The organism is Promicromonospora alba (assembly GCF_042654905.1).
Taxonomy (GTDB): Bacteria; Actinomycetota; Actinomycetes; order Actinomycetales; family Cellulomonadaceae; genus Promicromonospora; species Promicromonospora alba.
Window position 1 is genome coordinate 111,332 of sequence record NZ_JBHSFI010000001.1, and the last position, 56,208, is coordinate 167,539.

Below are 56,208 nucleotides of genomic sequence, written 5' to 3' on the forward strand. Positions count from 1 at the left end.
TGGCGAACGACAGCTCGCCCGAGCCGACGGTGCCGTCGACCACCGCCCGGCAGAACGCGTCCATGAGGCCGTCGTCGCCGCCGGCATGACCGCCACTCAAGCCAGACTCCGGGGCCGGGTGGGCAAGAAGCGTGTGGGTGGCGTGGCCGAGCGGCCCGTCCGTGCCGGACTCGACGAGCTCGACGCCGGGCAGGGCGCCGAGGACGGCGTCCGGCAGCCTGCCCGACGGCGAGAACAGGTCCACCCGGATCTCGCCCGACTCCATGTGCCCGTGCAGCTGCCCGCGTGTGCCGGTGATCGCCAGGTGCCGCGTGTTCTCGGCGGTGAACGCGCTGGCCGTGAGCGTGACGGTGAGGCCGGAGGGGAACCGCAGGAGGGTCTGCTGGTGGTCGGCGACGTCGTTGTCGCAGTGGTAGACGCAGCGCCCGTACGGCCCGCGCCGCAGGGCGGCGAGGCGGCCGGCGGGGGACAGGTCGTCGCCGAGCATCGTGACCGGGTGACCGGTGACGTCGCGCAGCGCGTCCAGGTAGTAGCGGGGCGCGTAGAACGGGCAGTCGGCAGCGGCGGGACAGCCGTCGGTGCAGCGGGCGGGGGCGCCCTCCGGCGCGTTCTCCGGGCGGAAGTGCAGCAGCGAACCCTCGCTCGCCACGGTCCGGGGCGCCGACCCGGCGAGCCAGCGGATCAGGTCGAGGTCGTGGCAGGTCTTGGCGAGCACCATCGGGCTGGACTCGGCGGCGTTGCGCCAGTTGCCCCGGACGAACGAGTGCGCGAAGTGCCAGAACCCGATGTTCTCGCGCACCTCGATGGTCGCGAGGTCGCCGAGCGTGCCCGCCGCGACGACGGCCCGCACCGCCCGCCAGAACGGCGCGAACCGCAGCACGTGCCCGACGGCGATCCGGGCGCCCGTCCGGCGCACCACGCCCGCCAGGTCGGTCAGGGCGGCGAGCGTCGGCGCGGCGGGCTTCTCCAGCAGCATCGGCAGCCCGGCGTCGGCGACCGCGGTGGCCGCGGCGACGTGGAGGGCGTCCGGCAGCGCGACGATCACGGCGTCGGGCCGCAGGCGGCCGAGGTCCGCGACCAGGCCGGTCCAGTCGGCGTAGCGGGCGGCGGTGGTGCCGGCCAGGGCCTCCAGTCGGGCAGCGTCCGGGTCGGCCACCGCCACGATCCGGGCGCGGTCGGGGTGCGCGCGGGCCCAGCGGCCGTAGGCGTCGGCGCCGCGGCCGCCGGCTCCGAGGACGGCCAGCCGGACCGGGGGCCGGGCGGGAGCGCCGGCCGGAGTCGCCGTCATCTCTCCGCCCCTTGGACCAGGCCCGACACGATGTACCGCTGCGCGAGGAAGAAGACGATCACCACGGGCACCGTCACCGCGATGGACCCGGCCAGGAGCACGGTGACCGGCACCTGGAAGTCGCCGAGCTGCGCGATACCGAGCGGCGCCGTCCAGAGGTCGCGGTGCTGCACCAGGAACAGCAGGGCGTAGAAGTACTCGTTCCAGGCGATCATGAACACGTAGATCGCGGTGGCGACGACGCCGGGGATCGCGATCGGCAGCACCACCCGGACGAGCAGCTGGGGCAGCGTGCAGCCGTCCATGATCGCCGCCTCCTCGACGCTCTGCGGCAGCGCGAGGAAGAAGTTCCGCATCATGTAAAGCGCGACGGGCACCGTGGCCGCCACGTAGACGACGAGCAGCCCCACCAGGGTGCTGGTCAGGCCGAGGCGGGACAGGATGACGAACTTCGGCACCGCCAGCACGATCCCCGGGAACAGGTAGACCGCCAGGATGATGCCGTTCGTCAGCGCCCGGCCGCGGTACCGGAGGCGGGCGGCGGCGTAGGCGCCGAGCACGCAGACCAGGATGCTCAGCGCGACGGTCCCCACGGCGACGCCGAGCGAGTTGAGCACGAACCGGCCCAGCCCGAATCCGCCGTCGGCCTCGTCGCGCATCGCCGTCGTGAAGGCGGACAGTTCGAGCCCGGACGGCAGTCCGAGCGGGTCGCGGACCACCTCGCCGTACGGCCGCACCGAGAGCAGCACGCCGTACAGCACGGGCCCCAGCGACCACAGGAGCGCGACGACGACCACGACGGCACGCCCGACCCGGGCGGCACGGGTGGGCCGTATGCCGCTCATGACTGTCCTCTCATGGTTGGCCTCATGATTCGTCGGTCCGTCGGGAGAGCAGCACGTAGCCCGCGAGCAGCACGCAGAGGATGAGGCTCATGAGCAGGCCGAACGCGGCGGCGCTGCCGATGTCGGCCTTGGTGACCAGCTCCGTGTACACCTGGATGGCCATGACCTGCGTGCTCCCGGCGCCCTCGGTGAGCAGGTAGACGTCGTCGAAGGTCTGGAACGACCAGATGAACCGCAGCAGCAGGAGCAACAGAGCCACCGCTCGCAGCTGCGGGAGCAGGATGAACCGCAGGGCCTGCCGGCGGTTCGCGCCGTCGAGCGCGGCGGCCTCCTCGATCTCGCCGGGCACCGACTGGAGCCGGGCCGTGAGGAACAGGAATGCGAGCGGTGCGGACTTCCAGACGTCGAACAGCACGACCACGAGCAGCGCCACCGGCACCGGGATGCCCCAGACCTCCGCGGAGGTGGTGCTGAGGAAGCCCACCGGTGTGTCCCACCCGAGGTACGCGCGGCCGAACGCGTTGACCACGCCGTACTGGGGGTTGAGCGCCGTCTTCCAGATGGTGGCCGCGGCGACCACCGGGAGCACGTACGGCACGAGCAGCAGGGCGCGTACCAGGCCGCGCCCGGCGAACGGCCGCCGCAGCGCCAGCGCGAGCGCGAGGCCCACGGCGAGCGACCCCACCGCCGTCAGACCCGCGTACAGGACGGTGGTCCACAGGGCGCCCCAGAACGCCTGCGACCTAGCGGCCTGCCGGAAGTTGTCCAGCGTCCACTCGACCGGCTCCGTCCCGAGGTACGGGATGTCGACGAGGCGGATCTCGGAGAACCCGAACACCACCACCAGCGCGAACGGCAGCAGCACCACCAGGGCGACGACCGCGAGCGACGGCGAGACGAGCAGCCACCCGGAGCGGTTCGCGCGCTGGGCAGCGGTGGACTGGCGCGCCGTCACTGGTCCTGCTGCAGGGCCGTCACCTCGGCGGCCATCTGCCCAGTCACCTCTGCCGGATCGGTGCCCCGGTACAGCGGGTCGAGCTGCTGCGCGAGCGTGCCCTGGGTGGCGACCAGCCCGGCGAGCGTGGCGTCGGGAGTGCCCTGGCCCCAGCGGGAGACGGCGGCCATGCCCTCGCCCATCGCGGTGACCAGGTCGTCGCCGTACACCTCGGCGACCGAGGACTCGACCTTGGGCCCGAACCCCAGGCCGCCCCACGCGTCGAGGAACTCCGTGGGGTTCTCGGGCGTGCCGGTACGCAGCGGGAGGCGGCCCTCGGTGGCGACGGCGAGCGTGTCGGCGTAACCCTCGCCCAGCACGTACTCGATGTACTGGCGCGCCTCGTCGGCGTTCGCCCGGGCCGGGACCGCGTAGGCGAGCGTGGCGCCGAACTGGGCCGGATGGTTCTCGTCCAGCACCGTGATGAAGCCGGACTGGTCCGCGAGGAACGCGGGGTCGTCGGCGCACTGCTCGCACGACGGCGGCACCGCCTCGTCGAGGTTCGCCAGCTCGTCGAGGATGTGCGTGGAGAAGAGCAGCATCGCGGCGTCTCCCGCCATGTAGGCGGCGCGAGCGGACTCGACGTCGTAGTCGCCGGCGACCGACGAGTCGCGCAGCTCCTTGAAGTACCCGGCGGCCTCGGCGCACTCCGGCGAGTCGATGGCGACCTCGCCGTCGGACACGAGCTCGCAGCCCGCCGACTGGAAGATCGACTCGATGCCTTCCGTGCCCGAGGCGGTGCCGGATTGGGTGCCGAGCGCGATGCCGGTGATACCGAGCTCGTCCTTGACGGTGGTCGCGGACTCGGCGAGCTCGGCCACGCTGGTCGGCACCTCGACCCCCGCCTCCTCGAGCAGGTCGGTGCGGTAGGCGATGAGGTGCACCCAGCCGTCGCTCGGGACGGCGGCGACCGTGCTGGCGCCGTCCTGCCCTGCTTCGTTCTGCACCGTGACAGCGCCCAGAGCGTTCTCGTTGAAGGTCGCCGGGTCCAGCGTGTCCATGGCCTCCTGCACGACGTCCGTGTCGAGCAGCCCCTGGGCCTGCCAGGACGTGATCTGCGAGGCGCCGGCGAGGATCACGTCCGGCACCTCGCCGGAGGCGGCACCGGTGACCAGCGCCTGGTCCTGGTCGGCGGCCGCGAGCGGCACGACCTCGACCTCGATACCGGTCTCCTCGGTGAACCTGGCCGCCACGGCCTCCTGGGCGGCGACCCGCTCCGGCGTCGACTGCGGCGTCCAGAAGGTGATGGCGTCGGCCGGCCCCTCCTGCTCGGCGCTCGGGCCGCAAGCGGCGAGCAGGGCTGCGGCGGCGGTCAGTGCGACGACGACGGCGGACGAGCGGATGCGACGATGCATGGTCCCTCCTCGGTGTTTGTGCCGGTGCGGGTGCCCCAGAGACTTCACCCGCGGAGGAGGTCAGTCAAGGCCGACGCGCGGGTACGTCCACCACCCGTGCCTCGCCGACGGTAGGGGAGAGGGCACCGGCGGAAGCGGATGCGACGTCGGCGGCCAGGGTGTCCAGCTGCTCCCTCGGCACCAGCAGCCGCAGGTGCGCGACGGCGTCGTAGGCGGGCGGCTCCATCACCGAACCGTGCGACGACGCCCAGTCGCGCAGCACGTTGTCGATCCGGCCGGCGTCGCCGTGGGGGACGGGCACCTCGACCTCGTACAGGAGCTCCCGCCGGAGCAGCGCCCCGGAGGCGGCGGCGACGTCGAGGGCGCCGGCTACCGCGCCCGAGTACGCCCGGACCAGACCGCCCGCACCCAGCTTGACGCCGCCGAAGTAGCGGGTGACCACGGCGACCAGATCCGTCATGTCGCGATGACGCAGCACCTCCAGCATGGGGACGCCCGCGGTGCCGCCGGGCTCGCCGTCGTCGGAGGAGCGGGCCGTCTGGCTCGCGCCGTCGGCGCCGGTACCGAGGACCATCGCGACGCAGTGGTGGCCCGCGTCCCACAGCTCCTTGCGGCGGCGCGCGATGACGGCGTCGGCCTCCGCGACGGTCGCGGCGGGTGCGAGGTGGGCCAGGAACCGGGACTTCTTGATGACCACCTCATGGTCGATCGGCCGGGCGATGGTGCTGGGGAGGTCCACCGCACGAGGGTACGGGGACTTCCTTCACGGAGCGCCGACACACCACGTCTTCTCCATTGATTAATAGTGTGCCAAGCGTATATTCCAACCCATGACCAGTGCCGATGCCACGTCACCACAGACAGGGAGCGGGGAGCTCGCCCGCTATCCGCGGCCGCCGGTAAGCCTCGAGGAGGCCGAGTGGGTCTGGCGGGAGCTCTCCACCGAGGCGATGCGCACGGGCGCGAAGCCCGAGGCGGTGCGGCTCGCGGTGATCACCGGCCTGGTGCGCGCGACGGGTGCCCGGTACGGGGACCTGCTGCGCGTGCGGGTCGAGGACATCGACCTGGGGCCGGCTCGGGCGAAGACCTCGGACGGCAGCGTGCTGGTGCGGCACGGCAAGCACCGCACGCCGCGGCGGCACCTGCTGCCGGCCGATCTGGTGGTGCTGCTGAAGCACTGGATGGTCGTGCGCGAGGAGCTCGCGGCGGAGCTCGAGGGTTCCGTGCCGAGGGCGCTGCTGCTCACGGTCCACCACACGCACGACAACGGGACGACCGTCGCGTCGGGCCTGCCGATCAGCAGGCAGGGGCTGGTGCTGTCGTGGCGGCGGTTCGTGCACCGGACCAACGCGCGCTACGGCGCCCTGCGCCCGCCGCTGCCCACCCGCTTCGAGCAGATCCGCCGAGCGTGGATAGAGGCATCGCGAGAGTCCTGACCCGGTCCCGTTGAGTGCGGGGTATTTGTGCGTTGACGGCTCCTGACGGCGCAAATACCCCGCACTCAACGGTCAGGTGGTGGGGATGCCTACCAGCGGGGCCTGCGGGGTCGATGAGGGGAGCGCCGTGAAGCCGTAGCGGTCGTAGAACAGGCGGGCAGCGGTGTTCTCCGCCGCGTAGCCCAGGTGCACGCCCGGCACGCCGCGCTCGGCGAGGGCGCCACGGAGCGTGTCGATGAGGCGGGAGCCCAGGCCGCGGCGCTGGAGCACCGGCAGCAGGTCGATGTGCAGGTGGGCGGGATGCGTCGTCAGCTCGCCGTGGCGCAGGCCCCGGACCATGCGCTCCGGGTCCGCGCCGTCGTGCAGCAGCTGGGCCTCGGTGTAGGAGGGGTTCCGGCCGGTGGCCGGGCCGGGTGCGGGGTGCCGGGCGACGAAGCCCGGCGTCCACTCACGGGCCCACCAGTCCACGAAGGCCTGGGTGTCGGCGACACCGATGATGTATCCGGCCGCACGGCCCTCGTGCTCGACGACCCACGCGAGGTCGGGGGAGTGCTCCACGTACGGGAGCGCGTAGACGTCGGGCATGAGCAGGTCGGACGAGTAGACGCCGCGCGCGTCGCCGCCGGCAGCGGCGGTGCGGACGCAGATGTCGGCGACGTCGGCACGGTCGGCGGCGCTGTACGGGCGGATGAATGGCTCGGTCACCCCGGCACCCTAACGTGCGGTCCCCGCGTGGTGCGGGGCCGTTCCCGGTTACGACTCCGGGATCGCCCCGGACGCCGACTCGAGGTGCGCGCGCACGAACCAGTGGAACTGCTCGAGCTCGTGCAGGTGGCCGATGAGCAGGTCGTTCGTCACGTCGTCCAGCTTGGCGGTGTCGTCGGCGGCCTTGCGGTGGTCCGTGATCACGGACTCGTAGACCTCGTCGAGCGCGGCCAGGTGCTTGGTGGTCGTCGCGCGGCCGAGCGGGTAGTCCTCCCAGTTCCGGGCCGCGACGAGCGCGCCCGGCGTCCCGACCGGGACGCTGCCCAGGGTGGCGATACGCTCGGCGATCTGGTCGACCATCGCGCGCACGGCGTCGACCTGCGGGTCGAGCATCTCGTGGACGCCGATGAAGTGCGGTCCCACGACGTTCCAGTGCACGTGCTTAAGCGTGAGGTGCAGGTCGTTCAGCGCGTGCAGCCGCTGCTGGAGGATTACCGCGACCTCGGCCCCCTGCTCAGGGGTGAGGGACGGGACGGTGTAGCGGGGCAGCTTCGGGGACATGTCGATCCTTTCTTCCGGCGATGCTTCAGGCAGTGCCGACCGCTGGCGAGACCCGCTGAGGGGGACCGCTGGTCAGCTCGGTCCATCGTCACGCGAGGGGCGGCCGGTCGCCAGCGCGAGGAGCGCGATCCCGACCAGGCCGAGCGCCGCGAGCAGGACGGCGGTGGTCGTCGTCGTCCCGGAGGCGAGCAGGGCGAGGGCGCCGAGGAGGCCGGTGGCGCCGAGGACCGTGGCGTCGCGTCGCCAGCCGGTGCGGAGGGCCGCGAGCTCGGTGTGTCCGTCGGGCGGGACGTGGGCGGCCCACCAGGTGGTGCGGGCGAGGAGGTGGGCGAGCAGCGCGACGACGAGCGCCCAGGGGTCGAAGGGCTCGGTGGTGAAGCCCCAGAAGAGCACTGCCGCGACGACGATGACGCCGCCGGCCGTGGCGGGGGTGGGGCGGACGACGAGCAGGCCGGTGGCGAGGAGGGCGATGGTTCCGGTCACTCCGAGGGGGACGTCGGGGGTGCGGCCGGCGGCGGTGAACAGCAGGAGCGGGGTGAGGACGAGGAGCGCGAGGCGGAAGACCCAGCCGCGGACGGTGGGTCCGGTCTCGACGGTGACGGCCGGCAGGGGGCGTCGTCCGGGGTCGTCGAGGCGGAGCCTGAGGTGCCGTAGCCGTTCGGTGAGGGAGCTGGGGATCATGGGGTGCGTCCGGGTACGTGGCGTCGGGCTGCGTGGGCGAGGGCTTCGAAGCGGACGGCGGCCTGGTCTCGCTGGGATCCGGCCCAGCGGACGACGGGGATGCCCTCGACGTCGAGGGCGGCGATCCGGTCCTCACGTTCGAGGCGGCCGATCTGCCAGGCGATCGCGAGGTGGCTCTCGATGACGGGGTGGACGTCGGGGAGGGTGTCGATCACGACGACGGGGTGGCCCGCGGTGCGCCAGGTGCGGACGAGGTGCAGGGGGTCGTCGTCGAGGAGCGTGGTGAAGAGGTAGACGATGGCGTCGGCCGGGAGCTGCGGCGGGCGGACGCGGTGTGCCGACGCCGGATCCTTCGGGTGGGCGAGGGCCAGTCCGTGCACGAGGCGGCGGAGGTGGCGTCGTCCGGCCGACGGCGGGAGCGGGCGGCGTCGGCGGGCGAGGTCCTCGAGGCCCACGCGGTCGCCCGCTTCGACCAGGGCGGTGGCGACGGAGGCCGCGGCGTGGCGGGCGAGGTCGAGCGACGTCGGCTCGTCGACCCGGATGATGCCGTAGCCACGCCAGGTGCGGACGTCGGGTCCTACCTCGTCGCGGGAGTCGACGACGAGCACTGCCGTCGCCTCGGCGGTGGAGTAGGTGCGGCGGACGTAGAGGGTGTCGAGCTCGGGGGAGCGGCGGGCGGTGGTGCGCCAGTCGATCCGGCGCAGCCGGTCGCCCGGGGTGAAGGGGTGGATGTCGCGCAGCTCGGTGCCGTCGCCGAGGCGGCGTGCCGAGTGCGGTCCGGTGAGGCCGCGCAGCCGTCGCGGCAGGGGCAGGCGGCCGAGCGGGGCGGCGCCGGGCAGGACGAGGCGGGTCGCGGCGCGGACCTGGGTCGGCTCCTCCTCCCAGGTGCCGTGCCGGGACCCGCGCAGGTCGACGGTGAAGGTCTGCTGGGGGCCGGTGCGGACGGACGAGAGGCCGAGCGGTACCTCGCGGGCGTGGGCCTGGTTCTGGGCCCGTTCCTGTGGCCGGGCCGCCAGCGTCAGGTGGGTGGTGCGGTGCCCGGGCGCGGTGATGCGGAGGTGGACGACGTCGGCTCCTTCTCCGGTGCCGGCGGCGAGCTGGAGGTTCGCGGAGAGCTCGCCCGGGGTCGTGGGGCCCGACGGTTCGCGGAGGTCCGCGCGCAGGGGCGTGGTGGGACGGCCGGCGTGGGCCCACGTGGCCGCGAGGAGGCCGGGTATGCCGATGAGTGCGATGTCGGCGCGGCCGGCGAGGACGCTCGTGGCGAGCAGGAGGATGCCGACGGTGACGGCGGCGGTGTACACCGAGGTGGGGCGCCAGCCGTGGGGGCCGTCGACGGGTCTGCTGTACGAGGTCCGTCCGCCGGCGACGATGATGCCGCCGACGGTCATCGGGTGGGGACCGTGGCAGGCGTGGGGACGGTGTGCAGGAGGTCCGCGACGACGGTCTCGGGCCGGGTGGCCGACGCCCACGCGGTGGGCGTGAGGGTGATGCGGTGGGCGAGGACGGGTATGGCCACGCGCTTGACGTCCTCGGGCAGCACGTAGTCGCGTCCGTCGAGGACGGCGACGGCGCGGGCGAGGAGCACGAGGTTCTGCGAGCCGCGGGGGGAGGCACCGACCTCCAGGGCCTGGTGACCGCGGGTGGCGGCGGTGAGGTCGACGCAGTAGCGGACGACGTCGGGGTCGACGGGGACCTGCTCGGTCCCGGCCTGCATGGCGCGCACTGTGGTGGGGTCGACGACGCGCCGGACGGAGGTGGCCTCCTGCCGGCGGGCGAGGCGGCGGGTGACGACCTCGGCCTCCTGGGCGCGGTCGGGGTAGCCGACGCCGAGGCGGACCATGAAGCGGTCGAGCTGAGCCTCCGGGAGGGGGTACGTGCCCTCGTACTCGACGGGGTTGGAGGTGGCCAGCACGTGGAAGGGGTTGGGCAGGGGGCGGCTGGTGCCCTCTATCGAGACCTGCCGTTCGGCCATCGCCTCGAGCAGCGCGGACTGGGTCTTGGGCGCGGTGCGGTTGATCTCGTCGGCGAGGAAGAGGCCGGTGAAGACGGGCCCGGGGCGGAACTCGAAGGTACGGGTCGCCGGGTCGAAGACCGAGGAGCCGGTGATGTCCGCGGGCAGCAGGTCGGGGGTGCACTGGAGGCGCGCGAAGTCGAGGCCGAGGGCGGCGGCCAGCGACCGGGCGGCGAGGGTCTTGCCGAGGCCCGGTACGTCCTCGAAGAGGACGTGTCCGCCGGCGAGGATCGTGGCAAGGGCCACCTGGAGGGCGTCGCGCATGCCGACGATGGCGGTGCCCACCTCGGTGAGGACCTGTTCGCCCAGTGCTGCGACGTCGGCGACGGGCAGCGGTGCGGGGCTGGTCGCCGGGCCAGTTTCAGGGCCGGTGCGGTCAAGCATGGTTCTCCTCGGTGGTGGGTGCGGCGCCGAGGCGGTCTATCGCGTCGAGCCAGGTCTGTACGGTGCGCGCCGTCGGGGGCTGTCGGGACTTGAGCTGGCGCAGGACGCGAGCGCCGAGCAGGCGTTCGGCGTCGGGTTCGGCTGCGGGGTCGGACGGGTCGATGCCGTGTGCGCGGAGGCGGTCGGCGGCGAGGGCCCGGATGCGTCGGACGACCCGGTCGGTGACGTGGCCGTCGCGGCCGAACACGGACCAGCCGAGGTCGGACACGTCGTGCCGGCCGCCGGCGCGGGCCTCGATGGGGAGGTGGGGCCATTCGGGGTCGGGGACGGTGGCGTCGGTGGCGGACCACAGGATGCCGATCGCGGTGGCTACGGCTGCCGCGGCGATGGCGTGCCAGGGGTCGACGACGCTCCAGTAGACGAGTCCAGTGGCAGCCAGGCCTGCGATGACGGTGACGGTGGTGATGCGCCGCCAGTTCCAGTTCCTCACGCTCGGCCTTGTTCGTCGCGGGTGCCGGTGCCGGGCTGGTCGGCGGGTTCGTCGGCGGGCTGGTCGACGTCGAGGCTGCGTGCGATGTCCGCGAGCGCCGTTCGGGCCTGGGTGACGGCGGTTCGGTCGATGGGGCGGTCGGTGAAGCGGGCGCGTTGGTAGAGGGTGCGCAGGCGGGCGACGGCGGCGGGTGGTGCGGGGGTGTTGGCGAGGACGGTGCCGGTGAACTCGGTGGGGGTCTGGGCGGGGTCGCGGTGGGCGCCTGCGCGGGCTGCGGCTTCTTCGAGGGCTACCCAGGCGGCGACGACGGCGTCGCGGGGGCGGGCGTGTCCGTCGAGGTGGGCGAGGGCGCGGGTGACGGCGTCCTGGAGCTCGGGCAGGTCGACGGCGTCGTCGGGGGTTGCGGTGCCGGTGCCGCCGGTGAGGTTGTCGGGTGTGGTGTCGATCTGTCCGCGGAGGATGGCGAGGAGCTTGCGGGCGGCGAAGCCCAGCAGGGCTGCGAAGAGGAGGCCGAGGAGGATTGCGGTGACCAGGACGACCCAGCGGTTGTCGCGGGTGGGTTCGTCGAGGGGCTGGGGCCGTGGGCTGGCGCTGACGTCGAGGCTCGGTGGGGGCTGCTGTTGGGGCATGGAGAGCTCCGGGGTGGGCAGGTGGGGCGGGCTGAAGCGCCAGGGGGTGGCGGTGGCTGCGCCGAGGACCACGATGGTGACCAGGAGGAAGGTGATGGTCAGGCGGGTGATGGGCTTCATGCCGTGCCGGTCGTGCTGGTGGTGAGCCGGTGGGCGTGGATGCCGGCTGCGGCTGCTGCGACGAAGGATGCGGGGTCGGCGTCGAGGTCGCGGCCCATGGTGCGTAGTCCGCCTGGTGCGGTGCGCAGGGTGTCGAGGAGGGTGGTGTCGGTGGGGACGTCGACGAGGGTGTGGCGGGTCTCGGCGAGGGCTTGTGCCTGTTCGCGGATGCGGTGGGTCAGCGGTGCGCCCCAGGCGGGCCGGTCCTCGAGGCCGGTGTCGGGTGCGGGGACGGGGACGTCGGCGGGGGCGAGGGCGACCCTGGTGTACGCGGTCAGGGAGTGGTGGGAGATGCCGAGGTGGCGGTCGCGGGGGTCTGCGCCGGACACGCGCAGGGAGGCGACGGGGCGTCCGCGGAGGGTGGCGGCGGCGTTGACCGCTTCGCCGGCGGCGACGCCGGAGTAGCCCCAGCGGGTTCCGGTCCCGAGGTTGCCCGGTCCCTGGGCGACGACGGCGATGTCGCACCCGGCGACGTGCCGGGCCGCGAGCAGGCCGGTGTGTACGGTCACTGCTTCGAGGTCGCCGCCGAAGGCCTGGCCGACGGTGACGCAGGTGGTGAGCCAGTCGGCGTCGCGCAGGGCGGCTACCGTGCGGGAGAACGCGGCGGGCAGTGCACCGCCGTCGGTCATGATGTAGGCGATCCGCAGCTCGTCGGTGGATCGGCTGGTGGTCGCGTGGGCGTGCCGGAGCCCGGCGACGACGGCGGGGAGCGCGGAGTGCAGGTCCGCGACGATGACGGGCATGCCGTCGAGGCTGTCGGCGTCGGCCAGGGTCGCGTGGTGGGGCGACTCCTGTTCGTCGACGCCGAGCACCATGGTCTGCAGGGGCGTGTACCGGGCCTTGACGAGGTGTCCTGGGCCCGGTTCCGGGTCGGGTGGCAGGGGGGTACCGGCCGAGGCCGGGCCCACTACCAGTGCGTACCCGCCGGTGCCGAGCCCGCGGGCGAGCGCGGAGACGTTCAGGAGCAGGGCGTCGCCCGGTCCGGGGTCGCCGACGAGGTCGGTGTACGCCAGCGCGCGCACGGTCGCCGGCTCTGTCTCCGCCTCTGTCACCTGCCCGGCGGCGTCGCGCCCCGGCAGGGGGCGGTCGAGCGTCACCTCGAGCTCGCGTGCGCCCCGCCACGACCTGCCTGTGGAAATCACGGTCCCGATCCGCCACGTCATCACAGGGTGGAGGCTACCGAACGCTACCGTTGTCCTGATGTCCATCGATCCGCCTCCCAGCGCGCAGCCCGCGCCGTCACCCGCCCCGCCGTCCGCTCAGCCGGTCGGCCAGCCGCCCGGCCTGAACCCTGCCGAGCGGCTCCTGAACCTTGTCATCGCGCTCGTGAACACGAACGCGGCGATGACCAAGCAACAGGTCCGTACCGCGGTGGCCGGGTACGCCGACGCGCCCAGCGACGAGGCGTTCGAGCGGATGTTCGAGCGGGACAAGGACATGCTCCGTGCTCTCGGTATCCCCGTCGTGACGGTCGGGACCGGTGGGCACACCGACGAGCTCGGGTACCGGATCGATCACGACGCCTACGCGCTGCCGCCGATCGACCTCACCCCGGCCGAGCTCGGCGTGCTGTCGCTGGCCGCCCAGTTCTGGCAGGACAAGACCCTGCAGACGGACATCAACCGGGCGATGGTCAAGCTGCGGGCCGCCGGGGCGGGCGACCCCTCCGTGGATGCCCTGGCCGGCCTCGCGCCGTCCGTGCGCGCCGTGGGCGACGCCTACGGCCCCCTCATGGAGGCGATAGAGGCCCGCCGCGCGGTCACGTTCAGCTACCGGGCCGCGTACAACGGCGCGGTGCTGACCAGGCATGTCGAGCCGTGGCGCATCGCGGCCCGCGACGGCGGGTGGTACCTCATGTGCTTCGACCGCGACCGGCAGGCGCCCCGCGTGTTCCGCATGTCCCGCATCGAGTCCCGCGTACGCATCACGGGCCCGGCCGGCGCCTACGAGATTCCCGACTTCGAGACCGACGTCATGCTCGGCAAGGCGCAGCACGGCGAGGTCCGGGCGGCGGTCGTCGCCGTCCGCCCCGAACGCGCCGGAGCGCTGCGTGCCCGCGCCAAACCAGTACCCGAGGGCGAACGCGAGGCCTACAGCGAGCGCCTGCCCGGACCCGTCGGGGCGTCGGCCGGTGACCGTGCGGGCGATCACGCCGGGTGGGACGTCCTCGAGGTGCCCTACCGGTCCTTGTCCGGCATGGCGTCCGAGGCTGCGGGATACGGGGCGGCGCTGGTGGTGCTCGAACCCGAGCCGGTACGGAACGAGACGCTGCGCAGGCTCACCGCGGCGGCAGCACTGGGCACTGGCACTGGCTCTGTTGCCAGCGCGGGAGCACAGGGGGCGTCTCGTGGCTGAGCGCGCGGACGACAGGCTGCTGCGCCTGCTGGGCATCGTCGCGTACCTCGACGGTGCCGGGCCGGTGTCCGTCGCAGACCTGGCCAGGCGGTTCGGGACCACGCCCGCGCAGATCCAGAAGGACGTCGACGCCCTCTGGGTCTCCGGTACCCCCGGGTACTGGCCCGACGACCTCATCGACTTCGACGCCGCGTCCATCGACCGCGGCGTCGTGCACCTGACCGAGGCGCGGGGCATGACCAGGCCGCTGCGCCTCGGCACCCGGGAGGCCGTGGCCCTGGTCGCCGCGCTGCGCGCCATGAAGGCCACCGGGGCGGTCCAGGCCGACCCGGCCCGGTCCGCCGTCGTCGAGTCGGCGCTGCGCAAGCTCACCGACGCCACCGGCGAGGCCGCGAACGCCGTCGACGTCCGCCTCGCCCCTGGCGGGGACCGGCAGGTCGTGTCCGCGATCACGTCCGCGCTGACCGCCCGCCACCGCCTGCGGATCCGGTACGTGACCTCCGCCGACGTGGTCAGCGAACGGGACGTGGACCCCGTGCGGCTGCACACGCAGGACGAGTACGCCTACCTCGCCGCCTGGTGCTACCGCGCCGCCGCACCCCGCACCTTCCGGGTCGACCGCATCCTGGAGGCCACCGAGACCGACGTCCCCGTGCAGGACCACCCGGGTGTGGGGGCCGAGATCGACTTCGCCGCCCTGTTCGCCGGCGGGTCCGCACCGCTCGCGACCATCCGGTTCGCACCGCGGGCACGATGGTTCGCCGAGGAGGTCCCCGTCGAGTCGGTACGCAACCTGCCCGACGGCGACTTCGAGGTCACCCTGCGTGTCACCAACCCGGGCTGGCTGCGCAGCACCCTGATCCAGCTCGCCCCGTACGTGCGGTCCGTCTCACCAAGATCCCTGGCCGACGACGTCGCGGGAACCGCCGCCGAGGCGCTGGCCCTCTACGAAACCGCGCCCGCCCCTGCGCCGGGAACTGGGCCCGAAGCAGGTCCGCCGACCCGAGACGCAGCCACATCCGCAAAATCGCACTAGGCTTGGCGACCATGTGGTTCTGGGTATGGACCCTGCTGATCGTAGGCAGCCTCGTCGGAGCGTTCTTTCTCGCCCGTTCTCTCTGGCGGTCGGCAAAGGGTCTGATGGAAGAGCTGGGACGAGCGTCGCGTCGCATCGGCGAGTCGAGCGACCGGTTGCAGGAGCTGTCCGACCGGGCACGGGAGGCCGCGACGACGCGGCACGCAGGCCCGAGCCTGTTCGACGACGTGACGATCCACTACCAGCGTGTCAACGCGCAGCGCACCGCCCGTGCCGGGCGCAAGGACGCGCGCCGGGCGCGGCACGTCGTGACGTGGCAGAAGTGGAAGCACTTCAACGAGTGAACCGGCGTCCTGGCGCGCGTTCACGGGCGCGGCCACCTGCAGTCCACCGGAGGGCTACCTTTGTGCCCCCTACGTCCGCGTAGGATCGGTCATATCCGCACCGCACCGCGTATCGGTACCGCACCGTAAGGAGTCACCATGGGCGCAATGCAGCCGTGGCACTGGATCGTCCTGCTCGTCGTCGTCCTTCTGCTCTTCGGGTCCTCCCGCCTGCCGGGCCTGGCCAAGAGCGTCGGCCAGTCGATGAAGATCTTCAAGAAGGAGGTCAAGGACCTGCGCGAGGACGGTTCCGGAAACGCGGACAGCAACGTCGCTGACGCTCCGGGCGGGACGACCACGTCGAGCCCGAGCTCGACGGCGGGACCCGGCGCGAGCTCGAGCACCGACCAGGTACCGGGCTTGATCTCCAACAGGGACCGAGACATCCCCAAGGCCTGATCGGTGGCACGCACTCGGCGGCCGTCCGACGGCCGCATGCCTCTGCTCGCGCACCTGCTCGAGCTGCGCAAGAGATTCGTCCTGATAGCAGTCGGCCTCGTGGTCGGCGCCGTCGCCGGATGGTTGCTCTACGACCCGTTGCTGGTCCTGCTCCAGCGTCCCCTCGTGGTGGCGGAGGAGATGCGGGGCAACGAGATGACCCTGAACTTCGCCGGTCCGATGGCGGCACTGGACCTGAAGATCAAGTCGTCCCTGTTCCTCGCCGTGTTCCTCACCTGCCCCTGGTGGCTCTACCAGGTGTGGGCGTTCATCACCCCGGGCCTGAACAAGAACGAGAAGAAGTACGCGTACGGGTTCGTCGGTGCCGCGTTCCCGCTGTTCCTCGGCGGCGCGTACATGGCATGGCTCGTGTTCCCGCACGCGATCGAGATCCTGTCCGGGTTCCTTCCGGACGACGCGACCGCGTTCACCAACGCCCAGGAGTACCTGTCGCTCGTGATGCGGCTGCTCATCGCGTTCGGGCTCGCGTTCCTGTCCCCGGTGCTGCTCGTGGGCCTGAACTTCGCGGGCCTCCTGACCGGCAAGGCACTGCTGGCCGGCTGGCGGTGGGCGATCCTCGTCGCGTTCACGTTCGCCGCGATCATCACGCCGACACCTGACGCCATGACGATGATCCTCGTCGCACTGCCGATCTGCGTGCTCTACTTCGCCGCCGTCGGCGTCGCACAGCTGCACGACAGGCGCGTCGAGAAGCGGCTCGCGGCCGCCGAGCTCTGACCGCACAGCCCCGGTGCGCCTGTCGCGCCCGGGGCTGTCGGTGAGTGACCGTAGGCTGTGCCCATGAGCGAGCTGAGCCCCGCCGAGCGGTACACGGCCTTCCGGACCCAGAGCCGTTCAGCGGCCGAGCACCCCGAGCTGACCCGCTTCCGGGAGGTCATCGGCTTCGAGCTCGACGACTTCCAGGTGCAGGCCTGCGAGGCCCTCGAACAAGGCCGCGCCGTGCTCGTGGCAGCCCCCACCGGAGCCGGCAAGACGGTCGTCGGCGAGTTCGCCGTCCACCTGGCGCTGGCCTCGGACCGCAAGGCGTTCTACACCACGCCCATCAAGGCCCTGTCCAACCAGAAGTACGCCGACCTCGTGCGCCGCCACGGCATCGACAACGTCGGCCTGCTCACCGGCGACACCACGATCAACGGCGACGCACCGGTCGTGGTCATGACCACCGAGGTCCTCCGCAACATGCTCTACGCGGGCTCCCCGACCCTGGACGGGCTGGCGTACGTCGTCATGGACGAGGTGCACTATCTCGCCGACCGCTTCCGCGGCCCCGTCTGGGAAGAGGTCATCATCCACCTCTCCGACGACGTGCAGCTCGTCTCCCTGAGCGCGACCGTGTCCAACGCCGAGGAGTTCGGCGACTGGCTCGAGATGGTGCGCGGCGACACCGCCGTCGTCGTCTCCGAACGCCGGCCCGTGCCCCTGTGGCAGCACGTCCTCATGTCCTCCCCGGAACCACGCGGCAAGCCGCGCCTCCTGGACCTGTACGACGGACACGTCGACCCGACCGACCCCGGCACCAACCCGCCCATCAACCCCGACCTGTCCGCCGCGTTCCGGTCCGGGCGCGGCGGCAACCGCCCCGGCGACTACCGGGGCGGCCCGGGCGGACGACGCGGCCGCGGCGCAGGTCGTGGACGCGGCGGGTACCGCGGCGGCGACGCACGCCGCAGCGACGACAGCTCAGGGGGCATCGGCCCCAGCCGGCGCACCCCGCCGCGGTTCATCGTCATCGACGCGCTCAACGCCGACGCCCTGCTGCCCGCCATCTACTTCGTGTTCTCCCGCGCGGGCTGCGAGGCCGCCGTCGACCAGTGCCTCAAGGCCGGGCTACGGCTGACCACCCCGCAGGAGGAGGCGACCATCCGGTCCGTCGTGGAGGAGCGCACCGCCGCCCTCCCGCCCGAAGACCTGGACGTGCTCGGCTACTGGGCCTGGTCGCAGGCCCTGGCCCGCGGCGTCGCAGCCCACCACGCCGGCATGCTCCCCGTGTTCAAGGAGACCGTCGAGGAGCTGTTCTCGCGCGGCCTCGTCAAGGTCGTGTTCGCCACCGAGACCCTCGCGCTGGGTATCAACATGCCCGCCCGGTCCGTCGTCCTGGACAAGCTCGTCAAGTGGGACGGCACCAGCCACGTCCCGGTCACGCCGGGCGAGTACACACAGCTCACCGGCCGCGCCGGCCGCCGCGGCATCGACGTCGAGGGGCACGCCGTCGTCGTCGACCACCCCGCCCTGGACCCCGTGGCGCTGGCCGGCCTCGCGTCCAAGCGCCTCTACCCGCTCAAGTCCAGCTTCCGGCCCACGTACAACATGGCCGTCAACCTCGTCGCCCAGGTCGGCCGCGACCGCGCCCGGGAGGTCCTGGAGACCTCCTTCGCGCAGTTCCAGGCCGACCGCGGCGTCGTCGGCCTCGCCAAGCAGGCCCAGGCGCACGCCGAGGCCCTCGACGGGTACGCCAAGGCCATGTCCTGCGACGTGGGCGACTTCGGCGCGTACATGGACCTGCGCCGCGCCATCAAGGACCGCGAGAAGGAGCTCTCGCGCGCCGCGTCCGGCGCCGAACGCGCACAGATCGTGGCCTCCCTGGAGGCGCTGCGCCGCGGCGACGTCGTCGAGGTCCCCACCGGACGACGACGCGGGTACGTCCTCGTCCTCGACCCGGGCGAACCCGGCGGGTTCGACGGGCCGCGCCCCACGGTGCTCACCCAGGAACGCCAGGTCAAGAAGCTGACCCTCGCCGACGCGCCCGCCGGCCTGGAGACCGTCACGACCGTCAAGATCCCCAAGGCGTTCAACCCCCGCAAGCCCGACGCCCGCCGCGACCTCGTCTCCTCCATGCGCAACGCACTGGGCGCCCTCGCCGACGACGTCCCCTCCGCCCACTCGACCAGCACCCCGCCCGGCGCACGCGCGCGCAGGTCCCCGGTCGGACGGCGGTCGGACGCCGCGACCGACGCCGAGCTCGCCCGGCTGCGCAAGGCCCTCAAGGCGCACCCGTGCCACGCCTGCCCCGAACGTGACGACCACGCGCGGTGGGCGGAACGCTGGAACAAGCTCAAGCGGGAGCACGACCAGCTCGTGCGCCGCGTCGAGGGCCGCACCGGGTCCATCGCCCGCACGTTCGACCGCACCCTCGACGTGCTGCTGACCCTCGGCTACCTGCAGCGCACCGACGCCGGCACGAAGTCGGACACCGGCCTGCGGGAGTCCGGCAGGATCCGCGTCACCGACGACGGCCGCTGGCTGCGCCGCCTCTACGCGGAGAACGACCTGCTCCTGGCCGAGTGCCTGCGCCGAGGGGTGTGGGACGGCCTCGACGCCGCGGGCCTGGCCGCCGTCGTCTCCACGGTCGTCTACCAGTCACGGCGCGACGACGCCCCCGACCCGTACATCCCCGGCGGGCCCACCGGGCGCCTGGCCGCCGTGCTGGACGAGACCCAGCGGGTCTGGTCCGAGGTCGACGACCTCGAGGAGGCGCACGGCATCGAGGCCACCGGCCCGCTCGACCTCGGGCTGGTCGGTGCGATGCACCGGTGGGCGTCCGGCAAGACGCTGGACAGCGTCCTGCGCGGCTCCGACCTCGCCGCCGGCGACTTCGTACGCTGGTGCAAGCAGGTCATCGACGTGCTCGACCAGCTCGGCGGCGCGGCGCCGTCCGACAAGCTGCGCACCACCGCACGCAAGGCGCAGGACGCGGTGCTGCGCGGCGTGGTGGCGTACTCGAGCCTCTGACCAGCCCTGACCGGCTCTGAGCACCGCATCGGGCGGGCTGATCGCATACGATTTCCACCGTGAGCCAGCCCGCCCGATCCATCCTGTACCGCAACGGCGTCATCCACTCCTCAGCGGACCCCTTCGCCGAGGCGATCCTCGTCGACGACGGCGTGGTGGCCTGGCTCGGAGCGAACGACACCGCCGCGGGCCTCGCCGCCCGCGCGGACCGGGTGATCGACCTGGACGGCGCGCTGGTGACCCCCGGGTTCGTCGACGCGCACGCCCACGTCCTGGAGACCGGCCTCGCGAGCGACGCCGTGGACCTCACGCCCGCCGGGGGAGTGCACTCCCTCGCTGACGCGCTGGCCGCCCTGCACACCGGCGCCCGGCGGCTGGCCGCCGCCGACCCGTCCGGCGACCAGGTGCTGCTCGCCTTCGGCTGGGACGAGCAGACCTGGCCCGAGCAGCGCACGTTCACCCGGCAGGAGCTCGACGACGCCTGCGGCGGCCGTCCCGTCTACGCGGCACGCGTCGATGTGCACTCCGCTGTCGTCTCCAGCACGATGGCCGCCCGCGCCGGCATCGAACGCGACCCCGCCTGGACCGGCATGGGCATGTCCGGCTCCGGCTGGTCCGACGCCCCCGTCGACACCGGCCTCGTCACCGCCGACCTGCACCACACGGTGCGCGCCGTCGCCCACACGCTGTCCCCCGAACGCCGCACGCGCCTCTACCGCGAGACCCTCGCCGCGTGGGCGGCCCGCGGCATCGTGTCCGTGCACGAGATGAGCGGCGCGCACCTCGACACCCGCGCCGGCCTCGCCGAGCTGTACGCCATGACGACGGGTTCGGTGAGCGCGGAGGCCGTGGCCGACCCGGACGTCCCCGCCCTGCCGCACCTGGCCGCCTACCGCGGCGAGCTCTGCCGCACCCCCGACGACGCCCGCGCGATCCTCGCCGAGCTGCCGTTCCTCACCGGGATCGGCGGGGACCTCAACGTCGACGGCTCCATCGGGTCCCGCACCGCCGCCCTGCGCAGCCCCTACTCCGACCTGCCGCTGGACCCGTCCTCCGCGTCCTTCTCCGGCGCGCTGACCCACGCCGACGGCAGCCCGTGGACCGGGAACCTGTACCTGACCGCCGAGCAGATCGCCCACCACCTGGCCGCCGTCCAGAACGCCCGGGGCCAGGGCGCGGGCGTGCAGGGCGCGTTCCACGTCATCGGGGACCGCGCGATGGACACCATGGTCCTCGGGCTCCAGATCGCCGCCCAGCTGACCGGCGACAGCGCGGTACGCGCCGCGCACCACCGCATCGAGCACGGGCTGTTCGTGGACGCGACGACGCTCGCCGCACTCCTCGCGCAGGGCGTCGGCCTGTCGGTCCAGCCCGCCTTCGACTCGTCCTTCGGCGGCAGCAAGGGCGTCTACGCCACCCGCCTCGGCCCCCTGCGTGCCGGATCGCTCATGCCGTTCGCCGACCTCGCCCAGGCCGGGGTGCCGCTCGCGTTCGGGTCCGACACCCCGGTCACCCCCGTGGACCCCTGGCAGGGCGTCCGGGCGGCGACCAGCCACGAAGACCCCGACCAGCGCATCTCCGCAGGTGCCGCGTTCCGCGCCCACACCCGCGGCGGCTGGCGACTCGCCGGCCTCGACCACACGGGCGCCGGGCAGCTGCGGGTCGGCGCGCCCGCGCACCTCGCCGTCTGGCGGGCCGAACGGCTCGGCGTGCAGGCCGCACCCGGCCGCCTCAGCTCCTGGAGCGAGGAGGCCCGCGCGGGCACGCCCCTGCTGCCCGACCTCGCCCCGGACGCCGTGACGCCGGAATGCCTGCACACGATGCGCGACGGCGTCATCCTCCACGACACGTTCTGAGCGCCCAGAACAAGGGGCGGGGCCGGCGGTAGGCTGCGGGCGTGCGTCTGCCCGAGCCGTCCCGGCTGCTGTCCCTGTTCCTCACGGTGGCCGGCGGCCTCCTCCTCTGGAGCGCGTTCCCCGACGCCGGAGCGTGGCCCGCCGCCTTCGTCGCGGTCGCCGTCCTGTACTGGTCGCTCGGCCGGGACAGCGCCCGGTGGAACGTCCTGATCGGTCTCCTGTTCGGCCTGGCCTTCTTCCTGCCCCACCTGTGGTGGGCGCACGAGTCGACCGAGACCGCGCCCTGGATCGCCATGTCGACGGTCGAGGCCCTGTTCCTCGCGCTGTTCGGCGCGCTGTGGACCTGGGTACGCCGCGCGAGGTTCCTGCGCCGCCGCGGCTGGCGGCTCGCCGCGGCGTTCGCCGTGCTCTACGTCGCGGTGGAGCAGTGGCGCGCCGAGGTTCCGTTCGGCGGGTTCCCCTGGGGCCGCCTCGCCTGGGCGATGGCGGGCACCCCCACCGGACGCGCCGCCTGGCTGGGCGGCACCGTCGCCGTGAGCCTGCTCGTCGCGTTCGCGGGCGTGCTGCTCGCCCTGTCCGTGGCCGGCCTGGTGCGTGGGGCCAGGCTCCGCGCCGCCGGAGCCCTCACGCTCGGGGTCGCGGTCGCCGTCGCGCCGCTCGTACTGCCCCTGGCGACGTCCGCGAGCGCCGGCCCCGTCGAGACGCCGGACGGGGCAGAGGTGTACGACGCGGGGAGCGATCTGGCGGAGGACGGGACGCTGTGGGCCGGTGCGGTCCAGGGGAACGTGGGGGAGCCGGGTCTGGGGGCGTTCGCGAACCGGGCGGAGGTGCTGAACAACCATCTGGAGGGTACGTACACGCTGGCGGAGGACTTCGCGGGTGAGCTGGACGTGGTGCTGTGGCCGGAGAACGGCAGCGATCTGGATCCGCAGACGGCGCCGGACGTGGCGCGGGGGCTGGACGCTGCGGCGACGGCGGTGGGGGCGCCGATCCTGGTGGGGGCGCAGGAGTTCCCTCAGGCGGGTGGGCGGTACAACGTGTCGTTGCTGTGGCAGGCGGGTAGCGGTGTGATCGGGCGGTACGCGAAGCAGCATCCGGCGCCGTTCGGTGAGTACATCCCGATGCGGCCGTTCCTGCGGCTGTTGTCGGATCAGGTGGACCGGGTGACGACGGACATGATCGCGGGCGTGAATCCGCCGGTCGTTGAGGTGCCGAGCCGGCTGGGGCAGGGCGGGTACCGGATGGGCACGATCATCTGTTTCGAGGTGGCGTACGACGAGATCGTGCGGGACGCGGTCCTGGAGGGTGCGCAGGTGCTGGTGATCCCGACGAACAACGCGTCGTTCGGGTTCACGGCGGAGTCGACGCAGCAGCTGGCGATGTCGCGGATGCAGGCGATCACGACGGGCCGGGCGACGGTGCAGATCTCGACGGTGGGGGTTTCGGGGGTGATCACGCCGGACGGCACGGTGGTGCGGCGTACGGGGTTGTTCGCGGCTGACGAGTTCGTGACGCACCTGCCGTTGCGGTCCTCGATCACGCCAGCGGTGGCTGCGGGGTACTGGCCGGGCTGGGTGGTCGGTGGTCTCGCGGTGGCCCTGGTCGTGGCGGGGGTGGTGGGCGGGCTCGGTGCGCGCAGGCGGGACCGCGCTCAGGCAGCGGTGTAGACGCGGGTAGACGCGGGTAGACGCAGAACGACCGTCGGGTCCGGACCATGTGGTCCGGACCCGACGGTCGTTCAACTGCTTTCAGGCACTGCTTTCAAAGGCTGCTCTCAGGCGGAGCGGCGGAGCTTGCCGGCGCGCAGCAGCTCGAGGCGCTCGTCGAGCAGGTCTTCGAGCTCCTTCACCGTGCGGCGCTCCAGAAGCATGTCCCAGTGGGTGCGCTGGGGCTTCGTCGCCTTGGGCTCCGGCTTCTCGGCGTCGCGCAGCAGGGCCTCCTCGCCGCAGCGGCACTCCCAGATCGGGGGTACGTCCGCGTCAGTGGCGAAGGGCAGGATGATGGTGTGGCCATTGGGGCAGTCGTAGTAGGCCTGGAACCGAGGGGCGAAGTCAACGCCCTCGTCGGACTCCATGCTCTTACTACCGATGCTCATACCGCGCAGGGACCGGTCGGGCACGATGTCCTCCAGAGGGTTGTCGGGATTGGTGGCGGAAAAAGGTCCGTAGTGCCAACGCGGGGACCCTCTGTGATGTTCCAGCCGTTCCAGTCGTCTATTTTCCAGCCGTCTGATCAGGCTACGCGTCGGATGTGCGCACGCAAGCGCACTCCGGGCAAACTGGGCGCTGATGTGCCCGATCTCACGTGCGTCCCGGCCGGTGGGAGCAGGCTCGGTGGGAACAATCGACACTAGCAGCAGGTTGAGGCCAACGTGCATGCATCTGCATGGACATCTGGAAGAGCAGCAGCTCAGCAGCACATGACCAGCAGCACACGACCTTGGGAGCGCGGCATCATGCAGTTCGGGATCTTCAGTGTCAGCGACGTGACGACGGACCCGACCACGGGGCACACCCCGGACGACACCGAGCGTGTCCGGGCGATGCTCACCATCGCCAAGCACGCCGACGAGGCGGGCCTGGACGTCTTCGCCACGGGTGAGCACCACAACCCGCCGTTCGTGGCCTCCAGCCCGACGACGATGCTCGGCTACCTGGCCGGCGTCACCAAGAACATCACGCTGTCCACTGCGACGACGCTGATCACGACCAACGACCCGGTGCGCATCGCCGAGGAGTACGCGATGCTCCAGGTCATCTCCGACGGCCGCATGGACCTCATGATGGGCCGCGGCAACACCGGCCCCGTGTACCCGTGGTTCGGGCAGGACATCCGCCAGGGCATCCCGCTCGCCATCGAGAACTACGCGCTGGTGCGGCGTCTGTGGACCGAGGACGTCGTGGACTGGGAGGGCAAGTTCCGCACCCCGCTGCAGGGCTTCACCGCCACGCCGCGCCCGCTGGACGGCGTGCCGCCCTTCGTCTGGCACGGCTCGATCCGCAGCCCCGAGATCGCCGAGCAGGCCGCCTACTACGGTGACGGTTTCCTGCACAACAACATCTTCTGGCCCATGAGCCACACCAAGCAGATGGTCGCGTTCTACCGCCAGCGGTTCGAGCACTACGGCCACGGCCGCGCCGACCAGGCGATCGTGGGCCTCGGCGGGCAGGCGTTCCTGCGCAAGAACAGCCAGGCCGCCTGGGACGAGTTCCGGCCCTACTTCGACAACGCGCCCGTCTACGGCCACGGCCCCTCCATGGAGGACTTCACGCGCGACACCCCGCTGACCGTCGGGTCGCCGCAGCAGGTCATCGACCGGTACGGCTCCTTCATCGACGACGTCGGCTACTACCAGCGCCAGCTGTTCCTCGTCGACCACGCGGGCCTGCCGCTCAAGACGGTCCTCGAGCAGATCGACCTGCTGGCCGCCGACGTCGTGCCCGAGCTGCGGAAGATCGCCGACGCCAAGCGCCCGGCCGACGTGCCGGCGAACCCGCCCACGCACGCCGAGCGCGTCGCCGCGGCGCGCGCGAAGAACGAGGCGGGCGCCACCCACGTCGGTGACGGCGGGGACGAGTACACCGGCACGCTGGCCGAGGAGGCGCTGTCATGACCGACTTCGAGAGCAAGCTCGAGATCGAGTTCGAGACCGCGGGGGCCGAGGACCGGGACCACCGCACGGTCGCCGTCGTGCACGCCGGGCTGGGACAGCCCTCGTCCACGCGCCTGCTGGCGGACCGCCTCGCCGACGCCACGGTGCGCGAGCTCGAGGCCCTCGGCCAGGACGTGACCGTCGAGGTCGTCGAGCTGCGCGACCACGGCCACGCGATCATCGACGCGATGCTCACCGGCTTCCCCACCGGCGACCTCGCCCGCGCCATCGAGACGATCACGCGGGCCGACGCCGTCATCGCCGTCACCCCGCTGTTCACCACCACCTACTCGGGGCTGTTCAAGTCGTTCGTCGACATCCTCGACAAGGAAGCGCTCACGGGCATGCCCGTGCTGCTCGGCGCGACGGGCGGCACACCACGCCACTCGCTCGCGCTCGAGTACTCGCTGCGGCCCCTGTTCACCTACCTGCGGGCCGACGTCGTCACGACGTCGGTCTTCGCGGCCACCGACGACTGGGCGCAGGCCGCGGGCACCGGGCACGACGACGGGGGCAGCTCCCTGCCCCAGCGCATCGAACGGGCCGGCCGGTCCCTCGCCGCCCTCGTGTTCGCCCGCGGGGAGCACGCCAAGCCCGCCGACCCGTTCGCGAGCACCCCGAGCTTCCTGGACATGCTCGGCGGCGAACAGGGCAGCAACTAGGAAGCCACTAGGAAGCCACTCGGTAGCGGCCAGGCAGCGACCCTGGCCGCCGCCAGGTAGAAGCCCTGGTCGGAGAGTCACGCCCGGGGCTTGCATGCCCCGGGCCAGGCGGGGAACATATGGGACAGTGGTCGCCGCTGGTCGTGGCCGGGTCGATGGGTGAGGGAGCTGTCATGGCGGACGGTACGGAGAATCAGGTCTCGGACGGTTCGAGCGCCGACAGCCCGCAGGGACCGCACGCTCCCTACCTGGAGGCCGACACCGGACGCGTCGCCCGGATAGTGGCGGCGCTGCGCAAGGCCCACGCGGAACAGGCTGCTGCCGTCCCGTCTGCCGGCACCACCACGGACATGGACACGGACACCGCCGAGTTGTCCGATGCTCCCGCACCCCGCCGGGAGACCAGCGGTGTGAAGCCCACCAAGCCGGCCGTACCCACCCTGCGCTGGAACCCCGGCGCCCGCTACCGAGCGTCGCGCCTCGCGGACCACCCGGTGGCGGAAGCGCCGCAGGTCGCGCACGTACCGGCACCCCCGGCAGCGGTTCCAGGCCCGCCGGCTCCGGTTCCCGCCCCGCCCGGACCTCCGGCGCCCCCGGCACTCCCGGCCGCAGGTCCGGTCCCGCCGCCCCCGGCCCTCGCCGGGCGCCTCTTCCGCGGGCCCGCCCGGCGGACCGCGGTCTTCGAACGCGAGATCTGGTACCCCGTGACCCGGTCGCACGTCCCGCGTGACGTCAGCGAGGCGCTCGTCGCCGCGGTGGAGCGCTACCGCAAGGGCTCGATCTCGACGTCGGGCCTCGTCCGCGCGATCGGCAGGGCGCACGCCGCCTGACCCGGGTTCAGCCACGGGTCAGGCCCGTCCTTGGCGTGCCCAGCACTTTTCCGTATCGCGGCAATCTCCCTGGCTCCGATAGTCGTTGTTCGCCCCCGTAAGCCCTTGTCCCGTGTTCGTACAGCGGAGGAACATTCGTTGCACGAACGAGCACGCGGCATGGGCCCGTGAACCGAGTGCACCACGCGCCGCGTCCCGTCCCTCCCTGAAGGAGAGGCGCCGAACGAGGCACCTGGCGGCCAGGACGAGGGAGGGCAGCACCGGTGATGCGACGGCAGGCGGGGGCAGCCCTCGGCGTGATCGGCGTGATCAGCACGATGGGGCTCCTCAGCGGCTGCATGAGCGACCAGGCAGCCGCGGGCTTCACCGCACCCGAGGACTACGAGACGATCGAGCAGCTCGTCTCGGACGCCGACGTCGTGGCCTTCGTGCAGGCCGGCGACTCGGCGGTCGACGTCGTCGACAGGGTGCCGTACACCCGCACCGAGCTGAAGCTGCGCAAGGTGCTGCTGGGCGTCGTGGCGAAGAACGCGCACCTCGCCGTCACCCAGGTCGGGTCGACGTCGTCACCGCCCGGAGCCGGGCTGGCCGCCGTCCTGCGGGACGGCCACGAGTACGTGGTCGTGCTGCACCGCACCGGGGCGGGCGAGTTCGAGATCGTCGGCCCCGGCGTCTGGCGCGCCGACACGCTGGGCACGAGCCTGACCCTGCACACGACGATGCTGCCCTGCGTCCCCGCGGCCATCCCGCACGTGACCACGCCGTGGGCCCTCGAGGTGGAGCTGGGCGAGGCCGGGGAGTCCCTCGGCACGAGCGTGATCGGCAGCTACTGAGCCTGACCGACCACTGAGCCCGCCTGCTGAGCCTGCCCACCCCGGCTGGGCCAGACTGGGCGTATGACGCGCAGCCTCGTGCTCACCGCGGACGACGCGGGCACCGACCCCGACGCCGACCGCGAGATCGCCGCCCTGCTGGCCGGCTCGCCCCTGACAGCGACGAGCGTGATCACGGCACACGTCGAGGGTGACCCGCCCGGGGGCGCTGAGAACCCGGGCGCGGCACGGGCCGTGGAAGAGCTCGCCCGTGCGGCTCCCGGTGTCGCACCCGGTGTGCACGTCGTGCTCCCGACGCCCGCGCCGGAGGGCGGCTTCGACGACGTCGCCGACCGGGTCGGCGACCAGATCGACGCCCTGGCCCGGGCGACGTCCGCCGTCGGCTCGCCCCCGCCCGACCGGCTCGACTCCCACCAGGGAACGCTCTACGGGCTGCTGGGCCGCTCCTACCTCGCCGAGGCGATAGAGGTGTGCGCGCGGCGCGGCCTGGCCTTCCGGCTGCCGCGCGGCCTGGAGCTGTACGGGGACGACGACCCCCTGCTGGCCACGTCCGTCGTGCGGGAGCGGCACGCGAGCGCCGTGGCGGCGGCCGACGCCGCGGGGGTGCGCCTGCCGCGGGTCATCGCCACGCACCGGGGCGGCGACGCGGAGGCCCGCGACTACGCGACGTTGCGCGACCACTATCTGCGCCTGCTGGAACGGCTGCCCGAGGGGACCAGTGAGGTCTTCCTGCATCCGGCTCCGGACACGCCGCGCCTGCGGGAGCTGTCTGCGGGGTGGTGGCGCAAGCGGACGTGGGAGCTGCGGCTGCTGGGTGATCCGGTTTTCATCCGGGAGATCGAGCGGCAGGGCATCGACCTGGTCGCGGGGTGGTGAGTAGGCTCGCCGACGTGGACGCCGAGCCTGCGGCACCGAACTCGCCGTCGAGCGCACCTCGGACGGGGACGTCGCCGATGCGCTACGGCATCGGCATGTTCGGCACCTCGCTGCCGATCAACCTCGTCAAGGGCTCGATGCTCTACGTGTACGTGGAGCTGCTCGGCCTGGACGCCGTCGTCTACGCGGCCGTGTACGCGGTCTACGGGGTGCTGGACGCGCTGGACAACCCGCTCTTCGGGTACCTGTCGGACCGGACGCGGTCGCGGTGGGGGCGGCGCCGGCCGTACCTGGTGACCGGCGCGCTGGTGCTGGCGGTCACGACCGTCGCGCTGTTCTCCGTGCCAGGTCCGGTGGCCGACTCCGCGGTGGGGCTCGCGGTGTGGTTCGCGGTGTTTGCGATCACCACCGAGATGGCCGACTCCCTGATCAACGCGAGCTACGGCGCGCTGCTGCCCGAGCTGTTCACGCACGAGCGACGCCGCGCGACGGCGAACGCCGTGCGGCAGGGCGCCCAGCTCATCGCCCTGGTGATCGCGCTGGCGCTGACGCCCGTCCTGGCGCGGAACGTGCTGGGCGCCGAGGGTTCGACGGTCGGGTACGGGCGCCTGGCGGTGATCTTCGCGGTCGTGGCGGCGGCCGTGATCCTGTGGACGGCGTTCGGCGTGCGGGAGGATCCGGCGCTCGACGCGGAGCCGAAGCCTCTGTTCTTCCGGTCGGTCCGGCAGATCCTGTCGACGTCACAGTTCTGGACGGTCGGGATCGTGAATGCCTGCTACGGCTCCGCGATGGCGCTGGTCCTCGGCGGACTGCAGCTGTACGTGCACCACACGCTGCAGGGCTCGGCCCTGGACGCGAGCATCCTGCAGCTGGTCGTCATCGTCGTGGCGATCGGGATGCTGAGCGTGTGGGCCGCCGTCGTGCGGCGCAAGGGCGCCGCGTGGACCTGGCGGCTCGCGCTGCCGGTGGCGGCCGTCGGGTTCGTGCCCATGTACTTCGCGAACGACCTGCTCACGGGAATCCTCGCCGGGCTCGCGGTCGCCGTCGGCTACTCGGGCGTGCTCGCGACGAACGACCTGGTCATCGCTCGGGTGCTCGACGCCGACGCCGCCCGCCACGGCACGCACCGCAGCGGCCTCTTCCTGGCGTCGTTCGGGGTGCTGGGCCGGCTCAACGGCCTGGTGACGGCCGGGGCCCTGGCATCGCTGGCGCTGTGGTTCGGCTACCGCTCCGGTGCCGATCCCGGGCCTGACCCGGGGCAGGCGTTCCGTCTCTACCTGTCCCTGTACCCGTTCACGTTGCTCGTGATCGGCACGACGGTGTCGCGGTTCATCAGGCTGCCGGCCGCTCCGGAGGAGACCGGGTCGCCGGAGGTGGGACCGGAGGAGACGGGTTCGCCGGAGGAGACGGGTTCTCCGGACACGGGTTCTGCGTACGGGCCGGAGCCGGTCACGCGCTGATCGCCAGCAGCGTGCGGTCTGGGGCCTCCAGCCGGTAGGGGCCGGGCTCGGACGGCGCCGGGAAGAGCACGCGGTCGCCGCGCACGCGACGACGTCGGCCGGTCGCGTCCACGAGCACCGTGCCGTTCGCGTCGACGGCCACCAGATCGCCGCCCAGCCGCACCAGTACGGGCTCGCCCGGGCGGGGGAATCGGCTGATGGCGGTCCGTCCGTGCCGGACGGCGTCCAGGATCGCGCCTGGCGTGCGGTCCTCCGCGGCGACCCACGTGGTGGGCGTGCCGGGCGGGAAACCCTGGTCGGGCGTGTGGAAGTCGCTGCCGCCGAGCAGGACGGGCCTGCCGAGTTGCGTAGACTGCCCTGCGCTGCCGAGCGCCCCGACCGCCGCCTGCAGGTACGCCCACGGGCCGGTCGCCGTCAGGTCGAGGAACCACGAGATGTGCCACAGCTCGAGAAATCCGGTCTGCACGGGATGGAGCCACCCGCAGTCGTCCTGCACGGGGTGGTTCACGGACAGCAGGCCGCCGCGCGCCTCGACGTCGGACAGCCACTGCGCCGCCGGACGCCGGAAGTCCACCCAGCCGATGTCACCGAACGCGTTCGCGTGGCCCGCGTGCGTGGTCACCTCCTGACCCGGCAGGAGGCAGACGTCGTACGCGGCGCCCACGCCCGGCAGGTGCGCGTGGTGGGAGACGGTGTTGTGGTCGGTCACCGCGAGGAAGTCGAGACCCCGGCCCGCTGCGGCCGCCGTGAGCTGGGCGATGCTCAGCGTCCCGTCCGAGTGCGTGGTGTGTGCGTGCAGGTCGCCCGCGAACCAGGTCAGACCGTCCGGCGCGGGCAGGTCCCGCCCGAGGCGGGTGCGGCCGGTCCCTGCTCTGGTCCCCACCCTGGACTCAGCCCCGCTGCCCGACGGCGGAGGCGGGGCGGGCGGCTCGCCCTCGACCGCCCCGGCGTCGACCCCCGTGGCGATCGTGACGGTGACGTCGACAGGTTCGGCCGGCAGCACGTGCAGACCGAGGACCACCGCCCACCGGCCCGGAACCAGCTCGCCGGGCTCGTACCCGGGAGTCGCCGCACCCGGCGTGATCACGAAGCGCGACCGGGCGCCGCCCGACCACCCGCGCCAGCGTTCCGGGTCGCGGCAGCCCAGGTCGATCACCGCGGCGTCCCGGTCGTAGGCGAGGGTGACCTCCAGTGCGTCGGCGGCGCGTCCCGCCGGGAGCTCGAACGGCACCTCGAGGTACCGGTTCTCGATCTGGTCGTCGATCGACAGCCGCAGGCGGCGCTCCTCGCTGGTCACGCTCCGAGCCTACGGCTGCCTCCTGCGTCCGGTGGGTGAGGTCGCAGGGCGCCCGTGCACCGTGCCGGAGGCTGCACACGTGCTCGTCGAGCCGTGCACTCCTGGGGTGGTGCGCCCCGCTCGGTCCTGCGGCCCTGATGCGACGTACCAGGTACGTCGAATCAGGGCCGCAGACCGTCGTCAGCCCCCGAAGATCAGCGCCCCAGGATCTCGGCGAGGAACTCGATGGCCGCCGGGAACGCGTCCTTGCGGTTCGCGCGCTGGGCCAGGCCGTGCCCCTCGTCGTCGTACACCCGCAGCTCGTGCCGGATGCCGCGCTCCGCGAGCGCCGCCGCGATCTGCTGTGCCTCGGACAGCGGGACGCGGGGGTCGTTGGCGCCGTGGATCACGAACAGTGGTGCGCGGAGCTGGTCGAGGTAGGTGATGGGGGAGGCGGCGATGAGGAGGTCGCGGTCGTGCTCGAGGCTGCCGTACTCGCGTTCGCGGGCGGCGCGGGGGTACTCGGAGGTGTTCTCGAGGAAGGTGACGAGCGAGGACATGCCGACGATGTCGACGCCGGCGGCCCAGAGGTCGGGTTGCATGGTGGTGCCGGCCAGGACCATGTAGCCGCCGTAGGAGCCGCCCCAGAGTGCGCTGCGTGCGGGGTCGAGGCCGAGCTCGGGCAGCCAGGCCTGGAGGGCGGCGAGGTCGGCGACGGAGTCGAGCCGCTTGCCGACGTCGTCGAGGCTGACCCAGCGTTTGCCGTATCCGGAGGAGCCACGGACGTTGGGGACGAGCACGGTGAAGCCGGCGGCGGCGATCGCCTGGATCATCGGCGAGAAGAGGCGGGCGGCCTCGGCCTCGGGGCCGCCGTGGACGACGACCACCGAGGCGCCGTCGAGGGCGGCACCTGTGCTCGCTGTTCCTGTGCCCGCAGCAGCTCCGGCGGGCGCGGGGCGGTACACGAAGCAGGGCACCTGTTCGCCGTCGGGGGTGGGCACGCGGTGCACGGTAGGCAGCGAGATGGGCAGGCCGGCGGGGATCTCGGCGCGTCCGTCGACGACTGTCGTCGCGACGCCGGTCGCCGCGTCGACGAGGTGGACGGAGCCGGGGTCGCCGGAGGTGGTGAGGTGCACGGCAAAGCGTGAGGAGTCGGGGGCCCAGACGACGGCGGGCACCCCGGCATCGGGCAGGGCGACGTCGCAGCGGTGGGCGCCGTCGGGTTCGTGCACGGCCAGGGTGGTGACGCCGTCCTGGTGGTGGCCCACGACCATCGCCGTGCCGTCGGGGGAGAGGACCACCTCGAGGTCGTGGTCGTCGGCCTCGACGAGGGTCTGCCAGACGGTGTCCTCGGGGCTGCCGGTGTCCTCTGGAGTGTTCGTCTCGGCGGTGTTCGTCTCGGCGGTGTTTGTCTCGGCAGGGCGCACGCGGACGACGGCGGCGAACTCGCGGTCGTGGTCCGACGCCATGACGAGCGCGTCGTCGTCGTTGGTCCAGGCGACCTGTGAGTGGTGAGCGTGCTCGTCCGGGTCCGTGAGCGCGGTGGTGCTGTCTCCGCCGTCGCCCGCGATGGGGATCTGTGTGGAGCGGGGCTGGCTGCTGAGCACCGTGATCGCGACCGAACGACGGTCGTGGGAGGCGACGGCGGCCGCGAGGTAGCCTCCGCCGTCGTACAGGGTGGTCTCGGTTCCGGTCGCCAGGTCGTGGACCACCAGGTCGAAGTCGACGCCGTCGCGCCGGTTCGTCAGGAAGACCACGGAGCCCGCGGAGACGTCGGCGAGGTCGTGCAGGATCGTGGTGGGCTGGTGGGCTGGTGGGCTCGTGGGCTCGTGGGTGGCCCGGAATACGGTTGCACCCGCGCCCGGGCGCAGGCAGGCTGCGGTGACCGCCAAGGGCAGGCGCCCTCGGCGAGGCAATCGTCGAACCAGCTGTCGAACCAGCCGTCGAACCAGCTGTCGAGCAAGGAGCTGCTGTGCGCCACTCCCATGCCCCGATCATCACGGAGATCCCCGTCGCGGATGCCAAGGACGGCCCGTACGGCATAGCGGCCGGACCCGACGGCGCCCTGTGGCTCACCCTCGCGCAGAGCGGTCGCGTCGCGCGCCTCACCACGGACGGCGAGGTCACGGAGTACCCCCTGGACTCGGCCGAGTGCCAGCCCACGGTCATCACTCCCGGTCCCGACGGCGCCCTCTGGTTCACCCGGACCAAGGACCACCGGATAGGCCGCATCTCCTCCGAGGGCGTCGTGCGTTCCTACCCCGTGCCGACGCCGGACAGCGGCCCGTACGGCATCACCGCCGGACCGGATGGCGCACTGTGGTTCACCGAGATGAATACCGACAAGGTCGGCCGCATCGACGTCGAAGGCCGGGTCACGGAGTTCGACCTGCCGGTGACGGGCGGCATGCCCTCGGCGATCACCACCGGACCCGACGGTGCCCTCTGGTTCACCCTCAACCAGGCGAACGCGATAGGCCGGATCACCGTGCAGGGAGACGTCACCGTCCACCCGCTGCCCACACCTGGCGCGGCGCCGGTAGGGATCACCAGCGACGGGGCGGCCCTGTGGTTCGTCGAGATCATGGCGGGACAGATCGGCCGCATCACCACCGACGGCGCGATCCAGGAGTTCCCGCTGCCCGACCGCGCGGCCAAGCCGCACGCCATCGTCGCCGCCGGCACCGGTGACTGCTGGTTCACGGAATGGGGCGCCAACCGGATCGGTCACATCATCGTGCCGGAGGATGCGGCGGACGATGCTGGCGGCCACGACGCGACCGGCCACGGGATGGCCGATCACGACGCGACCAGCTACGACGTAACCATCTATGACCTGCCGACGCCATCGTCCGAGCCGCACGGCATCACCGTCGGACCGGACGGAGCGCTCTGGGCGGCCCTGGAGATTGGCAGCATCGTGCGACTGATCGCGTCCTAGCGCCGACCGGGCCTGGAGCGCCAAGCACAGGACACGCGTCGGGCCCGCATCCGCTCCGGCCCAGAGGAAGCGGCCCAGAGGAAGTCCGGCCGGTCTGGTTCACGCAGCCCCGGGCCACAGGCTGCGCAGCTCGATCCGACGACCGTGCCGGTTGATGAACGTCCATCGGCCCGGTTGGTCCGGGTTCGCGCCGGCCTCCCAGGCCATCGTGATCCCGGTGGTGTCCACCAGTGTGTGGTGATGCCAGCACAACAGCGCCGAGTTCGCGACGGACGTCTCCCCGCCGTCGGCCCAGTGCCGTAGTGCGTGGTGCACCTCGCACCGGCTCGGAGGCTGATCACACCCAGGGTAGACACAATGCTGGTCTCTCGCGATCACCGCCTTGCGCATCTGGCCCGTCACCGTGCGCTGCGCACGACCGACGTCGATAGCCGTCCCGTCCGCGCCGAACACGACCCGCGTGATCTCCGCATCGCACGTCAGCCGGCGCAGCAGATCGCGCGGGATGACGCTGCCCGTCGCCGACGCGCCGGTGAACGTCGCGGGCTGGGCCGTCAAGGACGTCAGGTCCGCGGGCCGGAGCCCGCCGGTGCCGGTCTGTGCGGCAGCTCCCGCGTGCGCGGCAGCCCGGTCCGTGTACCGGATCAGCTCCGTCAGTGAGACCGTGACGTGGACGTGCGGCCGCACCGCGGCACCCGTGCCGACGCGACCGTTGTCCAGCACGTCCCGGGCGACGTCGGCCAGGGCCTGCGCACGGCGTTGCGTCGGCGTGCGGTCGTCGCCCGGTGTCGGAGCGCCCATCATCGAACCGAGCACCGTCGCCAGCAGCTGGCCGTGCTCGTCCGTCAAGAACCCGTTGACGTGCCAGCCGCCGAAGGTCGGGGAGACCTCCAGGTGCTCCCGCTCGGCAGCTTTCCGGTATCCGCGGTCGTCCGCGTCCGGGTCGACGACCTGCCCGAACCGCCTCAGCACCTGGCGGAACCGCGACGGGTCACAAGCGCCCGCCAGGCCGGTCAGATATTCCTCGCCGGTGATCGGCGGGGGCGCAGGGATGTCGTCCTCGGCCGATCCGTCGCCTCCCGGCCCTGCGGAGTCCGTTCCCTCCGAATCCTGGTCCGCTGGTTCGATGGTCGCTTCGTTGCCGGTGGGCGCATCGGGAACATCACCGGCCGGCGGGCCGGGAACCACGGTCGGCACCACGCCGGGCGGCAGATCGTCCGGCTCGATCGGTGCGGCGAGCGCGGCCTTGCGGGCGTCGCTGGTCGGTGCCACGTCCACCAGTGCGCGCACGTGGTCGGCGCCGATGTCGCCCGCGAGCGCCGTGGTGCGAGTGGCCGGCAGGTGGTCGCGCAGCGCTCGGCCGGTCCGGGTCTCACGCTTTGCGGTCGTCGTGCTGACGTTCTCCGTCCGCGCCAGCCAGGCCGAGAAGTTTCGTGCGCCTGTCGTCTGCCACGGAAGCTCCGCCTCGATGACGGGCAGCCAGGTGAGCCGGAGGGTGTCCAGCCGCGTACCGAGTGCGCGGAGGCGGGGTGCGGCGGACGCAAGACGGGAGACAGCGACGCCACTTGTCGCAGCGTGCCCGCCGACACCCGCCACCGCGTCCGGACCGGCTGACACGACGAGTTCGTCGGTCAGGGACTCCAGGTCGGTCAGCGTCTCTTCGAAGGTGCGGGCCGCGGGCTCCTGGCCGGACGGAGGCGGGGTCGTGGATGCCATGGTGCTCCGCCCCCGTCCTGGTCTCTTGCGGTTCCCGGTGCGGGTACCTCACCTCTCGATTCTATCGAACATGCGTACGCATGGCGCACGCTGTTTGAAATCTGTGGATGACCTTTTTGGTCGCCTCAGAGGGTGCGAGCCGTCAGCTGGAGAACGGGTGCTGCTCCACGTAGTGCGGGTTGTACATGACCCCGAGGATGTTCCCGAACGGGTCCACCACGGACGCGGTGACGAAGCCGATGTCGCCTCGCGGGGTGATCGGCTGGAACTCGGTCGCGCCCAGCTCCAGCAGGCGCGCCACCATGGCCTCCAGATCGTCGACGTGCCAGTACATGAGCGCGCCGCCCGGCGCGGAGGGCAGGCCTGGCGGCGCGAAGGCCCGGCTGACGAGGCCGAGCTCTGCCTCGTTGTCGCCGATCCGGAACTCGGCGTAGGCGAGTGCCCCGTCGGGGCCGGGGCGCTGGAAGTACGGCTCCACCCCGAGCAGCTCGGTGTACCAGGCGGCGGCTGCGGTGACGTCGTCGGCCCAGTAGTTGATGGTGGCAAATCCGCGAAGGTTCATCAGGCCATCAGAGCACCACCCACTGACACTCGTGCCCGCCGACGCGCGGGACTCACCGCTGGGCGAGGGTGATCTGACGCGACCCTCCAGAGCCCAGGCCGGGGCCGCCGGACGCCGTGTCAACGCACGACGTCCGGGGGCCGGCCTCGCTACGCACCGATCAGCCGCCCGACCTCTCAGCCGGAACAGGACGGGACAGCCGCGGACGCCGTCGCCGCCTCCAGCGCCTCCCGCAGCCCGGCCGCCGTACCCTCCGCCTGAGCCCGCGCCGCGATCGCCGCCATGCGGGCCTGCTCCGCCTCCGCCGCCAGTTCCCGTGCCGACGCCAGAGCGTCACGCGATGCGGACAGCTCGCCCTCCAGCCGGGCGACCGACGCCTCTGCGCCGGCGCGGGCCGTCTCGGCCGCCGCCTGGTCCCGGTGCGCCTGGGCGGCGTCGGTCCGGGCTGCCTCGAGCGCCCCGCGCACATCGGCCAGCGACTCCCGCAGCCCGACGGCGGCACCCTCCGCCTGCGCACGGGCCGCCTCGGCGTCGGACCGCGCGCGTTCGGCAGCGGCCGTAGCGGCCCGCTCCCGGGCGAGCTCGTCCCGTGCGGCGTCGAGCGCCTGTCGCACGGCGGCCAGGTCGCCCTCCAGCCGGGCCGACGCCGCCACGGCATCTGCCCGCTCCTTCTCCACCGCGGCACGATCCTCCTCGGCGGAGCGCGCCTGCTCGCGCGCCGACTCCAGGACCGCACGGAACTGCGCGAGCTCCGCGTCCGCCTCGTCCACGCGCGCGGCCAGAGCGTCCGCCTCACCGACGACGGCGGTCAGCGCCTCGTCCTGCGCGGCGGCCGTGGCCTCGTGCTCGGACCGCGCCACCTCGATCGCGGCGCCCCACAGCGCATCGAGGCCGCGCTCCACCAGCGCGGTGACCGCCACCGGCAGCTCGGGGAGGGCCTGCCGCGCTTCGTCCTCCGCAGCCTTGCCGTCTCGCCACTCCCGCAGATACTTCGTGGCCGCCGCATTGGAGCAGCCGGCGCGCTCGCGCACGTTCGTCACCGTGACAGCAGCACCCTCCGCTGTCAGCGCCTCGGCAGCCTGGAAGACGCGTTCCTTGTCCCGCACGTTGTTCCCCGATCCATCAGTCATTCCGGCCCACAGTTTTGCGCGCACGCTCCGTGCTCGTAGTAGTACGAGTAGTCCTGTGATACTACTACGACTCCCGGTCCCACACTGTACGCACCCGCTTTCCTGAAGCGGGTGCGTACAGAACTGGTGATCGGCTAGATATCAACGCTTTTCGGCAGTTTTGAGCGCTCCGGAAGTGCCGCGAAGAGCACATAGTGAGCATCGATGACGGCGGCTCCGCACCGCTGGACGAGCGCTCCGTCGCTACTGGCCCCCGGCGGCGACCCGCGCACCGCACCTTGAACCGTGAACGCTCCTGTGCTCCTTCCCGCGGTCCCTCTCAGTGGCGACCGCGGAGGCAGCCAGGAGCGACGCGGCAGCGAGGCTGCCCCAGAGGGCGACCGGGCCGAGGGGAGCGAGCGCCGTGATGACGGCGGGGGAGACGGCGAGGCCGAAGCCCGTGGAGATCTGGAACCGCGCGAGGGCGCGAGGCGGGGCAACCGTGACGCTACGGCTCGAGGCGCTGGCGCATCCGGTGCGGCTACGGCTGCTGCGGACCCTGGTCCGCGGCCCGCACACGACCGGTGAGCTGGCCCACGCCTGGGAGCTGTCGGCTCTGCTCCGCTAAGGCCCCGCAGAGGCCCCCCGACGAGCCCGAGCGCCCCCGGCGCTCAGCGCTCCTCGGCGTCCTTGACGAACACGATCCCGTCAGCGGCCGCGAGCTGCGCCGGGTCGAGCGGGGCGTACCCGAACCAGGGGGACACACGGGCGTCCGGCAGGTGCTCCCCGAGCGAGGCGGCCAGCCGACCGGCGTCGACCAGGTGGTGCTCCCCGGGCAGCGCGTACAGCAGGCCCTCCACGCTGTCCGGCACCGGAACGTCCACGCCCCGGTGCCGGATGGTGCCGACGGCCGTGGCCAGGAAGGCGTATCCCGCGCCCAGCTCGACGTCGACCAGCGCCCCGGCGCCCCACCACTCCAGCCTCGGGTGGTCCCACATGCGCATCGTGCTCGGGGTGCGCTGCAGGTGGCTGTTGTGGGCGCTCACCAGCACCGTCCCCCGCTCGGCGAGAGCCAGCAGGTTGGCGGCGATCATCGCGTCCCGCACACCGAGCAGCCACGTCATGCGACCCGGAGAGGTGTCCGCCATCCAGAAGTGGTAGCGCAGCAGGCCCGTCGCGGTACGCCCGTACAGGCGGGCCCGCTCCCACTCGGCAGGGGTGGACGCGGCGATCAGCCCGGGCGCGTGCGCGCCGAGCAGCGCCACGAGGTCGTCAGCGATGAGCCGCAGCTCCCTCGCTTCCGCCGACTGCCCCGCGGAACGGGACGGGTCCATCATGGCGGCGGGTTCGGTCCACCGGTCGTCGGGGCCGATCAGGCTGTCGAGGGAGTCGCCGGAGCAGGGGAGCAGGCCCGTGCCCAGCCGCTCCGCCAGGAATCCGTGCAGCGCGGTCAGGGCCTGCCGAGGGCTCGCGGCGGCCGTGATCTCCAGCGGGCCGTCGACACCGGCGAACCGGATCCGGTCGGACGCCGGCCGGCCCGCGTTGAAGGACCGCATCCAGCGCACCAGCTCGCGGTTGCCCGGGAACGCACCCCACTCGTGGCTGAAGCCGCGTGCCATCACGTCGTCGAGGTCGTCCTCGGCGGAGGCACCAGCCGTGCCCTCGGCACCACTGATGTAGGCGTCCACGAGCAGGCCCATCAGGCAGTCGCTCTCCAGAGCGAAGGTGCGATAGCCCTCCTGCTCGACGAGCTGACGGAAGAGCTCGTTGCGCACGGCGTGCAGGCTGCCCTCGCCGTGGGTGGGTTCGCCCAGCGCGAGGATGCGCGGGCGCGCCGGGAGCAGCGCCATGACGGCTGCGGAGTGGACGGGACGGATGGTCTCCTTGAGATCTGTCGTCATTCCCTCAAAGGTATCGTTGAAGTTCCGGTTGAAACTTCTTCCTGATATGGGCGTACAGATGGGTATGAACCCTCAAACCGATACTCAGCTCAGGCCGATCGACCTGGCCCGTGAGCACGGCCTGTCCACCCAGGCGATCAGGAACTACGAGGATGCGGGGATCCTCCCGGCCACCGTCCGCACGCCGACCGGATACCGCGCCTACACCCCACTGCACGCGCGTGCGCTGCGCGCCTTCCTCGCCCTGCTGCCCGGGCACGGCCACCGGACGGCGTCGGCGATCATGCGAGCGGTGAACGACGGCGATGTCGCCGGCGCGCTCCGACTCATCGATGAGAGCCACGTCCAGCTTCTCGACGACCGCCGGACGCTCCAGGCGGTCGAGGGCGCCCTGCGCGATCTGGATCCCGCCGGCACAAAGACCCGCCCGGAGGCCGACACAGGGACCGGCACCACGCCCGCACCCCGCACCGGACCACGCGACACGTTCATCGGCCCCCTGGCCGCGCAGCTCCGCCTCCGGCCCGCGACGCTGCGCACCTGGGAGCGCGCCGGCCTGGTGCGGCCGCGCCGGGACCCGCAGACCGGCTACCGCGTCTACGACGAGGCCGCCGTGCGGGACGCCAGGCTGACCCACCAGCTGCGCCGCGGCGGCTACCTCCTGGAGCAGATAGCCCCGCTGATCGCCCAGGTCCGGTCGGCCGGCGGCCTCGAACCGCTGGAGGCGGCGCTGGAGGACTGGCACGGCAGGCTGTCCGACCGCGGACGAGCGCTGCTGGCCGGCGCCGCGGCCCTGGACGCGTACCTGGACCATCTCGATCGCAGGCGGTAGGACGTCGGCCCGGCCCACTGACGCCGAGCGCGTCCGCGAACCCTGAGCACGTTCACCGCTCCTGGGTGCGCAGCCGTGCCGCCTGCTTCATGAGGTGGGTCCGCTCGAACAGGCTCGTCGCCCGGTCGGCGGCGATCGTGTAGTGCCGGATCGCCTGGGCGGCATCGTCCGCGCGCTCGTACAGGTGGGCCGCTACCGCGTCCCATCGCGCGAGCTTCGGGTCGACGTCGGCCAGGACGGCCAGTTCCGCACGCGGACCGTCGACCTGACCGACGGCGACCGCCCGGTTCAGGGCGACGACCGGGCTGTCCGCGAGCCGGGTCAGCTCGTCGTACCACTCGAGGATCTGCGTCCAGTCGGTCTCCTCGGCGGTGGGCGCGTCGTCGTGCAGGGCCGCGATGGCGGCCTGCGCCTGGTACTGCCCGAGCCGGTCGTTGGCCAGCGCCGCCTGCAGGACGTCGACGCCCTCGGCGATCATCGCCGTGTCCCACAGCGACCGGTCCTGCTGGTCCAGGGGGATGAGCTCGCCCGAGGCGTTGTACCGGGCGGCCCGCCTGGCGTGGTGCAGGAGCATCAGGGCGAGCAGGCCGGAGACCTCGGGGTCCGCGATGTCCACGGCGTTCCTGGAGGCGGCCGCGACGAGCTGGCGCGTCAGCCGGATCGCCTCGTCGGCGAGCGAGATCTCGCCGGTGAAGCCCTCGTTGAAGATCAGGTAGAGGACGTGCAGCACTGCCTGGACGTCGCCCGGGGTGTCGAACCGCTCACCGGCGATCGTGCGCTTGGCGCGGGAGATGCGCTGCGCCATGGTGGCCTCCGGCACGAGGAAGGCACGGGCGATCTGCGCGGTGGTGAGCCCGCCGACGGCGCGCAGCGTCAGCGCGATGGCCGACGCCGGGCTGAGCGCCGGATGGCAGCACCTGCTCAGCAGGAGCAGCGTGTCGTCCGACTGCTCGGTGGGGCCGGGCGCGGGCTCGTCGTGCACGCGTTCCTCCCGGCGCCGTCGGGCCGCCTCGGCCCGCTGTGCGTCGATCAGCTTGCGGCCGGCGACGCGCAGGAGCCAGGCCTTCGGCTCGTCCGGGAGGTCTTCGGGCCAGTGGCGCACCGCCTCGATGAGTGCCTCCTGCACGGCGTCCTCGGCCGTCGCGAAGTCCGCTCCGCGACGGACGAGGACGCCCAGGACCTGCGGCGCCAGCGTCCGCATCAGCTCGTTCACCTGGTCGTCGCTCACGTGGCCGTCGTCCACCTGGTCCTCGTGCATTCCGCGGTCCTGACCTACTCCGCAGTTGCCTGCAGCTCGGCGAAGAACGGTCGCACCTCGAGCCACTCGTGGAGCGGGCGCCCGCCCTGGCCGGGTGCCGCGGAGAGCTCGGCGGCCGCCTCGTAGGCCCGCTCCTGGGACTCGACGTCGATGATCATGAAGCCGGCGATCAGGTCCTTGGTCTCCGCGAACGGCCCGTCGGTCACCGGGGGCCTGCCTTCGCCGTCGTACCGGACGAACGTGCCCTCCGGCAGGAGCGCGCCCTCGCTGACGAACTCACCGCGCTCCGTCAGCTTCTCGGCGAACCGGCTCATGTAGTCGATGTGCGCCGTGATCTCCTCGGGCGTCCACTGGTCCATCATGACCTCGGTGCCGGGGACAGGTGCGGGGCCGTTGTGCCGGTAGTGCTTGAGGATCAGATACTTCGCCATGGTGTTCTCCCTGGTGGAGGGCCTGTCGCCGGGCCCATCGGTCGTGGACGCGGTGCGCGCCCTCGCCCCTGGGACGGAGCCGGTCGCACGTTCTCGACATCAGGATCCCGGATTCGCGAGAAAATGTGCGGCGAGTTTCTTCCCCGCCGGGTCAGCCCGCCGCCCAGGCCCGTGCGGAGCCGATCGCGGTGACGTTCGCGGGCGCGTCCGAGGCTGTGGACGCGCCCGCGCCGGTGGGCTCGAACGAGGTCGCCTGGAACGCCGCGCTCATCGTGTCGCCCAGCGCGTCGAGGTCGTCCTCGAACAGGCCCGCGTAGGTGGACAGCGTCAGGACCGGCGACTCGTGCCCGAGCATGCGCTGCACCGCCTTGACCGTGGCTCCGCCCGAGATGGCGAGGGACGCTGCGGTGTGGCGCAGGTCGTGCAGGGTGAGGGTGTCGAAGTCCTCGGCGCCCGGCCCCAGCGTCGTGCCCGACAGTGCGGTAAGCAGCCTGGTCCGGCTCACCTTCTCGCCGCGCGTCCCGTCCCGGCGCGTCCGGTCGACGTCGGCCACCAGGGACCAGGTCGCCGGGTCGCAGACGCCGGTGGGCTCCAGCCCGGCGTCGGACTGGAGCCGGCGGACCGCGGCGACCACACCGTCGTCGTACAGGCCGGAGGCGCGTAGGCCGAGGGCCTCGCGCAGCGTGCGGACCGCACGGCCGGCCGCGAGGACGGCGGGCCGGAACGCCGACCGGTCGAAGCTCTCCCGGCGCAGGGGACCGCCCCGGGTCCCGGTGAACAGCAGGTCGGCGGGCGTCCGGCCCGCGGCCTGTGCCGCGACGTCGGCCACGAGGATCGCGGGCAGCGGGACCTCGCGCCGGGCGTGGGTCTTGGTGTCGCCGAGCAGCAGGGTGCCGTCGTCGAGGCGGGTGTACGCCTTGCTGACACGCACGCGACGGCGCAGAGGGTCGACGTCGGCCACCGTGAGCGCGCTGACCTCGCCCCACCGCAGGCCGGTCAGCGCCGTCAGCAGCACGAGGGTGCGGGCCTGCGGCGTCCTGGTGGCGTCCGCCACGCGGCGCAGCTGCTCGTGCGAGAGGTAGCGGTGGGGCTTGGTCTTCGGCGCGCGCGGCAGGGCGGGCACCTTGCCCGACGGCGTCCGCGCGGGGTTGGTGCGCAGGCGCCGCGCGTCGACGGCGGCGTCGAGCAGCGCCACGAGCAGGCGGGCCGCATCCCGCCGCCGGGCCGGCGAAGCGGTCTCGCCGGTGGTGGGCGAGGTCATCGTCGCGGCCCAGCGGGCGACGTCCTCGTGCGTGACCTGCCGCAGCGGCCGGTCACCGAACGTGGGCGCCACCAGGGACCGGAAGCGCTCGCGCTCGGCCTCGATGGTCCGGGGCGCGCGGTCGACGCGGAACTCCTGCCAGGTCGCGAACCACTCGGCGACGGTGACCCGGCCGGCCGCGGGGTCCACCCATTCGGCGTGCTTGCCCGCCTCCTCCTGGCGCCTCGCCTCCGCGAGCGCCTCGCGCTTGGCGGTGAAGCGGCGGGTGCTGCGCAGGCGCCCGTCGACGCGGTACCGGCCGACGTGGCCCGTGCGGCCCTCGGAGTCGGTGCGCTGCTCGGTGTAGGCCACGTGGTGAGGGTATCGGGCGTGACGGCGCAGGTCAGGGAGCGACGCGGGGTGGGACGTCGGCGAGCCATGCGGTCGATTCCTTGGCGAGGCGGCGCGCTGCTGCTTACGGCGGTCGGTCACGGCTGCCGCGCTGCCGTGTGGTCCTCCAGGTTCCGCAGCCGCCGGACCGGGCTGGCGGCGAGGATCGCGGGGGCGGCGAGGAGCACGAAGGCGGAGCCCAGGAGCACGGCGCGGGTCCCGGCGGCCTCGGCGATCGCGCCGGCCAGCAGGCCGCCCAGGGGGATGCAGCCCCAGGACACGAACCGTACGGTGCCCATGACGCGGGACAGGAGCTCGGGCGGGCTCGCGACCTGCCGGTAGGTCCGGGTGACCACGCTCCCGGGGACGACGCTGGCGGCGAAGACGATGTTGCCGACGGCGAACCAGGCCCAGCCCCACTGGCCGGTGCCCGAGGGGAGGAGCAGCGCCCCCGCGAACCCGAAGAGTCCCACGAGCAGCACGACGCGGGCCGATCCGAACCGCCGCACGAGCCAGGGTGTGGCGCCGGCGGCGAGCAGCGCGCCGAGCCCGCCGGTCGCCAGCAGCAGCCCGACGACGGCCGCCGGTGCGTGCAGCTCCCGGACCAGGTAGATGGCGAACAGGGCGTGCTGTGCGCCGCAGACGGTGTTGACGACGCACGCCCACCAGGTGCACGGCGCCATGACGGGGTGGGTGGTCACGAACCGCCAGCCCTCGGCGATCCTGCGGTGCACGGGGGTGGGGTCCTGCGCGCCCGGCTGGCGTCGTTCGGGCAGGGTGCGCAGCAGGACGGCGGAGACGACGTAGGACACCGCGTCGAGCAGCAGCGCGGGCACGGCGCCCGCGAGCTGGACCACCAGCCCACCGAGAGAGGGGCCACCGAGCTCGGTCACGGCGTGGGTCCCGGACATCAGGGAGTTGCGGCCGGTGAGCTGGTCGCGGGGCACCACCGAGGTGATGAAGGTCGTGTTGGCGCTGAAGAAGAGCACCTCGGCGAAGTTCAGCGTCAGCGCGACCAGGAACAGCTGCGCCAGGGTCAGGTGTCCGGCCCACCACGTCAGCGGGACGGACAGGATCGCAGCGGCCCGTACGAGGTCGGTGATGACCTGGGTGGCGCGGAGCGGCCAGCGCTGCACGATGGCGCCGGCGGGCAGCCCGATGACTATCCAGGCCAGGTAGGACGCCGCGGCCAGGAGACCGGTCTCGAACGGTCCCGCGTCGAGCACGAGCACCGCGGTCAGGGGCAGCGCGATCGTGGTGACCGCTGAGCCCATGCTGCTGGTGGTCGTGGCCGCCCAGTAGGTCCAGAAGCTGCGGGTAGCGGTCGGGGCCGTCGTCGTCATCGTGTGCCTCCACTCGAGGATAGTAAGTTCCAAAATGGAACTGACCAACGGTAGGGTGACAGACGACGGGGCACGAGAGCAACGCGGCGGAGCACCGGCGTACGAGAGGATGACCGCATGCGCAAGGAAGACCTGGCTGACGCCGACTGCGGCATCGCGCAGTCGCTCGGCGTCGTGGGCGACTGGCAGAGCCTGCTGATCGTGCGTGAAGCGGCCGCCGGCGTCTCACGCTTCGAGGCGTTCACGCACGAGCTCGGCCTCAGCAGGCGTGCCCTGACCGAGCGGCTGGGCCGCCTGGTCGAGGACGGGGTCCTGGAGCGGCTGCAGTACTCCGAGCACCCGCCCCGGTTCGACTACCGGCTCACCCGGCGCGGCGAGGGCCTTCTCCCGGTCCTCGTCGCGCTCCAGGAGTGGGGGACACGCTTCGTGATGGGCGACGGCGCCGTCTCAGGTGCCGTGAGCGACGCCGAGTCCGGCCGCGTGCACGGCCTCCTGGACACACGCGTGCCGGACGTCGCCCTGACAGCCCACGACGGCAGCACGGTCACCCTCGCCGACGCCGACCGGTGGACCGTCCTGTTCTTCTTCCCCGGCGCCTACGCCCCCGAGACGAACGGCTACCCCGACGGCTGGGGCGACATCCCCGGCACCCGCGGCTGCACGCTCGAGTGCCGCACCTACGCCAGGCACAGCGCGGCGCTCGCCGACGCCGGAGCGCGGGTGCTCGGGGTGTCCACCCAGCGCCCGGACCAGCTCGCCGCCTTCGCCGCGCACGCTCAGCTGCCCTACCTGCTGGCCTCTGACCAGGACGGCCTCGCCGCGTCCGCCCTGCGCCTGCCGGTGTTCCGGGCCGGCGGCGCGGACCGGCTCAAACGGACCACGCTGCTGATCGCACCCGACGGCACGGTGCGCGACGTCCAGGCACCCGTGACGGATCCCGCCGGATCCGTGGAGGAGATGCTCGCCGCCGTCAGATCACACGAGCCTGGCCGGTCAGGGCGTTCCACCCGAGCCGGCCGCCGAACGCGAGCAGCACCAGCCCCGTCACCCGGTCGGTGACCCGCGCGATCGCGCGCCCGGACAACCAGCGCTTCGCCAGGGCGGCAGCGTTGATCAGCAGGGCCAGCCACACGAACCCGAGGACGTCGTGCTCCACCGCGAGCAGCAGACCCATGAGCAGGTGCGGCACGTCGTCGGGCAGGAACTGGGGGATGGTCGCGAGGTAGAAGACACCTACCTTCGGATTGAGCAGGTTCGTCGTGGCGCCCACCGCGAACGAGCGCCAGGCGGACCTCGGCGCGCCCAGGTCGTCACCAGGGATGTCCGCGCCGCCCGGCGCCTCACGCCGCAGGGCGACAGCGGGCAGCGCGTCGTAGCGGCCAGGGCGGAAGCTGGACCACAGCATCTGCCCGCCGAGCCACAGGAGGTAGCCGGCGCCGGCCAGCGTGAGCGCGCGGTACGCGGTCGCGGAGGCGGCGAGCACCGCCGTCGCACCCACCGCGGCGGCCACTCCCCAGACCAGGACGCCCGCGTTGATGCCGAGCGCCGTCGCGTAAGCATGCCTGCGGCCGCTCACGACGGCCGTGCGCAGCACGAGCGCGCTGTCCAGGCCGGGCATGATCGTCAGCGGGATCGCGACCAGCGCGAACAGGACCATCGCCTCGAGCACCGTCACGGGCCGAAGGCTACCGGTGCCGGCCCGGACCGGGAAGGTCCGCTCACCCGGTAGTTTGGGAACATGCGCGTTCTCGTCTCGGGTGGAGCCGGCTACATCGGCTCGCACACCGTCCTCGCCCTGGTAGCCGCCGGTCATGACGTCGTGGTGGTCGACGACTTCTCCAACTCCAAGCCCACCGTGCAGGGCCGCCTGGAGGCGCTCGCGGGCCGTGCGATCCCGGTCCACGCGTTCAACCTGACCGACATCGACAAGACGGAGGCGCTCTTCGCGCACGAGCACATCGACGCCGTCATCCACTTCGCCGGGTACAAGGCGGTGGGGGAGTCGGTGGCCAAGCCGCTCGAGTACTACCGCAACAACCTGGACTCCACGTTCGCCCTGGCCACGGCCATGACGAAGTACGGCGTGCGGAAGCTGGTGTTCTCGTCGTCGGCCACGGTGTACGGCGAGAAGGCCCCGGTGCCGTACCGGGAGGACTACGAGTACCTGTCGTCCTCGTCCCCGTACGGGCAGACCAAGGTGATGATCGAGCGGGTCCTGTCGGACATCGCGCAGATCTCCGAGGGCTGGAAGGTGGCGCTCCTGCGGTACTTCAACCCGGTCGGCGCGCACGAGAGCGGCGACATCGGCGAGGACCCGCAGGGCATCCCGAACAACCTGATGCCGTTCATCGCGCAGGTCGCCGTGGGGCGCCGGGACAAGCTGACGGTGTTCGGGAACGACTACCCGACGGCCGACGGCACGGCCGAGCGCGACTACCTGCACGTCACCGACCTGGCAGCCGGGCACGTGGCGGCGCTCGAGCACCTGGACGACATGACGGAGCCGGCGCGCGCGTTCAACCTCGGCACCGGTACGGGGACGTCGGTCCTGGAGCTGCTCAAGGCGTTCGAGCGGGCCGTCGGGCGGGAGCTGCCCTACGAGATCGGCCCGCGCCGGGCCGGTGACCTGCCCGCGTTCTGGGCCGACCCGACCCGCGCGAACACCGAGCTCGGCTGGCGCGCGACCAGGACGATCGACGACATGTGCGCGGACACCTGGCGCTGGCAGTCCAAGAACCCGAAGGGGTTCCCGGACGCCTGACCGGGCAGGCCCGGCGTCAGACGACCGGGTTGCCGATGGGCGGGGTCTCCAGCCGGTCGAACTCGAGCTGGGGCAGCTCGCCGTCGAGGTCATGCTCCCGGCCCGGCCGGGGAGCCGGATGCGGGTTCGGCAGCGGGCCCGAGCGTAGGATCGGCCGCTCGCGGGCCACCCGGTCGAGCACGGACTGGTCGAGCGTGGGGCGCTCGTTCGTCGGCACGTCGTGCGACGCCGTCGGGCGCGCGGTCCGGTCCACCGGCTCGGCGTGTGCCTCCTCGAAGGCCCGCACTATCGACCAGGGCAGCCGGATGTAGCCCTCGACGTCGAACCCGTTGGCGATGGCCCAGGCCCGCATCTGGGCCGGCGTCGCCACGCTGCGTCCGTTGGTCGGCTTCTTGGCCCCGGTGTCGTCGTCCAGCTTGGGGAACTCGACGGGGGTGGCCTCGACGATCGGCTCGATCACCGCGTCCCGGGGGCAGCCGATCGTGTCCGCGACCCGCCACAGCTCCTGCCGGGCCTCCAGGTGGTACCGGTCGGCGGCGATCGCCTGGCGCACCAGCGCGTCGAAGAACTTCCTGCGGATGTCGGCGGCGGCCTCGGGCGTGAGCCGGTAGAGCGGCTCCGCGTCGGCGAGCCCGGCGGACGTCTCCGGCGTGAGGCGTCCGTCCTGGAGCAGCTCGGCGACGAGCGCCAGGTAACCGTGGGTGTGCACGTCGGCGACGGCGGAGATCGCGTCGGCGAGCGGCTGTCCCCCGAGGGTCGTGAGGATGCCGGGGCCCCGGCGGCCCGGCCACGGGCGAGGCGGCTCGGCATCCCGGCTGGGCCCCGCGGGCCAGGGGTACACCCAGGCCCGTAGCGTGACCTGCAGCAGCTCCGGCAGGTCGGACGTCCCGTTCCCGCTCTGCAGGAACCTGCTCAGCAGCCCCGCGGTGGCGCGGGCCTCGTTCACGGGGCTCGTGTGCGGCGGGACGCCGCCGCCCTCGAACGGGACCCCTGCGGCGGTGCAGCAGTCCGACAGCCGCCGGTGCACCAGGCCCGGCAGGTAGTGATAGCTCGCGTCGACGGTCGTCAGCTGCGCGAACGCGGGCAGCTGCCACCCCAGGTGCGACAGCTCGGCCCGCAGCACCTCGATGCCGAGCCGGCCGTTGTGGGTGATGATCGCCATCTGCGAAAGGCGTTCGCGCAGGGTGGCGGCGACGTCGGCGAGCGCGATCCACGCCCCGTCCGGATGCAGGACCGCCGACCACTCGTCGACGACCGCGCCCCGCTCGTCGACCCGCACGACGGCGATCTCCCGCAGGCGCGCCCGAGCCACCCGGATGCCGGTGATCCGGGTCGACACCGCTGCGTACGCGGGCTTGCCTACGCGTTCGTCCCTCGCCATGCGCGTCCTTTCTCGACAGCCGTGCCGCCAGTGGCGCTACGACGCGCCACAGGGTGTCATCAGCGCGGGAGTCCTGAAAGTGGAGATCGTACGAATATGTCGGATTTTGTGAAAATCACTACCAAAGATAGCGGACCGCCCCCTGATTATTAACACTTGTGGTGGGTGTTTGGCCACCGTCTGGGGTGGGTCAAAAGGGGAGGTCATGGTGTTGTCGAAGCTCTCGATCATGGACTGGCGCGCGATCGCCGCGCTCGGTTTCGCTCTTCCGTACGTCGCTCTGACGCTCTTCGGGGGTCGGTTCGGCTGGTCCGCGCCAACCGGTTCCGACGCTCTGACCAGCCCAATCACCATCGTGACACTCGGTTGCCTCCTTGCCGGAGCCGCCCTGGCGCTGGCTCCCGTCCTGCAGGACGGGAACTATCCGGTCCTCAACATCCTTGTTGGCGGAGCCATGCTGCTCGGTTTCGGCTGGGCCGTCCTCGTACTGGCTCAGGCGAAGTATGGCTGTGACCCGGTGAATCTGCTTCCCGGATGCGGGTGATCTTTTGAAAATGCGTGCCAACACCTCCGTCATGCAGTTTTCTCGTGCCGGTTCCGGTGTCTTCGGGACACAATGCGAACGTGTTCCAGCGCCCCGCTAACCACCGGCTCGCCAGCCGCGAGCTCGTCGCTCTCGGCACGGCGAGCCAGGTGCCCACCAGGACCCGCAACCACAACGGCTACGCGCTGTTCTGGGACGACGAGGTGATCCTGTTCGATCCCGGTGAGGGCACCCAGCGCCAGATGCTGCACGCGGGCATCTCCGCGACGGCCCTGACCCGGATAGCGATCACCCACCTGCACGGCGACCACAGCCTCGGCCTGGCCGGGGTCGTGCAGCGCATCAGCCTCGACGCTGTGCCGCACACCGTGCCCGTCACGTTCCCGCAGTCCGGCAGGCGCTGGATCGAGGCGCTGTGCGACTCCACCGCGTACTTCCATCAGGAGCGCCTCGCGCTGCAGGGCCTGTCCCACGACGGCGTCGTGCCGCGCGTGCCGGGGGAGGTGCACGGCCCCGCGGTCCTGCGGGCGGCCCGCCTCGACCACTCCCTGGAGGCCTACGGGTACCGGCTCGACGAGCCGGACGGCCGCCGGATGGACCCCGACCGGCTCGCCGCCGCGGGGATCAGCGGGCCCGACGTCGGGCGGCTGGCCCAGGAGGGCGCGCTGCACACCCCGCACGGGACCGTCCGGGTCGAGGACGTCAGCGACCCGCGACCGGGGCAGTCGTTCGCGTTCGTGATGGACACCCGGATGTGCGACGCGGTGTGGCGCCTCGCCGACGGCGTCGACCTCCTCGTCATCGAGTCGACGTTCCTGGACCGCGACCGGGACCTCGCACGCGACCACGGGCACCTGACGGCCCTGCAGGCGGCGATCGTCGCGGCGCAGGGCGGCGTACGCAGCCTGGTGCTCACCCACTTCTCGCAGCGGTACACCGACCCGGAGGAGTTCGAGAAGGAGGCGCGCACGGTGTTCGACGGCGAGCTCACCGTCGCGGCGGACCTGGACCGCGTCCCGGTGCCCCGGAGACGGTGACAGCGACCGCCGCGGCGTCCCCTTGACCTTCACCCTGGGGGAAGCGCCAGCCTCCTGGGCACCGGCGACCCCGCCGAGGACGAGGATGGTGAGAGTGGAGCAGCTGAGCATCGGCGAGTTCGCCAGGATGTCGGGCCTGACGCCGAAGGCGTTGCGGCTGTACGACGACCTCGGCCTGCTCGCCCCCACCAGGGTGGACCCGTTCAACGGGTACCGCTGGTACGCACCCGAGCAGCTCGACCAGGCCCGCCTGGTCGCGCGGCTGCGCCTGATCGGGATGCCGCTCGCGCGGATCCGGGCAGTCGCAGCCCTGCCGCCCGGAGCTGCCGCGGCGGAGATCACCGCCTTCTGGAGGCAGGCCGAGGCCGACACGGCCTCACGGCGCTCCGTCGTCGCCGCCCTCGTCGACGACCTGCGCACGAAGGAGACCACCATGGCCACCACAGGGCCGACGCTCACCGCCCGCAGCGCCGCACGGCTCGGGCAGGGGACCCGCCCTGCCCAGCAGGACGCGCTCCACGCCGGGCAGTCCCTGTTCATCGTCGCCGACGGCTTCGGACCCCACGGGAGCGCGGTCCCGGCGGGCCTGGCCGTCAGCGCGTTCACCGCCCTGGACACGCCCTGGGACGAGACCGACGGAGACCCGTCCGCGGCCCTCCTCGCCGCCGTCGCCGAAGCTGAGCGCACGCTCACCGCCGAGGCCTCGGCGCTGACCGACCCGGACCACTTCGGCACCACCCTCACCGCCGCGCTGCTCGTGGGTTCCACCGTCCTCAGTGCCCACATCGGCGACTCCCGCCTCTGGCTCGTGCGCGACGACCGGGCCGGACAGCTCACCCGGGACCACACGGTGGTCGCCGCACTGATCGAGGAGGGCCGGCTCACCGAGGACGAGGCCCGCTCGCACGAGGACCGCAGCCTCCTCAACCGTGCGATCGTCCCGGCCGGGACGAGGGGCCACGCCGACGCCAACACCGGCATCAGCGCGGGCCCGGACCTCGCCACGACCGCCGTCCGCCCGGGCGACCGCCTGATCCTCACCGGAGACGGCGTCCACGCCGTCCTCGAACCCGGCCACCTCGCGGCCCTCATGGTGGCGCAGGGCGACCCGGACGACGTCGGGCAGGCGATCGCCGACGCCGTCGAGCAGGCCGGTGCGCCCGACAACTACGCGCTGATCGTGGTGGACCTGGCCGCCTGACGGTCACCCTTGCCGGCCACTCTTGCCTGCGACCCGCGTCCAGGGGCAGTTCTCCCCGTTGACCTGCCCCTGGACCCGAACCACGATGCCGCCCATGAGCATTCCGGTGAACCCCAGGTCGAACCCCAGGGCCTGGGACGGCGCCGTCAACCTCCACGACCTGGGCGGCCTCCCGCTGGAGGACGGCGGCACCACCGCGCCCGGGCGCGTCTGGCGCTCCGGCGCACCCGAACCGATCACCCCCACGGGCTGGGCCGAAGCGCTCGAGGCGGGCCTGACCACCGTCGTCGACCTGCGCAACCCCGCCGAGATCAAGCAGGCCCGCGACCGCATGCCCGGCTCCGCGCGGCCGAGCGAGCTCGTCACCCGCAGCACCCCCACCGAGGACCCCGGCGACCCCCACTTCCTGGAGACCTGCGGGCCGTGGCTCGACCATCCGCGCTCCTACGCACCCAACATCGCGATGTACCCGCACCTGATCGGCGGCGTGTTCCGGGCGCTCGCCGACGCGGCGGGCCCGGCGCTGGTGCACTGCGCGGCGGGCCGCGACCGGACCGGGATGATCACCGCGATGCTGCTGTCCCTGGCGGGCGTCGAGCACGAGGCGATCGCCGAGGACTACGTGCAGGCGTTCCGCGGTACCACCCATCGCGGCGGCGTCACCTACGACGAGGAGCAGGGCGCCTGGGTCCAGCACCCGGGGGAGACCTGGACCGCGCAGCAGCTCGAGGTACGCGTCCGCGAGCGCCGCGCGGCGCTGCTGAGCTGGCTGGCGGAGCTGGATCCGGTCGCGTACCTGCGGTATGCCGGGCTGGACGAGGGGCGGATCACTGCCCTGCGGGGCCGCCTGCGGACTGCGGAGCCGTGGTCTGGGTCTGTGTTGCGCGCAGCTCGAGGGTCATGAACACGCTGTACGGGTCGAGGGTGTAGCTCCCGAACGGGCCGCACTCGGCGAAGCCGTGCCGGGCGTACAGCCGGCGTGCGGCGGCGAAGTAGTCCTGTGGTCCGGTCTCCAGGCTGATCCGGGTGTAACCGCGCCGGTGCGCCTCGGCCAGTACCTCGCCGAGCAGCGCCGAGGCGACGCCGCGGCCCCGGGCGTGCGCGGCGGTGCGCATGGACTTGATCTCGCCGTGCGGTCCGGTACTGCCGGGTCCGGTGTGGTCCGGGTCGCCGGTGGCGTCGAGCCGGCTGAGGGCGCCGCAACCGAGCAGGGTGCCGTCGTCGCGTGCGGTCCAGAAGGTGATGGTCGGGGCGAGCAGCGCCGAGTGGTCGAGGGCGTGCACGCTCTCGGCGGGGGAGGCGGCGAACATGTCGGTGAGGTGCTCGTCGAGGAGCCGGCGGACGTCGTCGCGTGCGGGGGAGTCGATGGCGATCTTCACGGCCCCATCTTCCGTCGGCCGAGGCCCGGATCGTCCGCATGGCGGGCCCGTGTGGCGCACGTCACCTTGTGGCGGTAGGAATCTCCTCGTGCGCAGTGCCGCGCCCGGTAGTCCGGATCACCGAGGAGAACCACGATGTCGTTGCCCAGCCCGAGCTACACGATCACCCTGCGCGTGGAGGTGGCGGCGTCGCAGCGTGCCACGAGCTCGGTGGTAGCGGCGGTAGCTGACGCCGGGGCCGCGGTCATGGGCGTGGACATCGCGCACTCGACGTCGCACGGCCTGGTCGTGGACGTCACGTGCGACACGATCGACGCGGAGCACGGCGAGCGGGTCGTGGCGGCCGTGAACGCCATCGAGGGTGCCGAGGTGCTCAAGTCGAGCGACTCGACGTTCCTGATGCACCTGGGCGGCAAGATCGAGGTCACGAACAAGGTGCCGCTCAAGACGCGCCGGGACCTGTCGCGGGCGTACACGCCGGGTGTGGCGCGGGTGTGCCTCGCGATCGCGGAGAACCCGGAGGACGCCCGCCGGCTGACGATCAAGCGCAACACGGTCGCGGTGGTCACGGACGGCACGGCGGTGCTGGGCCTCGGCGACATCGGCCCGGCCGCCGCGCTGCCGGTCATGGAGGGCAAGGCGGCCCTGTTCAAGGAGTTCGGCGGGGTGGACGCCTGGCCGGTGTGCCTGGACACGACCGACACCGACGAGATCGTGCGGATCGTCAAGGCGATCGCGCCGGTGTACGGGGGCGTGAACCTGGAGGACATCGCGGCGCCGCGCTGCTTCGAGATCGAGGCGCGGCTGCGCGAGGAGCTCGACATCCCCGTCTTCCACGACGACCAGCACGGTACGGCGATCGTGGTGCTCGCGGCGATGATCAACGCGCTCAAGGTGGTCGACAAGAAGCTGGAGGACGTGCGGATCGTCGTGTCCGGCGTCGGCGCGGCGGGCAACGCGATCATCCGGCTGCTCAAGGCGCAGGGTGCGCGGCACATCGTGGCGTTCGGGCGGGACGGCGCCCTGCACCCCGGCGTCGTGACCCAGGACCCGCACCGGCGCTGGATCGTGGACAACACGAACGTCGACGGGTTCGCCGGCACCCTGCAGGAGGGGCTGAAGGGCGCCGACGTGTTCATCGGCGTCTCGGCGGCCGGGATCCTGTCGGGGGCGGACATCGCGCAGATGGCCGAACGCGCCGTGGTGTTCGCCCTGGCGAACCCGACGCCGGAGGTCGACCCGCTGGAGGCGTCGCAGACCGCGGCGGTGGTGGCGACCGGGCGCAGCGACTATCCCAACCAGATCAACAACGTGCTCGCGTTCCCCGGGCTGTTCCGTGGCCTGCTGGACACGGGCGCCAAGGACATCACCACGGAGCTCCTGCGGGTGTCCGCGGTCGCGATCGCCGAGGTCGTCGGGCCTGACGAGCTGAACAGCGCGTACATCGTCCCGGGCGTCTTCGACCACCGGGTGGCCGAGGCTGTCGCCGACGCCGTGCGCAAGCAGGCGTGAACACGACTTCGGCCCGGACGTCGTTGACGTCCGGGCCGAAGTCATGCCTGCCGAGGTCGTGCCTGGCGAGCGGGCAGCTCAGCCGATGTTGCTGATGGTGGCGTTCACGAGGCCGCTGACCATCGCGGCGGTGCCGAGAACGAGCACGAGCAGGGCGCCCGTGGAGGCGACGAGGGGAATCCACCAGCGGACGGGGTCCGGCTGGGTGCGACGGTCGTCGATGCGGTACTGATAGTTGTTGTTCACACTGTTGCTCACACTGATAGAGACGTTCGGGGACGGGTAAACGATGCCCGGGTATCGATAACGGTTCGGGAACGGTCCGCGGTCCCGGGACGGACCGGGTCCTCCGGGGAGGTTGAGGTCAGCGTGAAGAACATCGGGTTCCTGTCCTTCGGTCACTGGACGCCGCATCCGCAGTCGGGCACACGCTCGGCGTCGGACGCGCTGCTGCAGTCGATCGACCTCGCCGTGGCGGCCGAGGAGCTGGGCGCCGACGGCGCCTACTTCCGCGTGCACCACTTCGCGCGCCAGCTCGCCTCACCGTTCCCGCTGCTCGCGGCGATCGGTGCGCGCACCAGCCGCATCGAGATCGGCACGGGCGTCATCGACATGCGCTACGAGAACCCGCTGTACATGGCGGAGGACGCCGGTGCGGCGGACCTGATCTCCGGCGGGCGGCTCCAGCTCGGCATCAGCCGCGGGTCACCCGAGCAGGTCGTCGAGGGCTACCGGCACTTCGGGTACGAGCCCGCGCCGAAGGACGCCGGCGGCGCCGACCTGGCGCGTGAGCACACCGCCCGCTTCCTGGAGGTGCTCGACGGCGAGGGGTTCGCCGAGCCGAGCCCGCGCCCCATGTTCCCCAACCCGCCGGGCCTGCTGCGGGTCGAGCCGCACTCCGAGGGGCTGCGCCGGCGCATCTGGTGGGGCGCCGGCTCCCGCGCCACCGCGGAGTGGACGGCGGCACGGGGCATGAACCTGATGTCCTCCACGCTGCTCACCGAGGACACCGGAGTGCCGTTCCACCGGCTCCAGGCCGAGCAGATCCAGCTGTTCCGCGCCGCGTGGGCGCAGGCGGGGCACGACTTCGAGCCGCGCGTGTCGGTCAGCCGCAGCATCTTCCCGATCACCGACCAGCGCGACCGGCAGTACTTCGGCATGGAGGTCTACAGCGAGGACCAGGTCGGCCACCTCGACACCGGCCCCGCGCGGTTCGGCAAGACGTACGCGGGCGAGCCCGACCAGCTCGTCGAGGACCTGCGCGAGGACGAGGCGGTCCAGGCCGCGGACACCCTGCTGCTGACCGTGCCCAACCAGCTCGGCGTCGACTACAACGCCCACGTCATCGAGAGCATCATCAAGCACGTGGCGCCCGCGCTCGGCTGGCGGTGACGTGCCCGGGGTCCGACCCGGCTCGGGTCGGACCCGCGATGTCACCCGGTGATCTCCTGTCGGCCCGACGACGGCGGTGGGACGCTGCGAGCATGACGATCATCAGGACGCCCGAGCCGGCGGAAGCGACAGGAGCGTGGGCCGAGTTGTACGCGGGCGACCAGGAGTCCCTCGGGTACGTGCCGAGCCACACCCGCGCGATGGCCACCAACCCCGAGGCGCAGCACGCGTTCGAGGCGCTGGTGGGCGCTCTCGTGCCGAGCCTGGGCCTGCGGCTGTACGAGCTGGTGACCCTCGCCGCGGCCGGCGCGATCGGGTCGCAGGCCTGCCGGC

55 protein-coding genes (2 of these 55 only partly in view) are annotated in these 56,208 nt (G+C 72.5%); 27 read left to right on the top strand and 28 right to left on the bottom strand.

The features are described 5' to 3' along the window. From ACFO6V_RS00530 to ACFO6V_RS00550, 5 genes are all read right to left on the bottom strand, one after another. Nucleotides 1–1,288, bottom strand: the 5' portion of a protein-coding gene (locus ACFO6V_RS00530; protein WP_377131060.1) for a Gfo/Idh/MocA family protein. 164 nt of this gene lie to the left of the window's left edge; 1,288 of the gene's 1,452 nt are visible here — the first part of the coding sequence; the start codon lies at nt 1,286–1,288; its stop codon lies off the left edge, out of view. Beyond that, nucleotides 1,285–2,133, bottom strand: coding sequence for a carbohydrate ABC transporter permease (locus ACFO6V_RS00535; protein WP_377131062.1), 849 nt, complete (start codon nt 2,131–2,133; stop codon nt 1,285–1,287). Before ACFO6V_RS00535 ends, ACFO6V_RS00530 begins: the two co-directional genes overlap by 4 nt. 22 nt (nt 2,134–2,155) lie before the next feature. Next, nucleotides 2,156–3,088, bottom strand: a complete 933-nt coding sequence (locus ACFO6V_RS00540; RefSeq protein ID WP_377131064.1) for a carbohydrate ABC transporter permease — start codon at nt 3,086–3,088, stop codon at nt 2,156–2,158. Beyond that, entirely contained in the window at nt 3,085–4,482 is a 1,398-nt protein-coding gene (locus ACFO6V_RS00545; RefSeq protein WP_377131066.1) for an ABC transporter substrate-binding protein, read from the bottom strand. The genes ACFO6V_RS00540 and ACFO6V_RS00545 overlap by 4 nt, the downstream gene beginning before the upstream one ends. A 64-nt stretch (nt 4,483–4,546) precedes the next feature. Next, nucleotides 4,547–5,221, bottom strand: a complete 675-nt coding sequence (locus ACFO6V_RS00550) for an IMPACT family protein (protein ID WP_377131068.1) — start codon at nt 5,219–5,221, stop codon at nt 4,547–4,549. Between the two features lie 91 nt (nt 5,222–5,312). On the opposite strand from ACFO6V_RS00550, the gene ACFO6V_RS00555 reads away from it, so the two are divergent. Then, nucleotides 5,313–5,918 carry a tyrosine-type recombinase/integrase gene (locus ACFO6V_RS00555; protein WP_377131070.1) on the top strand — a complete coding sequence of 202 codons (606 nt, stop codon included), beginning with the start codon at nt 5,313–5,315 and terminating at the stop codon, nt 5,916–5,918. A gap of 72 nt (nt 5,919–5,990) precedes the next feature. Here ACFO6V_RS00555 and ACFO6V_RS00560 read toward each other — a convergent pair whose 3' ends face one another. From ACFO6V_RS00560 to ACFO6V_RS00595, 8 genes are all read right to left on the bottom strand, one after another. Then, complete coding sequence (locus tag ACFO6V_RS00560; RefSeq protein ID WP_377131072.1) at nt 5,991–6,623, bottom strand: GNAT family N-acetyltransferase; 633 nt, start codon at nt 6,621–6,623, stop codon at nt 5,991–5,993. Between the two features lie 48 nt (nt 6,624–6,671). Continuing rightward, nucleotides 6,672–7,184 carry a Dps family protein gene (locus ACFO6V_RS00565; RefSeq protein WP_377131075.1) on the bottom strand — a complete coding sequence of 171 codons (513 nt, stop codon included), beginning with the start codon at nt 7,182–7,184 and terminating at the stop codon, nt 6,672–6,674. 72 nt (nt 7,185–7,256) lie between these two features. Further along, nucleotides 7,257–7,865, bottom strand: a complete 609-nt coding sequence (locus ACFO6V_RS00570) for a hypothetical protein (protein ID WP_377131077.1) — start codon at nt 7,863–7,865, stop codon at nt 7,257–7,259. After that, nucleotides 7,862–9,253, bottom strand: a complete 1,392-nt coding sequence (locus ACFO6V_RS00575) for a DUF58 domain-containing protein (RefSeq protein WP_377131079.1) — start codon at nt 9,251–9,253, stop codon at nt 7,862–7,864. Before ACFO6V_RS00575 ends, ACFO6V_RS00570 begins: the two co-directional genes overlap by 4 nt. Then, on the bottom strand, nt 9,250–10,260 hold the full coding sequence (locus ACFO6V_RS00580) for an AAA family ATPase (protein ID WP_377131081.1): 1,011 nt from the start codon (nt 10,258–10,260) through the stop codon (nt 9,250–9,252). The genes ACFO6V_RS00575 and ACFO6V_RS00580 overlap by 4 nt, the downstream gene beginning before the upstream one ends. Further along, on the bottom strand, nt 10,253–10,750 hold the full coding sequence (locus tag ACFO6V_RS00585; RefSeq protein WP_377131083.1) for a hypothetical protein: 498 nt from the start codon (nt 10,748–10,750) through the stop codon (nt 10,253–10,255). Before ACFO6V_RS00585 ends, ACFO6V_RS00580 begins: the two co-directional genes overlap by 8 nt. Then, entirely contained in the window at nt 10,747–11,499 is a 753-nt protein-coding gene (locus ACFO6V_RS00590) for a DUF4129 domain-containing protein (protein ID WP_377131085.1), read from the bottom strand. Before ACFO6V_RS00590 ends, ACFO6V_RS00585 begins: the two co-directional genes overlap by 4 nt. Next, nucleotides 11,496–12,704 (bottom strand): DUF3866 family protein, encoded by a 1,209-nt coding sequence (locus ACFO6V_RS00595; protein ID WP_377131087.1) that lies wholly within the window; start codon nt 12,702–12,704, stop codon nt 11,496–11,498. The genes ACFO6V_RS00590 and ACFO6V_RS00595 overlap by 4 nt, the downstream gene beginning before the upstream one ends. A 34-nt stretch (nt 12,705–12,738) precedes the next feature. On the opposite strand from ACFO6V_RS00595, the gene ACFO6V_RS00600 reads away from it, so the two are divergent. The 8 genes from ACFO6V_RS00600 (at nt 12,739) to lnt (ending at nt 23,023) form a co-directional block, all read left to right on the top strand. After that, on the top strand, nt 12,739–13,893 hold the full coding sequence (locus tag ACFO6V_RS00600) for a helix-turn-helix transcriptional regulator (RefSeq protein ID WP_377131089.1): 1,155 nt from the start codon (nt 12,739–12,741) through the stop codon (nt 13,891–13,893). Next, complete coding sequence (locus ACFO6V_RS00605; protein ID WP_377131091.1) at nt 13,886–14,929, top strand: helix-turn-helix transcriptional regulator; 1,044 nt, start codon at nt 13,886–13,888, stop codon at nt 14,927–14,929. Before ACFO6V_RS00600 ends, ACFO6V_RS00605 begins: the two co-directional genes overlap by 8 nt. 11 nt (nt 14,930–14,940) lie before the next feature. Further along, nucleotides 14,941–15,273, top strand: coding sequence for a hypothetical protein (locus ACFO6V_RS00610; RefSeq protein WP_377131093.1), 333 nt, complete (start codon nt 14,941–14,943; stop codon nt 15,271–15,273). Nucleotides 15,274–15,411: 138 nt separating this feature from the next. Further along, a complete protein-coding gene (tatA, locus tag ACFO6V_RS00615) occupies nt 15,412–15,711 on the top strand; it encodes a Sec-independent protein translocase subunit TatA (protein ID WP_377131095.1) in 300 nt (99 codons plus the stop codon). A gap of 3 nt (nt 15,712–15,714) precedes the next feature. Further along, nucleotides 15,715–16,488 (top strand): twin-arginine translocase subunit TatC, encoded by a 774-nt coding sequence (tatC, locus tag ACFO6V_RS00620; RefSeq protein WP_377131097.1) that lies wholly within the window; start codon nt 15,715–15,717, stop codon nt 16,486–16,488. 63 nt (nt 16,489–16,551) lie between these two features. Then, a complete protein-coding gene (locus ACFO6V_RS00625) occupies nt 16,552–19,500 on the top strand; it encodes a DEAD/DEAH box helicase (RefSeq protein WP_377131099.1) in 2,949 nt (982 codons plus the stop codon). Nucleotides 19,501–19,559: 59 nt separating this feature from the next. After that, nucleotides 19,560–21,356, top strand: coding sequence for an amidohydrolase (locus ACFO6V_RS00630; RefSeq protein ID WP_377131101.1), 1,797 nt, complete (start codon nt 19,560–19,562; stop codon nt 21,354–21,356). 41 nt (nt 21,357–21,397) lie between these two features. Next, entirely contained in the window at nt 21,398–23,023 is a 1,626-nt protein-coding gene (lnt, locus tag ACFO6V_RS00635; RefSeq protein ID WP_377131103.1) for an apolipoprotein N-acyltransferase, read from the top strand. A gap of 107 nt (nt 23,024–23,130) precedes the next feature. On the opposite strand, the gene ACFO6V_RS00640 is transcribed toward lnt, so the two are convergent. Beyond that, the gene (locus ACFO6V_RS00640) at nt 23,131–23,475 is read right to left on the bottom strand and encodes an RNA polymerase-binding protein RbpA (protein WP_026365682.1); all 345 of its coding nucleotides are present in this window, start codon (nt 23,473–23,475) and stop codon (nt 23,131–23,133) included. Nucleotides 23,476–23,811: 336 nt separating this feature from the next. Between ACFO6V_RS00640 and ACFO6V_RS00645 the strand changes: the two genes are divergently transcribed. The 6 genes from ACFO6V_RS00645 to ACFO6V_RS00670 all read left to right on the top strand — a co-directional run bounded on the left by ACFO6V_RS00645 (nt 23,812) and on the right by ACFO6V_RS00670 (nt 29,669). Further along, complete coding sequence (locus ACFO6V_RS00645; protein WP_377132115.1) at nt 23,812–24,969, top strand: LLM class flavin-dependent oxidoreductase; 1,158 nt, start codon at nt 23,812–23,814, stop codon at nt 24,967–24,969. Then, nucleotides 24,966–25,670 (top strand): FMN reductase, encoded by a 705-nt coding sequence (locus tag ACFO6V_RS00650; protein WP_377131105.1) that lies wholly within the window; start codon nt 24,966–24,968, stop codon nt 25,668–25,670. Before ACFO6V_RS00645 ends, ACFO6V_RS00650 begins: the two co-directional genes overlap by 4 nt. 173 nt (nt 25,671–25,843) lie before the next feature. Further along, nucleotides 25,844–26,500, top strand: a complete 657-nt coding sequence (locus tag ACFO6V_RS00655; protein WP_377131107.1) for a hypothetical protein — start codon at nt 25,844–25,846, stop codon at nt 26,498–26,500. Between the two features lie 263 nt (nt 26,501–26,763). Beyond that, entirely contained in the window at nt 26,764–27,333 is a 570-nt protein-coding gene (locus ACFO6V_RS00660) for a hypothetical protein (RefSeq protein ID WP_377131109.1), read from the top strand. A 63-nt stretch (nt 27,334–27,396) separates the two neighbouring features. Further along, a complete protein-coding gene (locus tag ACFO6V_RS00665; protein ID WP_377131111.1) occupies nt 27,397–28,209 on the top strand; it encodes a ChbG/HpnK family deacetylase in 813 nt (270 codons plus the stop codon). A gap of 14 nt (nt 28,210–28,223) precedes the next feature. Further along, nucleotides 28,224–29,669 carry an MFS transporter gene (locus ACFO6V_RS00670; RefSeq protein WP_377131113.1) on the top strand — a complete coding sequence of 482 codons (1,446 nt, stop codon included), beginning with the start codon at nt 28,224–28,226 and terminating at the stop codon, nt 29,667–29,669. Here ACFO6V_RS00670 and ACFO6V_RS00675 read toward each other — a convergent pair. Continuing rightward, nucleotides 29,659–30,966: a CehA/McbA family metallohydrolase gene (locus ACFO6V_RS00675; RefSeq protein WP_377131115.1), complete on the bottom strand. Its 1,308-nt coding sequence runs from the start codon at nt 30,964–30,966 to the stop codon at nt 29,659–29,661. The two genes, ACFO6V_RS00670 and ACFO6V_RS00675, sit on opposite strands and share 11 nt — an antisense overlap. A gap of 194 nt (nt 30,967–31,160) precedes the next feature. After that, nucleotides 31,161–32,837 (bottom strand): S9 family peptidase, encoded by a 1,677-nt coding sequence (locus ACFO6V_RS00680; protein ID WP_377131117.1) that lies wholly within the window; start codon nt 32,835–32,837, stop codon nt 31,161–31,163. 80 nt (nt 32,838–32,917) lie between these two features. Between ACFO6V_RS00680 and ACFO6V_RS00685 the strand changes: the two genes are divergently transcribed. Next, nucleotides 32,918–33,886 carry a Vgb family protein gene (locus ACFO6V_RS00685; protein WP_377131119.1) on the top strand — a complete coding sequence of 323 codons (969 nt, stop codon included), beginning with the start codon at nt 32,918–32,920 and terminating at the stop codon, nt 33,884–33,886. Between the two features lie 99 nt (nt 33,887–33,985). Here ACFO6V_RS00685 and ACFO6V_RS00690 read toward each other — a convergent pair whose 3' ends face one another. The 3 genes from ACFO6V_RS00690 to ACFO6V_RS00700 form a co-directional block, all read right to left on the bottom strand. After that, nucleotides 33,986–35,602 (bottom strand): HNH endonuclease signature motif containing protein, encoded by a 1,617-nt coding sequence (locus tag ACFO6V_RS00690; protein ID WP_377131121.1) that lies wholly within the window; start codon nt 35,600–35,602, stop codon nt 33,986–33,988. Nucleotides 35,603–35,744: 142 nt separating this feature from the next. Then, nucleotides 35,745–36,164 carry a VOC family protein gene (locus tag ACFO6V_RS00695; protein WP_377131123.1) on the bottom strand — a complete coding sequence of 140 codons (420 nt, stop codon included), beginning with the start codon at nt 36,162–36,164 and terminating at the stop codon, nt 35,745–35,747. 176 nt (nt 36,165–36,340) lie between these two features. Continuing rightward, on the bottom strand, nt 36,341–37,294 hold the full coding sequence (locus tag ACFO6V_RS00700) for a DNA-binding protein (RefSeq protein WP_377131125.1): 954 nt from the start codon (nt 37,292–37,294) through the stop codon (nt 36,341–36,343). A 481-nt stretch (nt 37,295–37,775) separates the two neighbouring features. On the opposite strand from ACFO6V_RS00700, the gene ACFO6V_RS00705 reads away from it, so the two are divergent. Then, nucleotides 37,776–37,901, top strand: a complete 126-nt coding sequence (locus tag ACFO6V_RS00705) for a helix-turn-helix domain-containing protein (protein ID WP_377131127.1) — start codon at nt 37,776–37,778, stop codon at nt 37,899–37,901. A gap of 43 nt (nt 37,902–37,944) precedes the next feature. On the opposite strand, the gene ACFO6V_RS00710 is transcribed toward ACFO6V_RS00705, so the two are convergent. Beyond that, on the bottom strand, nt 37,945–39,174 hold the full coding sequence (locus ACFO6V_RS00710) for an erythromycin esterase family protein (RefSeq protein WP_377131129.1): 1,230 nt from the start codon (nt 39,172–39,174) through the stop codon (nt 37,945–37,947). 64 nt (nt 39,175–39,238) lie between these two features. Here ACFO6V_RS00710 and ACFO6V_RS00715 point away from each other — a divergent pair, with 64 nt between their 5' ends. Continuing rightward, entirely contained in the window at nt 39,239–40,006 is a 768-nt protein-coding gene (locus ACFO6V_RS00715; RefSeq protein WP_377131131.1) for a TioE family transcriptional regulator, read from the top strand. Between the two features lie 52 nt (nt 40,007–40,058). Here the strand turns inward: ACFO6V_RS00715 and ACFO6V_RS00720 are convergent, their stop codons facing one another. The 4 genes from ACFO6V_RS00720 to ACFO6V_RS00735 form a co-directional block, all read right to left on the bottom strand. Then, complete coding sequence (locus tag ACFO6V_RS00720; RefSeq protein WP_377131133.1) at nt 40,059–41,264, bottom strand: RNA polymerase sigma factor; 1,206 nt, start codon at nt 41,262–41,264, stop codon at nt 40,059–40,061. A gap of 14 nt (nt 41,265–41,278) precedes the next feature. Beyond that, the gene (locus ACFO6V_RS00725) at nt 41,279–41,695 is read right to left on the bottom strand and encodes a YciI family protein (RefSeq protein ID WP_377131135.1); all 417 of its coding nucleotides are present in this window, start codon (nt 41,693–41,695) and stop codon (nt 41,279–41,281) included. Nucleotides 41,696–41,846: 151 nt separating this feature from the next. Beyond that, entirely contained in the window at nt 41,847–43,307 is a 1,461-nt protein-coding gene (locus ACFO6V_RS00730) for a tyrosine-type recombinase/integrase (RefSeq protein WP_377131137.1), read from the bottom strand. 116 nt (nt 43,308–43,423) lie between these two features. Then, entirely contained in the window at nt 43,424–44,668 is a 1,245-nt protein-coding gene (locus tag ACFO6V_RS00735; RefSeq protein ID WP_377131139.1) for an MFS transporter, read from the bottom strand. Nucleotides 44,669–44,785: 117 nt separating this feature from the next. Here ACFO6V_RS00735 and ACFO6V_RS00740 point away from each other — a divergent pair, with 117 nt between their 5' ends. Beyond that, nucleotides 44,786–45,727 (top strand): winged helix-turn-helix transcriptional regulator, encoded by a 942-nt coding sequence (locus tag ACFO6V_RS00740; RefSeq protein ID WP_377131141.1) that lies wholly within the window; start codon nt 44,786–44,788, stop codon nt 45,725–45,727. Here ACFO6V_RS00740 and ACFO6V_RS00745 read toward each other — a convergent pair. Beyond that, nucleotides 45,639–46,343: a LysE family translocator gene (locus tag ACFO6V_RS00745; protein WP_377131143.1), complete on the bottom strand. Its 705-nt coding sequence runs from the start codon at nt 46,341–46,343 to the stop codon at nt 45,639–45,641. The genes ACFO6V_RS00740 and ACFO6V_RS00745 overlap by 89 nt on opposite strands. Before the next feature lie 63 nt (nt 46,344–46,406). On the opposite strand from ACFO6V_RS00745, the gene galE reads away from it, so the two are divergent. After that, nucleotides 46,407–47,429 carry a UDP-glucose 4-epimerase GalE gene (galE, locus tag ACFO6V_RS00750; protein ID WP_377131145.1) on the top strand — a complete coding sequence of 341 codons (1,023 nt, stop codon included), beginning with the start codon at nt 46,407–46,409 and terminating at the stop codon, nt 47,427–47,429. A gap of 16 nt (nt 47,430–47,445) precedes the next feature. On the opposite strand, the gene ACFO6V_RS00755 is transcribed toward galE, so the two are convergent. Beyond that, a complete protein-coding gene (locus tag ACFO6V_RS00755) occupies nt 47,446–48,810 on the bottom strand; it encodes a 3'-5' exonuclease (RefSeq protein ID WP_377131147.1) in 1,365 nt (454 codons plus the stop codon). 205 nt (nt 48,811–49,015) lie between these two features. Between ACFO6V_RS00755 and ACFO6V_RS00760 the strand changes: the two genes are divergently transcribed. The 4 genes from ACFO6V_RS00760 to ACFO6V_RS00775 all read left to right on the top strand — a co-directional run bounded on the left by ACFO6V_RS00760 (nt 49,016) and on the right by ACFO6V_RS00775 (nt 52,496). Beyond that, nucleotides 49,016–49,354, top strand: a complete 339-nt coding sequence (locus ACFO6V_RS00760; RefSeq protein WP_377131149.1) for a hypothetical protein — start codon at nt 49,016–49,018, stop codon at nt 49,352–49,354. An 80-nt stretch (nt 49,355–49,434) separates the two neighbouring features. Next, the gene (locus ACFO6V_RS00765; protein WP_377131151.1) at nt 49,435–50,391 is read left to right on the top strand and encodes a ribonuclease Z; all 957 of its coding nucleotides are present in this window, start codon (nt 49,435–49,437) and stop codon (nt 50,389–50,391) included. A 94-nt stretch (nt 50,392–50,485) separates the two neighbouring features. Continuing rightward, the gene (locus tag ACFO6V_RS00770) at nt 50,486–51,592 is read left to right on the top strand and encodes a MerR family transcriptional regulator (RefSeq protein ID WP_377131153.1); all 1,107 of its coding nucleotides are present in this window, start codon (nt 50,486–50,488) and stop codon (nt 51,590–51,592) included. A 94-nt stretch (nt 51,593–51,686) separates the two neighbouring features. Further along, nucleotides 51,687–52,496: a tyrosine-protein phosphatase gene (locus tag ACFO6V_RS00775; protein ID WP_377131155.1), complete on the top strand. Its 810-nt coding sequence runs from the start codon at nt 51,687–51,689 to the stop codon at nt 52,494–52,496. Here the strand turns inward: ACFO6V_RS00775 and ACFO6V_RS00780 are convergent. Then, nucleotides 52,420–52,971: a GNAT family N-acetyltransferase gene (locus tag ACFO6V_RS00780; RefSeq protein WP_377131157.1), complete on the bottom strand. Its 552-nt coding sequence runs from the start codon at nt 52,969–52,971 to the stop codon at nt 52,420–52,422. The two genes, ACFO6V_RS00775 and ACFO6V_RS00780, sit on opposite strands and share 77 nt — an antisense overlap. Before the next feature lie 135 nt (nt 52,972–53,106). Here ACFO6V_RS00780 and ACFO6V_RS00785 point away from each other — a divergent pair, with 135 nt between their 5' ends. After that, nucleotides 53,107–54,483, top strand: a complete 1,377-nt coding sequence (locus ACFO6V_RS00785) for an NAD-dependent malic enzyme (protein WP_377131159.1) — start codon at nt 53,107–53,109, stop codon at nt 54,481–54,483. A gap of 78 nt (nt 54,484–54,561) precedes the next feature. Here ACFO6V_RS00785 and ACFO6V_RS00790 read toward each other — a convergent pair whose 3' ends face one another. Further along, nucleotides 54,562–54,741: a hypothetical protein gene (locus tag ACFO6V_RS00790; protein ID WP_377131161.1), complete on the bottom strand. Its 180-nt coding sequence runs from the start codon at nt 54,739–54,741 to the stop codon at nt 54,562–54,564. A gap of 111 nt (nt 54,742–54,852) precedes the next feature. On the opposite strand from ACFO6V_RS00790, the gene ACFO6V_RS00795 reads away from it, so the two are divergent. Together ACFO6V_RS00795 and ACFO6V_RS00800 are read left to right on the top strand one after the other, a co-directional pair. Further along, the gene (locus ACFO6V_RS00795; RefSeq protein ID WP_377131163.1) at nt 54,853–55,875 is read left to right on the top strand and encodes an LLM class flavin-dependent oxidoreductase; all 1,023 of its coding nucleotides are present in this window, start codon (nt 54,853–54,855) and stop codon (nt 55,873–55,875) included. Nucleotides 55,876–55,967: 92 nt separating this feature from the next. Further along, a protein-coding gene (locus ACFO6V_RS00800; protein ID WP_377131165.1) for a carboxymuconolactone decarboxylase family protein crosses the window boundary here: on the top strand, nt 55,968–56,208 show its start. 329 nt of this gene lie beyond the right edge of the window; 241 of the gene's 570 nt are visible here — the first part of the coding sequence; the start codon lies at nt 55,968–55,970; its stop codon lies off the right edge, out of view.

What these genes read in the sequence shown, in the direction of transcription:
- ACFO6V_RS00545 (WP_377131066.1), bottom strand. Translation starts at nt 4,482, where the DNA reads ATGCATCGTCGCATCCGCTCGTCCGCCGTCGTCGTCGCACTGACCGCC.
- tatA (WP_377131095.1), top strand. Translation starts at nt 15,412, where the DNA reads ATGGGCGCAATGCAGCCGTGGCACTGGATCGTCCTGCTCGTCGTCGTC.
- ACFO6V_RS00720 (WP_377131133.1), bottom strand. Translation starts at nt 41,264, where the DNA reads ATGCACGAGGACCAGGTGGACGACGGCCACGTGAGCGACGACCAGGTG.
- ACFO6V_RS00555 (WP_377131070.1), top strand. Translation starts at nt 5,313, where the DNA reads ATGACCAGTGCCGATGCCACGTCACCACAGACAGGGAGCGGGGAGCTC.
- ACFO6V_RS00785 (WP_377131159.1), top strand. Translation starts at nt 53,107, where the DNA reads ATGTCGTTGCCCAGCCCGAGCTACACGATCACCCTGCGCGTGGAGGTG.
- ACFO6V_RS00650 (WP_377131105.1), top strand. Translation starts at nt 24,966, where the DNA reads ATGACCGACTTCGAGAGCAAGCTCGAGATCGAGTTCGAGACCGCGGGG.
- ACFO6V_RS00700 (WP_377131125.1), bottom strand. Translation starts at nt 37,294, where the DNA reads ATGACTGATGGATCGGGGAACAACGTGCGGGACAAGGAACGCGTCTTC.
- ACFO6V_RS00570 (WP_377131077.1), bottom strand. Translation starts at nt 7,865, where the DNA reads ATGATCCCCAGCTCCCTCACCGAACGGCTACGGCACCTCAGGCTCCGC.
- ACFO6V_RS00740 (WP_377131141.1), top strand. Translation starts at nt 44,786, where the DNA reads ATGCGCAAGGAAGACCTGGCTGACGCCGACTGCGGCATCGCGCAGTCG.
- ACFO6V_RS00655 (WP_377131107.1), top strand. Translation starts at nt 25,844, where the DNA reads ATGGCGGACGGTACGGAGAATCAGGTCTCGGACGGTTCGAGCGCCGAC.
- ACFO6V_RS00625 (WP_377131099.1), top strand. Translation starts at nt 16,552, where the DNA reads ATGAGCGAGCTGAGCCCCGCCGAGCGGTACACGGCCTTCCGGACCCAG.
- ACFO6V_RS00710 (WP_377131129.1), bottom strand. Translation starts at nt 39,174, where the DNA reads ATGACGACAGATCTCAAGGAGACCATCCGTCCCGTCCACTCCGCAGCC.
- ACFO6V_RS00725 (WP_377131135.1), bottom strand. Translation starts at nt 41,695, where the DNA reads ATGGCGAAGTATCTGATCCTCAAGCACTACCGGCACAACGGCCCCGCA.
- ACFO6V_RS00575 (WP_377131079.1), bottom strand. Translation starts at nt 9,253, where the DNA reads ATGACCGTCGGCGGCATCATCGTCGCCGGCGGACGGACCTCGTACAGC.
- ACFO6V_RS00715 (WP_377131131.1), top strand. Translation starts at nt 39,239, where the DNA reads ATGAACCCTCAAACCGATACTCAGCTCAGGCCGATCGACCTGGCCCGT.
- galE (WP_377131145.1), top strand. Translation starts at nt 46,407, where the DNA reads ATGCGCGTTCTCGTCTCGGGTGGAGCCGGCTACATCGGCTCGCACACC.
- ACFO6V_RS00695 (WP_377131123.1), bottom strand. Translation starts at nt 36,164, where the DNA reads ATGAACCTTCGCGGATTTGCCACCATCAACTACTGGGCCGACGACGTC.
- ACFO6V_RS00565 (WP_377131075.1), bottom strand. Translation starts at nt 7,184, where the DNA reads ATGTCCCCGAAGCTGCCCCGCTACACCGTCCCGTCCCTCACCCCTGAG.
- ACFO6V_RS00590 (WP_377131085.1), bottom strand. Translation starts at nt 11,499, where the DNA reads ATGAAGCCCATCACCCGCCTGACCATCACCTTCCTCCTGGTCACCATC.
- ACFO6V_RS00735 (WP_377131139.1), bottom strand. Translation starts at nt 44,668, where the DNA reads ATGACGACGACGGCCCCGACCGCTACCCGCAGCTTCTGGACCTACTGG.
- ACFO6V_RS00535 (WP_377131062.1), bottom strand. Translation starts at nt 2,133, where the DNA reads ATGAGCGGCATACGGCCCACCCGTGCCGCCCGGGTCGGGCGTGCCGTC.
- ACFO6V_RS00690 (WP_377131121.1), bottom strand. Translation starts at nt 35,602, where the DNA reads ATGGCATCCACGACCCCGCCTCCGTCCGGCCAGGAGCCCGCGGCCCGC.
- ACFO6V_RS00610 (WP_377131093.1), top strand. Translation starts at nt 14,941, where the DNA reads ATGTGGTTCTGGGTATGGACCCTGCTGATCGTAGGCAGCCTCGTCGGA.
- ACFO6V_RS00760 (WP_377131149.1), top strand. Translation starts at nt 49,016, where the DNA reads ATGGTGTTGTCGAAGCTCTCGATCATGGACTGGCGCGCGATCGCCGCG.
- ACFO6V_RS00580 (WP_377131081.1), bottom strand. Translation starts at nt 10,260, where the DNA reads ATGCTTGACCGCACCGGCCCTGAAACTGGCCCGGCGACCAGCCCCGCA.
- ACFO6V_RS00665 (WP_377131111.1), top strand. Translation starts at nt 27,397, where the DNA reads ATGACGCGCAGCCTCGTGCTCACCGCGGACGACGCGGGCACCGACCCC.
- ACFO6V_RS00600 (WP_377131089.1), top strand. Translation starts at nt 12,739, where the DNA reads ATGTCCATCGATCCGCCTCCCAGCGCGCAGCCCGCGCCGTCACCCGCC.
- ACFO6V_RS00645 (WP_377132115.1), top strand. Translation starts at nt 23,812, where the DNA reads ATGCAGTTCGGGATCTTCAGTGTCAGCGACGTGACGACGGACCCGACC.
- ACFO6V_RS00775 (WP_377131155.1), top strand. Translation starts at nt 51,687, where the DNA reads ATGAGCATTCCGGTGAACCCCAGGTCGAACCCCAGGGCCTGGGACGGC.
- ACFO6V_RS00755 (WP_377131147.1), bottom strand. Translation starts at nt 48,810, where the DNA reads ATGGCGAGGGACGAACGCGTAGGCAAGCCCGCGTACGCAGCGGTGTCG.